At 67.9% G+C, this 55,977-nt stretch carries 58 protein-coding genes, 4 tRNA genes and 1 pseudogene (1 of these 63 running past the window's edge); 26 read left to right on the forward strand and 37 right to left on the reverse strand.

Features of this window, described 5'->3' with window-relative positions; genetic code table 11:
- The 4 genes from H289_RS0115710 to yajC all read right to left on the reverse strand — a co-directional run.
- On the reverse strand, window positions 1-1,374 hold the 5' portion of the coding sequence (locus H289_RS0115710; RefSeq protein WP_020101760.1) for an ABC transporter substrate-binding protein. 273 nt of this gene lie to the left of the window's left edge; only the first 1,374 of its 1,647 coding nucleotides appear in the window; the start codon lies at window positions 1,372-1,374; the stop codon falls past the left edge of the window.
- A 6-nt stretch (window positions 1,375-1,380) separates the two neighbouring features.
- Window positions 1,381-2,634: a protein translocase subunit SecF gene (secF, locus tag H289_RS0115715; RefSeq protein WP_020101761.1), complete on the reverse strand. Its 1,254-nt coding sequence runs from the start codon at window positions 2,632-2,634 to the stop codon at window positions 1,381-1,383.
- Between the two features lie 7 nt (window positions 2,635-2,641).
- Complete coding sequence (gene secD, locus H289_RS0115720; protein WP_020101762.1) at window positions 2,642-4,504, reverse strand: protein translocase subunit SecD; 1,863 nt, start codon at window positions 4,502-4,504, stop codon at window positions 2,642-2,644.
- Window positions 4,505-4,569: 65 nt separating this feature from the next.
- Window positions 4,570-4,893: a preprotein translocase subunit YajC gene (yajC, locus tag H289_RS0115725; RefSeq protein ID WP_020101763.1), complete on the reverse strand. Its 324-nt coding sequence runs from the start codon at window positions 4,891-4,893 to the stop codon at window positions 4,570-4,572.
- 328 nt (window positions 4,894-5,221) lie between these two features.
- Here yajC and H289_RS30625 point away from each other — a divergent pair, with 328 nt between their 5' ends.
- On the forward strand, window positions 5,222-6,232 hold the full coding sequence (locus H289_RS30625) for a GGDEF domain-containing protein (protein WP_020101764.1): 1,011 nt from the start codon (window positions 5,222-5,224) through the stop codon (window positions 6,230-6,232).
- A 3-nt stretch (window positions 6,233-6,235) separates the two neighbouring features.
- Here the strand turns inward: H289_RS30625 and H289_RS0115735 are convergent, their stop codons facing one another.
- The 11 genes from H289_RS0115735 to H289_RS0115785 all read right to left on the reverse strand — a co-directional run bounded on the left by H289_RS0115735 (window position 6,236) and on the right by H289_RS0115785 (window position 15,619).
- Window positions 6,236-6,985: a lytic transglycosylase domain-containing protein gene (locus H289_RS0115735; RefSeq protein WP_020101765.1), complete on the reverse strand. Its 750-nt coding sequence runs from the start codon at window positions 6,983-6,985 to the stop codon at window positions 6,236-6,238.
- Window positions 6,986-7,017: 32 nt separating this feature from the next.
- Complete coding sequence (locus H289_RS0115740; RefSeq protein ID WP_020101766.1) at window positions 7,018-7,404, reverse strand: DUF1304 domain-containing protein; 387 nt, start codon at window positions 7,402-7,404, stop codon at window positions 7,018-7,020.
- 5 nt (window positions 7,405-7,409) lie between these two features.
- Window positions 7,410-8,468 (reverse strand): Holliday junction branch migration DNA helicase RuvB, encoded by a 1,059-nt coding sequence (gene ruvB, locus H289_RS0115745; protein WP_020101767.1) that lies wholly within the window; start codon window positions 8,466-8,468, stop codon window positions 7,410-7,412.
- On the reverse strand, window positions 8,465-9,052 hold the full coding sequence (gene ruvA / locus H289_RS0115750; RefSeq protein WP_020101768.1) for a Holliday junction branch migration protein RuvA: 588 nt from the start codon (window positions 9,050-9,052) through the stop codon (window positions 8,465-8,467). Before ruvA ends, ruvB begins: the two co-directional genes overlap by 4 nt.
- A complete protein-coding gene (ruvC, locus tag H289_RS0115755) occupies window positions 9,049-9,606 on the reverse strand; it encodes a crossover junction endodeoxyribonuclease RuvC (protein WP_029105302.1) in 558 nt (185 codons plus the stop codon). The genes ruvA and ruvC overlap by 4 nt, the downstream gene beginning before the upstream one ends.
- A 77-nt stretch (window positions 9,607-9,683) precedes the next feature.
- Window positions 9,684-10,001: a hypothetical protein gene (locus H289_RS0115760; RefSeq protein ID WP_029105303.1), complete on the reverse strand. Its 318-nt coding sequence runs from the start codon at window positions 9,999-10,001 to the stop codon at window positions 9,684-9,686.
- Between the two features lie 68 nt (window positions 10,002-10,069).
- Entirely contained in the window at window positions 10,070-10,516 is a 447-nt protein-coding gene (locus tag H289_RS0115765) for a hypothetical protein (protein ID WP_020101771.1), read from the reverse strand.
- Window positions 10,517-10,537: 21 nt separating this feature from the next.
- Window positions 10,538-10,957, reverse strand: coding sequence for a MarR family winged helix-turn-helix transcriptional regulator (locus H289_RS0115770; protein WP_020101772.1), 420 nt, complete (start codon window positions 10,955-10,957; stop codon window positions 10,538-10,540).
- 26 nt (window positions 10,958-10,983) lie between these two features.
- A complete protein-coding gene (locus H289_RS0115775) occupies window positions 10,984-11,739 on the reverse strand; it encodes a YebC/PmpR family DNA-binding transcriptional regulator (RefSeq protein ID WP_020101773.1) in 756 nt (251 codons plus the stop codon).
- Window positions 11,740-11,850: 111 nt separating this feature from the next.
- Window positions 11,851-13,572, reverse strand: a complete 1,722-nt coding sequence (locus H289_RS0115780; RefSeq protein ID WP_155944145.1) for a hypothetical protein — start codon at window positions 13,570-13,572, stop codon at window positions 11,851-11,853.
- Between the two features lie 133 nt (window positions 13,573-13,705).
- Window positions 13,706-15,619, reverse strand: coding sequence for an ArnT family glycosyltransferase (locus tag H289_RS0115785; protein WP_020101775.1), 1,914 nt, complete (start codon window positions 15,617-15,619; stop codon window positions 13,706-13,708).
- Window positions 15,620-16,123: 504 nt separating this feature from the next.
- On the opposite strand from H289_RS0115785, the pseudogene H289_RS34090 reads away from it, so the two are divergent.
- A pseudogene (locus H289_RS34090) lies at window positions 16,124-16,921 on the forward strand (esterase/lipase family protein); the annotation flags it as partial.
- Between the two features lie 42 nt (window positions 16,922-16,963).
- On the opposite strand, the gene pdxT reads toward H289_RS34090, so the two are convergent.
- From pdxT to H289_RS0115835, 10 genes are all read right to left on the reverse strand, one after another.
- Window positions 16,964-17,545, reverse strand: a complete 582-nt coding sequence (gene pdxT / locus H289_RS32460; RefSeq protein ID WP_155944146.1) for a pyridoxal 5'-phosphate synthase glutaminase subunit PdxT — start codon at window positions 17,543-17,545, stop codon at window positions 16,964-16,966.
- Window positions 17,542-18,387 (reverse strand): acyl-CoA thioesterase II, encoded by an 846-nt coding sequence (gene tesB, locus H289_RS0115795; protein ID WP_020101777.1) that lies wholly within the window; start codon window positions 18,385-18,387, stop codon window positions 17,542-17,544. The genes pdxT and tesB overlap by 4 nt, the downstream gene beginning before the upstream one ends.
- Before the next feature lie 9 nt (window positions 18,388-18,396).
- The gene (gene pdxS, locus H289_RS0115800; RefSeq protein ID WP_020101778.1) at window positions 18,397-19,302 is read right to left on the reverse strand and encodes a pyridoxal 5'-phosphate synthase lyase subunit PdxS; all 906 of its coding nucleotides are present in this window, start codon (window positions 19,300-19,302) and stop codon (window positions 18,397-18,399) included.
- 69 nt (window positions 19,303-19,371) lie between these two features.
- The gene (locus H289_RS0115805) at window positions 19,372-20,406 is read right to left on the reverse strand and encodes an NUDIX hydrolase (protein WP_020101779.1); all 1,035 of its coding nucleotides are present in this window, start codon (window positions 20,404-20,406) and stop codon (window positions 19,372-19,374) included.
- A complete protein-coding gene (locus H289_RS0115810; RefSeq protein WP_020101780.1) occupies window positions 20,406-21,536 on the reverse strand; it encodes a glycosyltransferase family 4 protein in 1,131 nt (376 codons plus the stop codon). Before H289_RS0115810 ends, H289_RS0115805 begins: the two co-directional genes overlap by 1 nt.
- On the reverse strand, window positions 21,536-22,489 hold the full coding sequence (locus H289_RS0115815) for a phosphatidylinositol mannoside acyltransferase (protein ID WP_020101781.1): 954 nt from the start codon (window positions 22,487-22,489) through the stop codon (window positions 21,536-21,538). The genes H289_RS0115810 and H289_RS0115815 overlap by 1 nt, the downstream gene beginning before the upstream one ends.
- Window positions 22,486-23,145, reverse strand: a complete 660-nt coding sequence (gene pgsA / locus H289_RS0115820; RefSeq protein WP_020101782.1) for a phosphatidylinositol phosphate synthase — start codon at window positions 23,143-23,145, stop codon at window positions 22,486-22,488. The genes H289_RS0115815 and pgsA overlap by 4 nt, the downstream gene beginning before the upstream one ends.
- A complete protein-coding gene (locus H289_RS0115825) occupies window positions 23,142-23,744 on the reverse strand; it encodes an ATP adenylyltransferase (protein ID WP_020101783.1) in 603 nt (200 codons plus the stop codon). The genes pgsA and H289_RS0115825 overlap by 4 nt, the downstream gene beginning before the upstream one ends.
- The gene (gene thrS / locus H289_RS0115830) at window positions 23,741-25,801 is read right to left on the reverse strand and encodes a threonine--tRNA ligase (protein WP_020101784.1); all 2,061 of its coding nucleotides are present in this window, start codon (window positions 25,799-25,801) and stop codon (window positions 23,741-23,743) included. Before thrS ends, H289_RS0115825 begins: the two co-directional genes overlap by 4 nt.
- 78 nt (window positions 25,802-25,879) lie before the next feature.
- Window positions 25,880-26,491: a PaaI family thioesterase gene (locus H289_RS0115835; RefSeq protein WP_020101785.1), complete on the reverse strand. Its 612-nt coding sequence runs from the start codon at window positions 26,489-26,491 to the stop codon at window positions 25,880-25,882.
- A gap of 33 nt (window positions 26,492-26,524) precedes the next feature.
- Between H289_RS0115835 and H289_RS0115840 the strand changes: the two genes are divergently transcribed.
- Window positions 26,525-27,022 (forward strand): DUF1990 domain-containing protein, encoded by a 498-nt coding sequence (locus H289_RS0115840; RefSeq protein ID WP_020101786.1) that lies wholly within the window; start codon window positions 26,525-26,527, stop codon window positions 27,020-27,022.
- 119 nt (window positions 27,023-27,141) lie between these two features.
- Here H289_RS0115840 and H289_RS0115845 read toward each other — a convergent pair whose 3' ends face one another.
- Window positions 27,142-28,380: an HNH endonuclease gene (locus H289_RS0115845; RefSeq protein ID WP_020101787.1), complete on the reverse strand. Its 1,239-nt coding sequence runs from the start codon at window positions 28,378-28,380 to the stop codon at window positions 27,142-27,144.
- A 183-nt stretch (window positions 28,381-28,563) separates the two neighbouring features.
- Between H289_RS0115845 and stpK7 the strand changes: the two genes are divergently transcribed.
- Window positions 28,564-30,333: a serine/threonine protein kinase StpK7 gene (stpK7, locus tag H289_RS0115850; protein WP_020101788.1), complete on the forward strand. Its 1,770-nt coding sequence runs from the start codon at window positions 28,564-28,566 to the stop codon at window positions 30,331-30,333.
- Window positions 30,334-30,338: 5 nt separating this feature from the next.
- On the opposite strand, the gene H289_RS0115855 is transcribed toward stpK7, so the two are convergent.
- On the reverse strand, window positions 30,339-31,115 hold the full coding sequence (locus H289_RS0115855) for a transporter substrate-binding domain-containing protein (RefSeq protein WP_029105306.1): 777 nt from the start codon (window positions 31,113-31,115) through the stop codon (window positions 30,339-30,341).
- 45 nt (window positions 31,116-31,160) lie between these two features.
- Here H289_RS0115855 and H289_RS0115860 point away from each other — a divergent pair, with 45 nt between their 5' ends.
- The gene (locus H289_RS0115860; RefSeq protein ID WP_155944147.1) at window positions 31,161-31,607 is read left to right on the forward strand and encodes a hypothetical protein; all 447 of its coding nucleotides are present in this window, start codon (window positions 31,161-31,163) and stop codon (window positions 31,605-31,607) included.
- 89 nt (window positions 31,608-31,696) lie between these two features.
- On the forward strand, window positions 31,697-33,094 hold the full coding sequence (locus tag H289_RS0115865; protein ID WP_020101791.1) for an NAD(P)/FAD-dependent oxidoreductase: 1,398 nt from the start codon (window positions 31,697-31,699) through the stop codon (window positions 33,092-33,094).
- Here H289_RS0115865 and H289_RS0115870 read toward each other — a convergent pair.
- Window positions 33,091-34,545: a PPE family protein gene (locus H289_RS0115870; RefSeq protein WP_029105307.1), complete on the reverse strand. Its 1,455-nt coding sequence runs from the start codon at window positions 34,543-34,545 to the stop codon at window positions 33,091-33,093. The two genes, H289_RS0115865 and H289_RS0115870, sit on opposite strands and share 4 nt — an antisense overlap.
- A 24-nt stretch (window positions 34,546-34,569) precedes the next feature.
- Between H289_RS0115870 and H289_RS0115875 the strand changes: the two genes are divergently transcribed.
- Window positions 34,570-35,436, forward strand: coding sequence for a GNAT family N-acetyltransferase (locus H289_RS0115875; RefSeq protein WP_155944148.1), 867 nt, complete (start codon window positions 34,570-34,572; stop codon window positions 35,434-35,436).
- A gap of 13 nt (window positions 35,437-35,449) precedes the next feature.
- On the opposite strand, the gene H289_RS0115880 is transcribed toward H289_RS0115875, so the two are convergent.
- Window positions 35,450-35,524 (reverse strand) — tRNA-Val (locus H289_RS0115880).
- Window positions 35,525-35,814: 290 nt separating this feature from the next.
- On the opposite strand from H289_RS0115880, the gene H289_RS0115885 reads away from it, so the two are divergent.
- The 4 genes from H289_RS0115885 (at window position 35,815) to H289_RS0115900 (ending at window position 36,455) form a co-directional block, all read left to right on the forward strand.
- Window positions 35,815-35,887 (forward strand) — tRNA-Gly (locus H289_RS0115885).
- Between the two features lie 28 nt (window positions 35,888-35,915).
- A tRNA-Cys gene (locus H289_RS0115890) sits at window positions 35,916-35,989 on the forward strand.
- A gap of 14 nt (window positions 35,990-36,003) precedes the next feature.
- Window positions 36,004-36,078, forward strand: a tRNA-Val gene (locus H289_RS0115895).
- Window positions 36,079-36,263: 185 nt separating this feature from the next.
- Window positions 36,264-36,455 carry an excalibur calcium-binding domain-containing protein gene (locus tag H289_RS0115900; protein WP_020101794.1) on the forward strand — a complete coding sequence of 64 codons (192 nt, stop codon included), beginning with the start codon at window positions 36,264-36,266 and terminating at the stop codon, window positions 36,453-36,455.
- A 21-nt stretch (window positions 36,456-36,476) separates the two neighbouring features.
- Here the strand turns inward: H289_RS0115900 and H289_RS0115905 are convergent, their stop codons facing one another.
- The 3 genes from H289_RS0115905 to H289_RS0115915 are packed head-to-tail and all read right to left on the reverse strand — an operon-like array spanning window position 36,477 to window position 37,820.
- A complete protein-coding gene (locus H289_RS0115905; protein ID WP_020101795.1) occupies window positions 36,477-36,689 on the reverse strand; it encodes a three-helix bundle dimerization domain-containing protein in 213 nt (70 codons plus the stop codon).
- 58 nt (window positions 36,690-36,747) lie between these two features.
- Window positions 36,748-37,227, reverse strand: coding sequence for a DUF6653 family protein (locus H289_RS0115910; protein ID WP_020101796.1), 480 nt, complete (start codon window positions 37,225-37,227; stop codon window positions 36,748-36,750).
- On the reverse strand, window positions 37,224-37,820 hold the full coding sequence (locus H289_RS0115915; protein WP_020101797.1) for a TetR/AcrR family transcriptional regulator: 597 nt from the start codon (window positions 37,818-37,820) through the stop codon (window positions 37,224-37,226). Before H289_RS0115915 ends, H289_RS0115910 begins: the two co-directional genes overlap by 4 nt.
- Window positions 37,821-38,349: 529 nt before the next feature.
- Here H289_RS0115915 and H289_RS0115920 point away from each other — a divergent pair.
- From H289_RS0115920 to H289_RS0115945, 6 genes are all read left to right on the forward strand, one after another.
- Window positions 38,350-38,685, forward strand: a complete 336-nt coding sequence (locus tag H289_RS0115920; RefSeq protein ID WP_020101798.1) for a hypothetical protein — start codon at window positions 38,350-38,352, stop codon at window positions 38,683-38,685.
- 110 nt (window positions 38,686-38,795) lie between these two features.
- Window positions 38,796-39,320: an Rv1352/Rv1906c domain-containing protein gene (locus H289_RS30630; protein ID WP_020101799.1), complete on the forward strand. Its 525-nt coding sequence runs from the start codon at window positions 38,796-38,798 to the stop codon at window positions 39,318-39,320.
- Between the two features lie 18 nt (window positions 39,321-39,338).
- Complete coding sequence (locus H289_RS0115930) at window positions 39,339-39,992, forward strand: DedA family protein (protein WP_020101800.1); 654 nt, start codon at window positions 39,339-39,341, stop codon at window positions 39,990-39,992.
- A gap of 51 nt (window positions 39,993-40,043) precedes the next feature.
- Complete coding sequence (locus H289_RS30635; protein ID WP_020101801.1) at window positions 40,044-40,823, forward strand: Clp protease N-terminal domain-containing protein; 780 nt, start codon at window positions 40,044-40,046, stop codon at window positions 40,821-40,823.
- Window positions 40,824-40,946: 123 nt separating this feature from the next.
- Window positions 40,947-41,495, forward strand: a complete 549-nt coding sequence (locus H289_RS0115940; RefSeq protein ID WP_020101802.1) for a hypothetical protein — start codon at window positions 40,947-40,949, stop codon at window positions 41,493-41,495.
- A gap of 79 nt (window positions 41,496-41,574) precedes the next feature.
- Window positions 41,575-42,105 (forward strand): GNAT family N-acetyltransferase, encoded by a 531-nt coding sequence (locus H289_RS0115945; protein WP_029105309.1) that lies wholly within the window; start codon window positions 41,575-41,577, stop codon window positions 42,103-42,105.
- 3 nt (window positions 42,106-42,108) lie between these two features.
- Here the strand turns inward: H289_RS0115945 and zapE are convergent, their stop codons facing one another.
- The gene (gene zapE, locus H289_RS0115950; protein ID WP_020101804.1) at window positions 42,109-43,152 is read right to left on the reverse strand and encodes a cell division protein ZapE; all 1,044 of its coding nucleotides are present in this window, start codon (window positions 43,150-43,152) and stop codon (window positions 42,109-42,111) included.
- A gap of 25 nt (window positions 43,153-43,177) precedes the next feature.
- Here zapE and H289_RS0115955 point away from each other — a divergent pair, with 25 nt between their 5' ends.
- The 7 genes from H289_RS0115955 to H289_RS0115985 are packed head-to-tail and all read left to right on the forward strand — an operon-like array spanning window position 43,178 to window position 50,302.
- Window positions 43,178-43,978 (forward strand): pyrimidine reductase family protein, encoded by an 801-nt coding sequence (locus H289_RS0115955; RefSeq protein WP_020101805.1) that lies wholly within the window; start codon window positions 43,178-43,180, stop codon window positions 43,976-43,978.
- A gap of 36 nt (window positions 43,979-44,014) precedes the next feature.
- Window positions 44,015-45,583 carry an alpha/beta fold hydrolase gene (locus tag H289_RS0115960; RefSeq protein WP_196810042.1) on the forward strand — a complete coding sequence of 523 codons (1,569 nt, stop codon included), beginning with the start codon at window positions 44,015-44,017 and terminating at the stop codon, window positions 45,581-45,583.
- A gap of 35 nt (window positions 45,584-45,618) precedes the next feature.
- Window positions 45,619-46,896: an arabinofuranan 3-O-arabinosyltransferase gene (gene aftC / locus H289_RS0115965; protein ID WP_020101807.1), complete on the forward strand. Its 1,278-nt coding sequence runs from the start codon at window positions 45,619-45,621 to the stop codon at window positions 46,894-46,896.
- A complete protein-coding gene (gene msrB / locus H289_RS0115970; protein WP_051128507.1) occupies window positions 46,893-47,345 on the forward strand; it encodes a peptide-methionine (R)-S-oxide reductase MsrB in 453 nt (150 codons plus the stop codon). The genes aftC and msrB overlap by 4 nt, the downstream gene beginning before the upstream one ends.
- A gap of 3 nt (window positions 47,346-47,348) precedes the next feature.
- Window positions 47,349-48,428 carry a VIT1/CCC1 transporter family protein gene (locus H289_RS0115975; RefSeq protein WP_020101809.1) on the forward strand — a complete coding sequence of 360 codons (1,080 nt, stop codon included), beginning with the start codon at window positions 47,349-47,351 and terminating at the stop codon, window positions 48,426-48,428.
- Window positions 48,428-49,807 carry a DUF2252 domain-containing protein gene (locus H289_RS0115980; RefSeq protein WP_020101810.1) on the forward strand — a complete coding sequence of 460 codons (1,380 nt, stop codon included), beginning with the start codon at window positions 48,428-48,430 and terminating at the stop codon, window positions 49,805-49,807. The genes H289_RS0115975 and H289_RS0115980 overlap by 1 nt, the downstream gene beginning before the upstream one ends.
- Before the next feature lie 36 nt (window positions 49,808-49,843).
- The gene (locus tag H289_RS0115985; protein ID WP_020101811.1) at window positions 49,844-50,302 is read left to right on the forward strand and encodes a DUF1003 domain-containing protein; all 459 of its coding nucleotides are present in this window, start codon (window positions 49,844-49,846) and stop codon (window positions 50,300-50,302) included.
- 9 nt (window positions 50,303-50,311) lie between these two features.
- On the opposite strand, the gene hemQ is transcribed toward H289_RS0115985, so the two are convergent.
- The 3 genes from hemQ to hemE are packed head-to-tail and all read right to left on the reverse strand — an operon-like array spanning window position 50,312 to window position 53,438.
- Window positions 50,312-51,013 carry a hydrogen peroxide-dependent heme synthase gene (hemQ, locus tag H289_RS0115990; protein WP_020101812.1) on the reverse strand — a complete coding sequence of 234 codons (702 nt, stop codon included), beginning with the start codon at window positions 51,011-51,013 and terminating at the stop codon, window positions 50,312-50,314.
- Between the two features lie 14 nt (window positions 51,014-51,027).
- Window positions 51,028-52,380 (reverse strand): protoporphyrinogen oxidase, encoded by a 1,353-nt coding sequence (locus H289_RS0115995; RefSeq protein ID WP_020101813.1) that lies wholly within the window; start codon window positions 52,378-52,380, stop codon window positions 51,028-51,030.
- An 8-nt stretch (window positions 52,381-52,388) separates the two neighbouring features.
- Window positions 52,389-53,438 (reverse strand): uroporphyrinogen decarboxylase, encoded by a 1,050-nt coding sequence (gene hemE, locus H289_RS0116000; RefSeq protein WP_020101814.1) that lies wholly within the window; start codon window positions 53,436-53,438, stop codon window positions 52,389-52,391.
- 161 nt (window positions 53,439-53,599) lie between these two features.
- Between hemE and H289_RS0116005 the strand changes: the two genes are divergently transcribed.
- Together H289_RS0116005 and H289_RS0116010 are read left to right on the forward strand one after the other, a co-directional pair.
- Entirely contained in the window at window positions 53,600-54,136 is a 537-nt protein-coding gene (locus tag H289_RS0116005) for a DUF3000 domain-containing protein (RefSeq protein ID WP_020101815.1), read from the forward strand.
- Between the two features lie 4 nt (window positions 54,137-54,140).
- Window positions 54,141-55,376, forward strand: a complete 1,236-nt coding sequence (locus H289_RS0116010; protein ID WP_020101816.1) for an HRDC domain-containing protein — start codon at window positions 54,141-54,143, stop codon at window positions 55,374-55,376.
- 140 nt (window positions 55,377-55,516) lie between these two features.
- Here H289_RS0116010 and H289_RS0116015 read toward each other — a convergent pair whose 3' ends face one another.
- A complete protein-coding gene (locus H289_RS0116015) occupies window positions 55,517-55,969 on the reverse strand; it encodes a lipoprotein LpqH (RefSeq protein ID WP_155944149.1) in 453 nt (150 codons plus the stop codon).
- Window positions 55,970-55,977: the final 8 nt, after the last annotated feature.

The raw sequence follows: 55,977 nt of genomic DNA on the forward strand, positions 1-55,977 counted from the left end.
GGAATCCACCACCGACGATCCGCTCGACCCGCTGCCGGCCGCTCCCCCGCCGCCGGACAGGAGCACGTCGATGTCGTTGGCGCGCAAGCTTTGTGCGCCCACCGTCGGCGAGGCGACTTCCTGCACGGTGATGCCCGCGGCGGCGCACGACTTGGTGATCGCGGCGACCACCGCGGCCAGTCGGGCATCCGGCCCGCGATATCCCATCCGCACGGTCAGGGGCTGGCCGTTGACGGCGGCGCGCGCCCCGTCCACGTCGGCGGCCGCGAACTGTCCAGTCGCGTCGACGTTTTCGGCGACCGCCAGGGAATCGTCCGACGCCGTGTTCAGCCGCGCGTTGCTGACATAGACGCCGACCGCGGCGGCGATCGCGTCCCGCGGCGTACACAGCGCGACGGCACGGCGCGCGGCCGGATCGGCCAGCACACCCTGGGCCGCGAAGATCAGCTGCTGAATGTCGTCGGACGCGCTGTCCCTGCGCACATAGCTCGACGGCACGTCGTCCTTGCCGACGACGCCGGCGGCGATGTCGACGACCTCGGCCTTGCCGGACTTGATCCGGCTGGCGATGTCGGCGCCCCGCGGCGACACGGTGATCTTGCCGATCACCGGCTTGGCACCCCACCATTTGTCGTTGGCCGCCAACGTGATCGAACCGTCCTTGGCCACCGACGCGAGCTTGTACGGCCCGGCCGACGGGAACTTCTTGAGGTCCGCGTCGGGCTTCAGATCCCAGGTGGTGTTCCAGGCGTCGGCGATCTTGTCGATGGTCGGCGCGTCACCGCTCTGGATTGCCTTCGTCACGCCGCCGTCGCCGAGCCCGAGCGCGTCATCGAGCACGTGCGCCGGCAGCAGCGACGTCGCGGCGAACAACTGGCCGTAGTCGGTGATGTCGCGGTCGCGGATGAAGGTCACCCGGGCGCGCTTCTGGCCCGGGGTGCAGTCGACGACCGCGACATCGCTGTACCCGGCGCGGCTGGCCGCGTCGAACGCCGGGAACTGCCCCGACTGCGCGGCCCAGGCCAGCACCATGTCGTCACAAGTGACCGGCTTGCCGTCGGAGTAGACGGCGCTGTCGTTGATCTTGTAGTCGAGCGTCAGCGGAGCCCGGCCCATCACCGAAACGGTGCCGAAGTCGCGGTCGGCGACCACCTGCCCGTCGGGCCCGCGAAAGTTGAACCCCGTCTGCACCCGCGAAAACGCTTGCGGCGCACCCGAAGCCGCGCCGACAACCGACGCGGTGTTGTAGGTGGGCAGGGCACCGTCGACGATGTAGTCGACGGTGTCAGCCGAGCTGTCACAACCGGACAGGCCGAAACCGGCCACCAACGTCACCGCACCGGCCAAGGCGGTTCGGCGGAACCGGGCGGGCATCGAGGGCTAGCCCCGGGTGTTTCGCTTACCCGACGGCTTACCGGTGGGCCGCAACGGCTTGGCCCCCGGCGCCGGCTTTTCCGGCGCGTTCACCGCACCGACGGCCACCTCGTCACCCCCGGTGACACCGCGCTCGGTCGACGACTTGCGACGGTTGAGCACCCGGCGGGTGTGGTTCTTCACCAGGTCGGTGCGCTCGCGCATCGAGACCAGCAGCGGGGTGGCGAAGAAGATCGACGAGTAGGTGCCCACGATGACACCGACCAGCTGCACCAGCGCCAGGTCCTTGAGCGTGCCCACACCCAGCAGCCACACCGCGACCACCATCAGCGAGATGATCGGCAGCGCCGAGATGAGGCTGGTGTTGATGGACCGCATGAAGGTCTGGTTGACCGCCAGGTTGGCCTGCTCGGCGAACGTCCGTCGGGTGGTGTGCTCGAAGCCGTGGGTGTTCTCCTCGACCTTGTCGAACACGATCACGGTGTCGTAGAGCGAGAAGCCGAGGATCGTCAACAGACCGATGACGGTGGCCGGCGTCACCTCGAACCCGACGAGCGAGTATACGCCCGCGGTGCTGATCAGGTCGAACGCCAGCGACGCCAGCGCCGCCAGCGCCATGTAGCGCTCGTAGCGGATGGTGATGTAGATCGAGACGATGACGATGAACACCACCAGCGCGATCAGCGCCTTCTTGGTGATCTGATCACCCCAGGTCGACGACACCGCCGAATCGCTGATCACCGCCTTGGACGCCTTGCCGTCCTCGCCCTTCGGCTGGAACGCGTCGAACAACGCGTTGCGCACCTTGTCGGTGTCCGCCGTGGACAGGGTCTCGGTGCGGATCTGGAGGGTGGCCGAGTCGCCGTTGCCGACGCGCACCACCGACTCCGGAGCATGGCCGAGCGTCTTGTTGAAGACGTCCTCGACGGCCTGCGGAGTGGCGGTGGTGGAAACGCCCGCCACCGGCATCGCGATCTTGGTTCCGCCCTCGAAGTCGATACCGAAGTTGAAACCACGCACCAGGATGCTGGCGATCATGACCAGCATGATCACGCCGCTGATCGCGTACCACATGCGGCGCTTGCCGATGACCTCGAAGGCACCGGTACCGGTGTAGAGCCGGACGAAGAATCCGTGCTGCGGCAGGTTGCCGCTCTGCTCGGTGGCAGTGGTTTCCTCGATCTCGGTGGCCGAATCTTCTTCGGCCGCAGCCGATTCGGTCAGCTCCAGGTCGGTGTCGTCAGTTGAATGCTTCGACATGTCGGTGTTACCCCTGTCCCGTCAGGCTGGCCGCTCGCCGCTCGCGCGCAATCTGCTGCACGGCGCCGAGACCGTTGTACGCAGGCTTGGCCATCCGCGCCGACTTGGACGCCAGGAAGACCAGCGGCCACGTCACCAGGAACACCACCACGATGTCGAGGATCGTGGTCAGGCCCAGGGTGAACGCGAAGCCCTTCACCTGGCCGACGGCCAGGATGTACAGCACCAGGGCGGCCAGGAAGGTGACCGCGTTACCCGAGACGATGGTCTTGCGAGCGCGCGCCCAACCGCGTGGCACGGCCGAGCGGAAACTGCGCCCCTCTCGAATCTCATCCTTGATGCGTTCGAAGAACACCACGAACGAGTCGGCCGTCGTACCGATACCGATGATCAGACCCGCGATACCCGCCAGGTCCAGCGTGTAGTTGATGTACCTGCCCAGGAGCACGAGGATCGCGAACACCATGGCGCCCGACGCGACCAGCGACAGCGCGGTGAGGATGCCGAGGACGCGGTAGTAGGCCAGCGAGTACAGCAGCACCAGACCGAGGCCGATGAGGCCCGCCCACAGGCCGGCACGCAGGGACGTCAGGCCCAGCGTGGCCGACACCGTCTCCGCCTCGGACGACTCGAACGACAGCGGCAGCGAGCCGTACTTCAGCACGTTGGCCAGGTCTTTCGCCGTCGAGGCGTTGAAGTGGCCGGTGATCTGCGTGCGTCCGCCCGGGATCGCCTCCTGGATGGCCGGCGCGCTGACCACCTGCGAGTCGAGCACGAAGGCGGTCTGGGTGCCAATGTTGGCGGCGGTGAAGGTGGCCCAGACGTCGGCGGCCTTCTCCTTGAACGTGACGTCGACGACGTACTCGCCCTGCTGCTGATTCAGACCGGACGACGCGTCCTTGATCTCGTCACCGCTGATGATCGACTTGTCCAGCAGGTAGACCTCTTTGTGGTCCTTGGAGCAGGTCACCAGCGGCAGGTTCGGGTCGTCGTTGCCGGCCAGCACGTCCTGCTGGTCGCAGCGGGTGGCCTGGAACTGCAGGGCCAGCAGCTGGATCTGCGGCTGCGTGCTCTGACGCAGTGCCTTCTCGTCGGCGATGCGCTGGGCCAGTTCGGCCTTGGGCCCGTGTGGTCCCGGCGCAGGCGCGGGGGCACCTGGGGCCGGGGCCGGCGCGGCGGGGGCACCCGGTTGAGGCGCACCCGGAGCGGCGGGGGCCGGCGGCGCCGGGTTGGCCGAGGTGTCCGACGGCGCCGGGGTCGGCTCCTCCGGGAAGGGCCGCGGCTGCGGGGCCGGCGCGGGGGCCGGCTCGGTGGATGCCGGGTGCGCGGGCATGCCCGGCGTCGGCGGGACGACCGGGGCCTCGGGCTCGGCCGGGGCGATCAGCGGCGGCATGCCGGGCAGACCGGGCAGGCCGCCGGCAGGTCCGCCGGGGACGCCACCGGGAGCCGGAGCAGCCGGCGCGGCGGGCTTCGCGGGCTGCGCGCCCTGCGCCGGGATGACGTGCACGACGGGCCGGATGTATAGCCGCGCGGTCTGGCCCAGGTTGCGGGCCTCGCTGCCGTCCTGACCGGGCACGGTGATGATCAGGTTGGAACCGTCGATCACAACCTCGGAACCCGAGACACCGAGGCCGTTCACACGGGCACCGATGATGTCCTGCGCCTGGATCAGCGCCTCGCGCGTCGGGGTCGAGCCGTCGGGGGTACGTGCAGTCAGGGTGACCCGGGTACCGCCCTGCAGGTCGATGCCCAGCTTGGGCTTGGCCTGCTTGTCGCCGGTGAGAAACACCAGAAGATAGGCGCCGATCAGCAGCGCCAGGAACAACGACAAATAGCGGTATGGGTGCACCGGCGCCGAAGACGATGCCACGGTTCTAGGGTCTCCTTGAGATCGGTACGTCAGCCCCGCAAAGGGTACGTGTTGGAGCGGGAATGTCAGCCTTCGGTCTTCGGCGTGCCCTCTTCGGCGGCAGCCGAGGTCAGGTCGTCAGCGGCCTCGGTCTCGGGCTCGATGCGGTCGCGCACGGCGAGCTTCATCCAGGTGGTGACGACGCCGGGAGCGATCTCGAGATCCACGTTGTCGTCGTCGATCCGGGCGATGGTGCCCTGCAGACCCGACGTGGTGTGCACGCGGTCGCCGACCTGCAGCGAGTTGTGCAGGTCGATCGTGGCCTGCATCTGCTTCCGCTGCCGCCGCGACGCGAAGAACATGAAGGCACCCATGACCAGGAGCAGCGGCAGGAAGACGACCAAATCCATGACAGCGAAAATCTTTCGTTCTGTTGAGTCTGTGAACAGGCAAGCGAGCCGGACCAGCCGTACGCCGTGCCGCGGTAGTGACCAGTGTGCCATCTAGGGCGTCAACGCCGACCACCCATACCGCGGGCGATTCCACGGCCCACCGAGCGGGATAAGGCACTAGCAATTATTTTCGCGAAAGTAAGATGGGAATTTCATGCGGCTAAGCCACTATGCCGTGCAACCCAGTTAACGATGCGCTAGCTTTTCTCGGGGGTGAGGGAGGTTCGGGACGTTGGCCTGGCAGCGAATTCGGCATTGGTGGCACCGGCCCGACCACTATGAATGGTTGTCCGCATACATCGAGAACCGCGGACTCCAGCCCTATACCCGCATCGTCGTCGGCCTGATCGTGTTCAGCGGCGGCGCAGTCGGCCTCGCAACAATCTGGAGTCCGTCCGGTCCGGCGACGGTGTTCTGGGTCGCGGTGCCGGTCGTCGCCGGCGTCGTCTCCATCGGGTGCTCGATCGTCTGGCTGACTCGCTGGCCGCGGCGCCGCCAATCCACCGTGATCGTGATCCTGCTTCAGTTCTGTATCGCCGGCGTGTGTCTGGTGCAGCGCGATCCCAAGGCGGCGGCCCTGGGCGGCTTTGTACTCGCGCTGCTGGCCGCATATGTGGCGTCATTCCACACGCCGAAGTATCTGGCGTCGGTGGCACTGACCGCCGTCGTCACCGCGACGGTCTGCGGGATCCGATTGGCGGCACAGGGCGATCCGCAACTGGCTGTCGCGGTGTTCGTCGGGCTCGTCGCCAACACGCTGCTACTTCCACTCGCCATTCATGTGCTGGTGATGCTGCTGGGCGACGACTCCGCCGTGGCCCACCTCGATCCGCTGACGCAATTGCCGAATCGCCGCGGGTTCGATCAGGCGATCCGACCGCTGCTCACCGGCACCCAGGCCGAATCCGAGATCAGCGTCATCCTCCTGGACCTGGACGACTTCAAACGCATCAACGACACCCTCGGGCACGCCGCCGGCGACCGGGTTCTGATGAACGTCGCCGGGGTCATCATGAATGCCCTGCCCAAAGGTGCGGTGGCAGCCCGGATCGGCGGCGAGGAGTTCGTCATCGCCATCCGTGGCAATCAGGCCACTGCACTTCGATTCTCCGAACGGCTACGCCGGAGCATCGCCACGAAACCGTCGTACATGACGGCGAGTTTCGGGATCGCCCACGCGCCGGCCGGCAGCCGGCCCGTCATGGATCAGCTCCTGGCGTCGGCCGATCACGCCATGTATGTCGCCAAACGTGCCGGCGGCGACCAGGTGAGCACGCACCTGGTGTCACATCACTGAGGGCTAGGCCGGATAGCCGACAGGCAGCAGTACATCACCCGACGTAGTCCGGAAATAGACCTGCCATTGGTAGTAGCCCGCGAACGCGGCGGGATCGGCAGCCAGCACCGCGGCATAGTCGTTGACGGCACGGACATACGCGCCGGAATGGTTGTAGTGGTGCACGGCCCCGTCATGGTCGGTGGCGAAACCATTGGCCGCCAGGTAGCGGCCGGCCGCGAGAATCGAATCCCGCGGCGAGCGGATGTCACCTGAGCCGTACGCGGCAAACGTCGACGGCAGGAACTGCATCGGGCCCTGCGCTCCGGCCGTGCTGTCACCGTTGATCCGGCCGAACCGCGACTCGATGAGGTTGATCGCCGCCAGATACGTCCAGTCGACGCCCGATGCCGCCTGTGCCTCGCGGTAGTAGCCGAGCAGTTCGTCGGCAGGCGCCGGAGGCTGGATGGTCCACGGCGGGAGGTTGTCGCGCGGCGGTGTCATCCCGAACAACTGACGGCCGGCGTCGACGTTGTGGCCGTAGGCCGCGGCCAGCGCCGGCGGGATGCGCGGCGCGATGACCGCATCCCACTCCGGATGCCTGGCGATCTCGCGATAGGCCACCTGCTGCCGGTGCGCGGCGTCGATCAAGGCCGGCTCCGACGTCGCCGGATCGCGCACGGCCTGCTCGTCGGCGACGAGCGCGTCGGCGAGTTGCACCGGGTCGGGCGCCGGGTCCGCGGCGGAGGTTCCGCCACCGGTGAACGCCAGCACGACGGCCGCTACAGCGGCCGCGCACCGAGACCTCACCTCACTGCCACGATCGCCAGCAGAATGACCGCGATCGCCGGGAACAGGCCCTGGGTGATCGCGGCGCGCGCCTTATCCGGCGACGACAGCAACAGCACCAGCGCCGCGGCCAGCATCGAACCAACCCCGGCAAAGATCAGTGCCAGACCGATGCCACAGCGCCCCACGGCGATTGCCCCGATACCGACGGCGGTGACGATGGCCAGGAACAGGTTGTAGAACCCCTGGTTGAACGCCAGCTCCTTGGTGTCCACCGCCTGCTGCTCGGTGAGCCCGAAGGTGGCCCTGGTCCGCGGCGAAGTCCAGGTGAGCGACTCCATCACGAAGATGTACACGTGCAGCAACGCGGCGAGGCCGGCAACGATCAACCCTGCAATCAGCATGGGTCCTATTCAAACAGCCCGGCCTGTCCGAGTCCGTTTATCGGCGGTTGCAGGCCCAGATGCGTCCACGCCTGCGGGGTCGCCACGCGCCCCCGCGGCGTCCGGGCGATCATCCCGGCCCGCACCAGGAACGGCTCGCACACCTCCTCGACGGTGGTGGCCTCCTCCCCGACCGCGACCGCCAGCGTCGAGACCCCGACCGGGCCGCCCCCGAAACTCTTTGTCAGCGCGGTCAATACGGCCCGGTCGAGCCGATCCAGTCCGAGTTCGTCGACGTCATAGACCGCTAGTGCGGCCTTGGCCACGTCGCGGGTGATGACGCCGTCGGCGCGGACCTCGGCGTAGTCGCGAACCCGGCGCAGCAGCCGGTTCGCGATACGCGGCGTGCCACGGGACCGCCGGGCCACCTCGGCGCCGGCTTCGGCGCCGAGTTCGATGCCGAGAATGCCGGCCGAGCGCGCGAGCACCCGCTCCAGCTCGGGCGGCTCGTAGAAGTCCATATGCGCCGTGAACCCGAACCGGTCGCGCAGCGGGCCGGTCAGCGCTCCCGACCGGGTGGTCGCCCCGACCAGGGTGAACGGCGCGACCTCCAGCGGAATCGACGTCGCGCCGGGTCCCTTGCCGACCACCACGTCGACCCGGAAGTCCTCCATCGCGAGGTACAGCATCTCCTCGGCGGGCCGGGCGATGCGGTGGATTTCGTCGATGAACAGGACGTCGCCCTCGACCAGGTTGCTGAGCATGGCGGCCAGGTCGCCGGCGCGCTCGAGCGCGGGCCCGGAGGTGACACGCAGCGACGAGCCCAGCTCGGCGGCGATGATCATGGCCAGCGAGGTCTTGCCGAGACCGGGCGGGCCGGACAGCAGGATGTGGTCGGGTGTCCCGCCGCGGTTCTTGGCGCCTTCGAGCACGAGCTGCAACTGCTCGCGCACGCGGGGCTGGCCGATGAACTCACGCAGCGATTTGGGCCGCAGGCTGGCATCGACGTCGCCCTCACCGACGGTCAGCGCCGGCGAGACGTCCCGCTCGTCGGGCTCGGCACCCTCGTCTTCGAACCGGCTCACTTCTTACCCAGCATCGACAGGGCCGACCGCAGCGCGGTGGCGGTATTGGCCTCGGGATCGTTGGCCAGCACCTTGTCGGTGGCTTCTTCGGCCTGCTTGGCCGGAAAGCCAAGTCCGATAAGGGCTTCCACGACGGGCCCACGGATGGAGTGACCGCCGGCGACGCCGACGCCGGCACCCGCCGTCGCGCCGATCTTGTCGCGCAGTTCCAGCACCATGCGTTCGGCGCCGCGCTTGCCGATGCCCGGCACCCGGGTGAGTGCGGTGACGTCGCCGTCGGCCAGGGCCTGCCGCAGGGTCGGGGCGTCGTAGACCGCAAGGGTCGCCAGCGCGATCTTGGGGCCGACGCCGGAGACGCCGAGCAGCGTGTTGAACAGGTCGCGGGCGTCGGAGTCGGCGAAGCCGTACAGCGTCTGGGAATCCTCACGCACGATCATGGCGGTGATCAGCCGCGACTCGGTGCCGCGGCGCAGCGTGGACAGCGTCGCGGGGGTGGCCATGATCTTGTAACCGACACCGGCGGCCTCGATCACCGCGTGATCGAGCGCGATGTCGATGACCTCGCCACGGACCGATGCGATCATGCGCGTGCCGCCTTCACCTTCGCTGCGTACTGCTTCTTGAACTCCGCGGCCTTGGCCTCGGCCGCGGCCATCCGGGCGATCATGGGCGCCCGCCAGCAGTGGCAGATGGCCAGCGCCAGCGCGTCGGCCGCGTCAGCCGGAGTCGGTTTCTGTTGCAGCCCAAGAATTTTGGTGACCATGGTGGTGACCTGAGCCTTGTCCGCGCGACCGTTGCCGGTGACCGCGGCCTTCACCTCACTGGGCGTGTGGAAGTGCACGTCGATCCCGCGGCGCGCGGCCGCCAGCGCGATGACGCCGCCGGCCTGCGCGGTACCCATGGCGGTGTTGGCGTTCTGGTTGGCGAACACCCGCTCGATGGCGATGACGTCGGGACGGTGCGTGTCCATCCAGTGCTCGACGGTGTCGCTGATCGTCAGCAGCCGCCGCTGCAGTTCGACGTCGGACGGGGTGCGCACCACGTCGACATCGAGCGCGGTGACTTTGCGCCCCGTGCCCCCCTCGATCATCGAGAGACCACAGCGCGTCAGACCAGGGTCGACGCCCATCACCCGCACGCCCACTCCTCACTAGGTCCCGAACAGCTGTTCGATAGCTTAGCGGGCGGTGTCGACAGGTTGCGCCAGGGACACGCTCAGATCTGGAAGTACCCGGACCGCGCGCCCTGCTGAATCTCCTGGGCCAGCTCGGCGATGCGCGCTTCGGACGCACCCCACCAGCGGACCAGTTCACGGTGCGCCTCGGCGCCGTCGCGTTCCACGACGATCTTCCAGCGCACCCCGAACAGCTTGGCCAGCAGCCAGAACGGCCACGCCAGCAGGAACGGCAGCACCAGCGCGACGGCGAACCAGTCCAGCAGGAAGAAATCTTCCCCGTCGAGCGTGTCCGAGTACGGCCACCAGCGCCGGCGCACGCGCCACTCGGTCCCGTCGGGGTCCCTCACCGCCACCATCGGGACATCTTGCAGTACATCAGCGGTTTTCCGCTGCGCGACACCGATGTGACACGCCCGCGGGATGCTCACACGTACTTGGACCCGGGGTGCACGACCATCAGCACGACGACGATCACCCACAGCAGGTTGAACACGCCGGTCACCATGCCGAGGGTGCGCAACTGCCGCCCATCGTCGGGTGCGGCGAGCGCCTCCCGCTGTCGCGGCACGATCTGAACCGCCAGCAATCCGCCGGCGATGGCCGTCAGCACCATCGCCACGATGACCCAGATCTCGGTCGAGCGCCCCTGGACACCAGCGAGCGCGAGGCCGACGACGGGCACCGCGAGCGCGAGCACCCCGTAGACGCGGGTGATGCGGTGCAGCGCACGCGCTACGCCCTCGTTGCGCTCCATGTTCGCCGACGGGCCACCGACCGGCGCATAGCGGGGAAACAGGCTGGTGGCCACGGCGATCGGCCCGACGAAGAGGATGCCCGCGACGACGTGGACGGACAGCAACAACGCTTGCATAACCTTCAGTCTAACTGAAGGTTATGGCGTAACGGACGCGACCCGTCTCACGTACTCGCGTAATGCCTCGGTCAGTTCGGGATTTTGCGCCGCGAATTCGGCGTCCAGACGGGCCACGACGTCAGCCGCGCGGTTCAGTAACGACTCCCCCGCGGCCGTGACCCGCAACGTGGAAGCAGCACCGGCATGCGCCGTGCTGTCGTCGACGAGTCCCGCATCGACGAACGAGGCAACCGCCGCGTGCGCACTCTGCACGGTGATACGCGAACGCCGGGCGAGTTCACTGAACGAAATTCCGGCGCTCCCCCGGATGTGTCCGAGCAGCCCGTACTTGCGCGTCGTCAGCCCGAGAGGCTTCAGAGCGTCGGCGAAGGCTGCGTCCCACACCCGACTGACCGTCAGCAGCGTGACAGTCGGGCTGAACGGAGGCGGCTCGGGCATGCTCGGCACGCTACCGCCGGAAGCGGCTATTCCTCGTCGAGCTGCGCGGCGACGTCGTCCGGGATCTCGACGTTGGTGTAGACGTTCTGCACGTCGTCGCTGTCCTCGAGGGCGTCGACGAGCTTGAACACCTTGCGGGCGCCCTCGAGGTCGACCTCGACGGACACCGACGACTGGAAGCCGGACTCGGCCGAGTCGTAGTCGATACCGGCGTCCTGCAGGGCGGTGCGCACCGCGACCAGGTCGGTCGGCTCGCAGATGACCTCGAACGAGTCACCGAGGTCGTTGACCTCTTCGGCACCGGCATCCAGGACGGCCATCAGCACGTCGTCCTCGGTCTGGCCGTTCTTCTCCAGGGTGATGATGCCCTTGCGCGAGAACAGGTAGGCGACCGAACCCGGGTCGGCCATGTTGCCGCCGTTGCGGGTCATCGCGACGCGGACCTCGCCGGCGGCGCGGTTGCGGTTGTCGGTCAGACACTCGATGAGCACCGCGACACCGTTGGGGCCGTAGCCCTCGTACATGATGGTCTGCCAGTCGGCGCCGCCGGCTTCTTCACCGCCGCCGCGCTTGCGGGCCCGCTCGATGTTGTCGTTGGGGACCGAGCTCTTCTTCGCCTTCTGGATGGCGTCGTAGAGGGTCGGGTTACCGCCCGGGTCGCCGCCGCCGACACGGGCCGCGACCTCGATGTTCTTGATCAGCTTGGCGAACATCTTGCCGCGCTTGGCGTCGATGACGGCCTTCTTGTGCTTGGTTGTCGCCCACTTGGAATGGCCGCTCATGCGTGTACGCCCTCTTTCTGATCAAACGTCAGCTGACCAGTTTACGTGGGCGCGTTGCATGGTCTGCGCAGACTCGGGACGGGCGTGCTGGTTGCGCGGCCGGCGGGTCGCTCAATGCCCGTACGAACAGCTGTGCACGAGCTTCTGCACCGACTGCGGAAAATTGGGACACACGAAATGCAAGTCCGTGCCGGGTCCCTCGACCACCCGCAGCCTGCCCCCGGAGATCGTGTCCTGTCTCAGCACGACGGTGCCCGGCTCGAGTTCCACGTCGTCGAGCTTGATCTTTGCGACGTACCAACCGTGCTCAGCTTCTTCGAGATCGTCCACATGGAAAACCGCCTTGCCGTTCTTGAACAACCCGGTCGGTTTATCGGCCTTCAACGCATTGATGACGTCATCGTCCGACGGTCCACTGAACGCCGACACCGCGATGGTCAAGCCCGCGATGACCGCGACGCCGGCGGCCGCCGCAATCAGCGCCCTGCCGGTCGTCATCGCGGGCGGCGCCGCCACACCACCGGCCGCGGCCCGATTCCAGTCGGCGATCAGTTCGCGGTCGTAGCCCTCCTGCCGGATCCGGACGTCGGTGTAGATCAGCGCCTGCAGGACACGGAAGAACCCGATCATCACCCCGACCACGGCCGCGAACACCAGCAGGTCGGCAGCGGCCAGCACCGGACTATCGAACAGGTTCGTGAGAATCTGCTCTCCCAGCAGAGCGAAGTAGCCCCACAGGACCAGCACCATGCAGATGCTCCACAGCACGTGGATGCCGAGGATCCGCCCGAACGCGGGCTTGAGCAGTTGCACCGACCGCTGCAACGCGGCACCGATGCCACGTCCTTCGACCACGACGGCGATGGGCGCGAGACTGAGCAGCAAGCCCAGCCCGAAGTACAGCGGGAACATCACCAGGAACGCCAGCACCAGGCCGGCGGGTCCAGCCATGGCGAGCATCACCTTCGGGCTGCTGGTCAGGATCAGATAGAACACGAACTGCGGCAGAAACAGGATCACGTAGAACGCCAGCGTGAGGCGGCATACCGCGAACATGCGCTGCCGCGCTTGCCGGAGGACGTCTCGCGACTGGATCGGCAGGCCGCGGACAGCCCGGTCGGTCGCGATGACCGTCAACGAAATCAGTAGTGCGTCCGCCGGCAACGCGATCGCCGCGATCACCGCGAAATAGACGACCCACAGGACCAACATCCCGGTTATCAGGCTGTCCAGGTTGGCCAGGCCACCCGCACCGACGGTCGTGGTCGCTTTGACCACAACGGTGCTGATCGTCGCAGCCGACGCGTAGACGAACAGCGCGAAGCCGACCAGGATCGCGACCGGTATGCCCAACAGCGCAGGCCAATACCGCACCATGATCTTCGCGGTGCCCGTGAAAATCTCGGGAATCGTCATGGCACGCAACGGAATCATCGGGGCGGGGTACGGTGCCTGCGCTTGTCGGACCGGCGCCGCCGCAGCTGCCTGCCGCTGCCGCAGGTACGCCCCGCCGAGCCCGCAGGCCGCCGCCAGCAGCACCCAGCCCACGCCCGACGAGACGAACAACGCCACGAGCAGAAACACCCCGGCCGCGATCCACAGGAAGTGCCATGGTTTCAGCACCAGTCCCGTGCCGGACGCCTGCGGTTGATAGAAGCCGGACCCGTGATCAGTTTGCGGTGGCGGGGGCGCAGCACCCCATTGCGCGGAACCCGCGGACAGCGGTGGATGCGGAGCAGGCGGGCCGTAGTGCTGTCCGGCCGGGCGGCGGAATTCTGCGTACGGGTCGGCGGAGCTGCTCGACTCGTTGTGTCCGGCATCCGAATTCGGCATGGCCACCCCTTCGACCGATAGGAAGTCGCTGGATTACAGCACAGCCGCGAGGTGGCTGATATCGGTCGAACGGACGACATGCCGGTGCCGGGGTAGCGCGGCGGCCGATGCCGACGGCTTGTTAGCTCAGATGCTACTTCCGGACCGGCTGCAGCAGGTTGTAGACGGTGTCGGACCCGACCTTCATCGGCGCGAAGTTGGCGCCCACCCAGTCGGCGATGTCGCTGTGCGCGTCGGCGCCCCAGTGGCCCTTGTTGTCGGAGACGATGTAGTACGCCACCTCGTGGGCCGCGACGTAGGACTGGAACTGCTGCAGCGTCGGCGCCGGGTCGCTGCCACCGAAGCCACCGATCGCAATGACGGGGGTCCGGGTGTCGAGCTCCAGACCGGCGGCCGGCGACGACCGGTCGATCGCGGCGGACCACTTGGTGCTCGTGGCCTTGAGCAGCGCGTTCAGTTGGGGGTTCTCGTCGCGCTGGCCGAAGCCGCCGTGTTTGTCGTCCTTGTCCGCGGGGCCGACGGACGGCCCGCCGCCGAGGTGCGGCTGGCCGAAGGTCGCGAGCGAGTAGGCCACTGATCCGCCGACCGCGCCGAACATCGCCAACGCCACCGCGGCTGATGCCACTCGCTGACGCCCAGGCCACAGAAATACGACCGTGCCGACAATGGCGGCGGCCAGGATCACCCAGCGCAGTGCGGGCAGCCAGTCGGCGTTGCGGCCGAGGATCACGAACCCCCACACCCCGCTTGCCAAAAGCACTGTGGCCAAGCCGATCCGGTGGAACAGGGAGTCCCGGCGGCGCCAGAACTCGATGACGAAGATGGCGAACATCGCGGCCATCGCCGGCGCCAGCGCGAGGCAGTAGTACGGATGCACGTTGGTCTTCATGAAGCTCAGCACCAGGCCGACGCTGACGAGCCAGCCGCCGAACAGGAGGGCGCCGGCGCGGACCCGGTCGGTGCGGGGCGCGCGCCCGCGCGAGATCAGCACGAGCACGGTGGCCAGCAGCGCGGCCGGCACCAGCCAGCCGATCTCGAAGCCGAATTCACCGGTGAACAGCCTGGGCAGACCCTGCGTCTGATCACCCATGCCGAAGCCATGGTGCCCGGCGGTCTTGATCGTCTCGCCGGCTGCGTGTCCGGCGTGTTCCCCGGTGAGGGTGTGCACCGTCGACGGTTTGTCGGGGTCGCTCTTACCCATGTGGTTCTTGCCGAGCACCCGGCCAAAGCCGTTGTAGCCCAACACCAGATTCATGAAGCTGTTGTCGGTCGAGCCGGCCATGTAGGGCCGGGACGACGCCGGCCAGAGGATCGTCAGCACCACGAACCAGCCGGCGGAGACCAGCATGGCGCCGAGTGCACCCAGCAGGTGCCACAGCCGGCTGCGTAGGGCGGTGGGCGCCGCGATGAGGTACGTCAGACCGAGAGCCGGCATGACCATCAGGCCCTCGAGCATCTTGGCCAGGAACGCGAAACCCAATGCGACACCGGCCAGGGCCATCCACTTGGCGCCCTTGTCCTGCAACGCGCGGACGGTGAAGTACGCCGCCAGCGTCATCAGCAGCACCATGGCCGCGTCGGGGTTGTTGAAGCGGAACATCATGGCGGACACCGGAGTCAGCGCCAGGACCGCACCGGCCAGCAGGCCGGCTTGTGGACCACTGATCCGTCGCACCGCGGCGTAGAGGAGCCACACCGAGCCGACGGCCATCAACGCCTCGGGGATCAACATGCTCGCGCTGCTGAAACCGAAAATCTGACCCGACAGCGCCATCACCCACTGCGACAGCGGCGGCTTGTCGACGGTGATGACGTTGTTCGGGTCGATGGACCCGAACAGCAGCGCCTCCCAGTTCCTGGACCCGGCCCACACGGCGGCGGCGTAGAACTGGTTGCCCATGCCGTTGATGGTGATGTTCCACAGGTAGCCGACGGCCGTCACGATCAGCAGCAGGGCCAGCGCCGCGCGCTCGCGGGTCTTGGTGGGTGCCGTGATCTCCGGCTCGGCCGTCGGGGCGTCCAGGACGGCGGCGGATGTCGTAGTCACCCGACCATTAAGGCAGTCCCAGCTATGGCCGAGCTGTGAAGCGGACGAGCCGTCGCTATGACACCGACATGCGATGAAACTGCTCACAGTCAGCGGATTCACAGGAGGCAATCCAGTGAACAGTCGTACACTCAGCCTATGCACGACCCCCTCGCCAGCGAAGCCGCGGCCCTCACCGAGCTCGGCCTCAACGAGCTGGGCACCGCCGTCGACGGCATCCACAAGGTGCAGCGCGCCATCTCCGAGCGGGTGTTCCGGCTGGTGGGCCTCGGTGTCGGCCCGGCCGCCAAGCCCGTGAAGGTCGTCTACGACGCCATCACCGACGGCGTCTACTCCACCATCAGTCACGTGGCCACGACGGCGGCGCCCATCGCCGGCAAGGCGGTGCACGACCAGGCCGCCGGCAAGCTGTCCGATCAGGCCGGCGGCGCGCGCGTCCTCGCGGTGCTGCAGGGGTTGATCGGCGACAAGCTCCACGAGCAGGGTTCCGTGCTGGCGACGACGATGTCGGTGCGCGTCGGCGGCCGGCCGGTCGACCTCGACACCGACAGCGTGCGCGCCGCCTACCCCGCTGCCACGGGCGACATCGTGGTGTTCGTCCACGGCCTGGTCGAGACCGAGGCCTTCTGGGCGCTCGGCAAGAGGCCGACCTACGGCCAGCGCCTCGGGGCCGACATCGGCATCACCGGAGTCGAGATTCGCTACAACACCGGCCTGCACATCTCCGACAACGGCGTGCTGCTCTCCGAACTGCTGGACCAGCTGGTGGCCGCCTGGCCGGAGCCGGTGACGTCGATCTCGCTGGTCGGCCATTCGATGGGCGGCTTGGTCATCCGGTCGGCCTGCGCGATGCCCGGCGCGTCGTGGGTGAATCGGGTGCGCACCGTCGTGACTCTGGGCACGCCGCACACCGGCGCACCGCTGGAGAAGGTCGTGCACTACGGGTCGGCGGCGCTCAGCGCACTGCCCGAGACGCGCCCGTTCGGCAGCCTGCTGCGCCGGCGCAGCACCGGGATTCGCGATCTGCGCTTCGGTTCACTCGACGAACGCGACTGGCGCGATCGCGAACCTGACGCCTTGCGCGCGGAACCGCCGATCGACGTGCCGCTGCTCGACGGGGTGTCGTACTACTGCGTCACCGCAACCCTGGCCCGCACGCCGGCCAACCCGATCGGCTGGGTACTGGGCGACGGACTCGTGCAGGTGCGCAGCGCGCAAGGCCGAAGCCGCAAGCGCGACATGGGGTTTGACCGCGAGAATCGCCTGCACCTGCCCGAGGCGCACCACTTCACGCTGCTCAACGACGAACGGATTTACGAGCGCCTGCGCGTGTGGCTGGCGCGATCAGAGCGAGTCGACGAAGAGTTTGTGGATGCGCCGGTCGCCGGTGACCTCGGGGTGGAACGACGTCGCGAGCATGCGGCCCTGACGGACGGCGACGGGATGTCCGGCCGCGCGGGCGAGGACCTCGACGTCGGGTCCGACGCGCTCGACCCAGGGCGCCCGGATGAACACCGCGTGGACGGGATCGTCGAGGCCGACGAAGTCGAGGTCGTCTTCGAACGAGTCGACCTGACGACCGAAGGCGTTGCGCCGCACCGTCATATCGATCCCGCGTAGCGGCAGGGCCTCGCGGCCCGGCACGCCCGCGTCATTGATCTCGGTGGCGAGCAGGATCATGCCGGCGCACGATCCGTAGCACGGCATCCCCGTGGCTAGGCGCTCGCGTAGCGGCTCCAGCAGCTCCAGCTCGCGCAGCAGGTGACTCATCGCGGTGGACTCCCCACCCGGGATCACCAGGGCGTCAACGGCATTCAGCTCCGCGAGGCGCCGGACCGTGGACACCTCGGCGCCCGCCTCGCGCAAGGCGGCCAGATGCTCTCGGGTGTCCCCCTGCAGGGCCAGGACACCGACGTGCGGGCTCACTCCGCCGGTGGGACGAAGCCGCGGTTGTAGCGGGTCAGTCCCTCCTGCATCACAGCGGCCACCATCTCGCCGTACTGGTTGAAAATCTTGCCCTGCGTCAGGGCCCGGCCGCCGGTCGCCGACGGTGACGACTGGTCGTACAGCAGCCATTCGTCAGCCCGGAAGGGCCGCATGAACCACATGGCGTGGTCCAGCGAGGCGATGTTCATATGTTTGCGTACCTCAAGGTGATTCACCTGCGCCGAACCCAGCAGCGTCAGGTCGCTCATGTAGGCCAGGGCGCAGATGTGCAGGACGTGGTCGTCGGGCAGCGGGTCGCGGTGCCGGAACCAGACCTGCTGCTGCGACGCCTTGCCGGGCACCCGGGCCACCTGGTCGCGCGGCACGATGCGCACGTCCCATTCGGCGAACTGGGCGAACCCGGCGTCGTCGAACGCCCCGGCGGACCGGAACCCCTTCGAAAGGTCGGGCGGCGGCGGCACCGGCATGGCGTCCTGGTGCTCGATACCGGTCTGGTCGGTCTGGAACGACGCCGACATCGAGAAGATGGTCTCGCCGTGCTGGATGGCACTCACGCGGCGGGTGCAGAACGACCCACCGTCGCGAATGCGCTCCACCATGTACACCGTCGGTGCGCGGGCGTCACCGGGACGCAGGAAGTACCCGTGCAGCGAGTGCACCTGGTACTTCGGTTCCACGGTGCGCACCGCGGACACCAACGACTGACCGGCTACGTGGCCACCGAAAGTGCGCTGCAGGAAACCCGATTCCGGGCTGAAGACACTGCCGCGGTAGATGTTGACCTCGAGTTGTTCGAGGTCGAGTATCTGCTCGATTGCCACCTGTTGGTTTTACCAGCCCCGCTCGGCGAGCCGATGAGGCTCCGGCACATCCTCCACGTTGATGCCGACCATGGCCTCGCCCAGACCGCGCGACACCTTGGCCAGCGTGTCGGGGTCGTCGTAGAACGTCGTGGCCTTGACGATGGCCGCGGCGCGGGCCGCCGGGTCGCCGGACTTGAAGATGCCCGAACCGACGAACACACCCTCGGCGCCCAGCTGCATCATCATCGCGGCGTCGGCCGGGGTGGCGATGCCGCCGGCGGTGAACAGCGTCACGGGCAGCTTGCCGGCCCGCGCGACCTCGACCACCAGCTCGTACGGCGCCTGCAATTCCTTTGCGGCGACGTACAGTTCGTCCTCCGACAGCGACGTCAGCCGACGGATCTCGCCGCCGATCTTGCGCATGTGGGTGGTGGCGTTGGACACGTCACCGGTGCCGGCCTCACCCTTGGAGCGGATCATCGCCGCGCCCTCGTTGATACGACGCAGGGCCTCGCCCAGGTTCGTGGCGCCGCAGACGAACGGCACGGTGAACTTCCACTTGTCGATGTGGTGGGTGTAGTCGGCCGGGGTCAGCACCTCGGACTCGTCGATGTAGTCCACACCGAGGCTCTGCAGAATCTGCGCCTCGACGAAGTGGCCGATGCGGGCCTTGGCCATCACCGGGATGGTGACGGCGTCGATGATGCCCTCGATCATGTCCGGGTCGCTCATCCGCGAGACGCCGCCCTGCGCGCGGATATCGGCGGGAACGCGCTCGAGCGCCATGACGGCGACGGCGCCTGAGCCTTCGGCGATGCGCGCCTGCTCGGGTGTTACGACGTCCATGATGACGCCGCCCTTAAGCATCTCGGCCATGCCGCGCTTGACCCGGGCGGTGCCCGTCTGACCGCTGTTATCCGCTGCGGTATCCACTGCAATCTCCCTCAAGAATTTGGTACCCGCCAAGTCTAGTGGCCGTACCAAATCGGTTATCCGCGCAGGTCAGCGGATGGTCTGCGGCGCCGTGCCCGCCGTGGCCGCCGGAACCTTCCCATCGGCCAATTCGCCTGCGAGGGAAAGGTATTCACCGAGCTGCAATGGATAGACAGTCTCACCATCGGCAGCCAGCCGGGCGATGACGGCGGCGTCGCACCAGCGGTGTGCGTGAATCGACTGCCGCTCCACGGTGGTGTGGCCGGTGGTCACCGGCTCGAACCGTGAGGTGCGGTACACGAAGAAGAACTCCTCGCTGCGGATCACAGACCCGTTGAACTCGAACACCGCCTCACGACGCCACACCGGGCCGATCAACTCGGCCGGATCGACCTTCAGCCCGGTCTCCTCGGCCATCTCCCGGGCGGCCGCGTCGGGCAGCGACTCGTCCGGTTCGACCGCTCCCCCGACGGTGAACCACCACCGCGGGGCCATCAGCGGGTCGGCGGCCGGGTCGCTGCCACAGAACAGCAGCACCTGCCCGTCCTGGTCCAGCAGGACGACGCGGGCCGACGTCCGTCGTCCCACCGCGCCGGGCTCGTGCCGCGATGCCCGCTCGACGATCTCGAAATACGTTGGCATGGCTGCGGTTCCGCCCAGATGCAACCAGCGCACCAGGGTGCGCTCACGCAGCGCGAGGGTGTCGCGGACGGCGTCGTTGTGGAAGCGGCGGGCCAGCAGTACCCGGGCCTCGGCATCGGCGAGTTCGGCGACCAGCGTCACCGGGATGGACGCCGGGTCGACCTGCGCCAGGGCCGCGGACAGTTCGTTCTCGGCGGCCTCGCGGGCCGCGCGGGGTGCCCGTTCGGCATCGTCCGCCAGTGCGGCCAGGCGGCGGCCCGCCGGCCGGGACCCGTACGCGTCGGCGGCGACGGCCCGCGCGACCACCGCGCGCCGGGCCAGCGCCCCGTCCAGGGCCTGCCACGACAGGTCGTAGCGCACGTGCAGCCGGTCCAGCCGGTGCGCGGTCTGGTAGGCCCACACCACGGTGATCAGCACCGTCAGCGCCAGCCAGACCAGCGCGACGATCAGCAGCCAGCTCATCAGGCCTCCACCCGGACCTTCGTCCCCGACCCGGCCACGGTCTCGTAGACCAGCATGATCTGCTGCGCGACCACCGACCAGTCGTAGCGGCGCACCGCCTGCGTGGCCGCCTCGGCGTACCGGCGGCGGGCGTCGTCGTTCGACAGCATCTCGACCAGCGCTTCACCGAGGGCCTCGGCGTCGTCGACGGGCACCAGCCGGCCCGCCTCGCCTTGGTTGAGCACGCGCCGGAAGGCGTCCAGGTCGCTGGCCACCACGGGCGTGCCCGCGGCCATCGCCTCGACCAGCACGATGCCGAAGCTCTCACCGCCGGTGTTCGGGGCGCAGTAGACGTCGGCGCTGCGCATGGCCGAGGCCTTCTCGGCGTCATCGACCAGGCCGAGGAAGCGCAGGTGCCCGGCATTCTCGCCGACGGTCTCCTTGAGCGCCTCCTCGTCGCCGCGGCCGACGATCAGCACCTCGACGTCGGGGCAGGCCGCCACCAGTTTGGGCAGCGCCCCGACGAGGACGTGCATGCCCTTGCGCGGCTCGTCGAACCGGCCGAGGAACAGCACCGTGCGGCCGGGCCGCGGATAGCCGGGCAGCAGTGGCGCATTGTCGAACGCCGACACGTCGACACCGTTGGGAATCTCGACAGCGTCCGAGCCCAGGGCCTCCATCTGCCAGCGCCGGGCCAGATCGGACACCGCGATGCGGCCCATGATCTTCTCGTTCCAGGGCCGCAGAATCCCCTGAAAGACGTTGAGCGTCAACGACTTCGTTGTCGACGTGTGAAACGTCGCGACGATCGGGCCGTTGGCCACCATCAGCGCCAGGAGCGACAGGCTCGGCGCGTTGGGCTCATGCAGGTGCAGCACGTCGAAGTCGCCCTCGACGATCCAGCGCTTGACCATCCGCCGGGTGGCCGGACCGAATCGCAACCGCGCCACGGACCCGTTGTACGGGATGGGCACGGCCTTGCCGCCGGAGACGACGTAGTCGGGCAGGTCGGCGTGCGTCTCGGCCGACGACGGCGCCAGCACACTGACCTCATGGCCGTAGCCGCGCATCACCTCGGCCAGTTGCAGCACGTGTGCCTGAACGCCGCCCGGTACGTCGAACGAGTACGGGCACACCATGCCGATGCGCATCAGCCGTTCCCGGCCAACCGGGCCCGACGTTCCTCGGACAAGTCGGCCAGCCACTGCGGCTGCAGCATGTGCCAGTCGGTGGGGTGCGCGGCGATGCCCGCCTCGAAGCGGGTGGCAAGGTCCTGGGTGATGGCCGCGACGTCGCCGCTGGACGTGTCGAGCGGCGCGGAGACGTCGAACTGCCAGTCGTTGGGTTTGTTCCAGCAGTGCACGGTCAGCAGCGTCGCACCGGTGGTGACGGCCAGCTTGGCCGCACCGGCCGGCATACGAGTCGGCTCGCCGAAAAGGTTGACCTGCACGCCATTTCGCGACAGGTCCCGGTCCGCCATGAGGCAGACGATGCGGCCCTCCTGCAGCCGCTCGGTCAGGACGTCGAACGGCGGGCGGACTCCTCCGGTCAGCGGCAGGATCTCGAACCCCAGCGATTCGCGGTACTCGACGAAGCGGTTGTACAGCGACTCGGGCTTGAGCCGCTCGGCGACGGTGGTGAACTTGCCGTACTGGTGCACCACCGAGACGCCGGCCATGTCCCAGTTGCCGCTGTGCGGCACCGCCAGGATGACGCCCTTGCCGTTTTCGAGCCCGCGTGCGATGTGTTCGGTGCCGACCAGGCAGTGTCGAAGCCGCTCGCCGAGGGTGCGCTGGTTCATCGACGGCAGCCGGAAGGCCTCCCGCCAATACCGGGCGTACGACGCCAGCGAGGCGCGGATGATGCGGCCGGGCACCTTGGCCGGCCGGACCCCCAGCACCCGGGCCAGGTTCTTACGCAGCTGCTCGGGACCGCCGCCGCGCGCCGCATACAGCGCGCCCGCGTCGAACATGTTGCGGGCGGCGAACTCCGGCATGGTCCGGATCAGCCCCCACCCCGCGGCGTAGCCGACGTCCTTGAGCTGCTCGCCCATCGGGACGTCGAAACCCCCGAAGGACGGCACACCGCCGGTGGGGACGCTCATTGCTGCTCCTTCGACGGCGAACTCGACGGCAGCGGCTCGTCGGCGCCCGGCGAACGGCGCACCGAGGCGACACGCTGGCCCAGCGTGATGATGCTGGCGACCGCCAGCAGCCACATCGCGATGGGCAGCGCCAGCGGCAGCGGATGGATCGGCAGGTCCGAGAAACCGGCGCCGACCAGGACGATGATCAGCCGCTCCGGGCGTTCGATGAAGCCGCCGTCGGCGTTCAGTCCGCTGGCCTCGGCGCGGGCCTTGATGTACGAGATGACCTGCGAGGTGACCAGGCAGATCAGCGTGGCGATAACCAGCGGCTTGTCGTGCATCTCGAACGCGATCCACCACAGCAGGCCGCAGAACACCGCGCCGTCACCGATGCGGTCGCAGGTCGCGTCGAGCACCGCCCCGAGCCGCGTGCCGTAGCCGCGTTCGCGGGCCATGGCGCCGTCGAGCATGTCGGCCAGCACGAAGAACCAGACCACCAGGGCGCCGTACCAGAGGTGCCCCGTCGAGAACAGCGTCAGCGCGCCGACGACCGACGCGGTGGTACCGAGGACGGTGACACTGTCGGGCGTCAGCCCGATGCGCAGCGCTCCCCGGGCCAGCGGGCGGCTCAGCTTGGTGTAGGCCGCGCGAGTCAGGAGGTAGAAGTCGCTCACGGCTTCGCTTTCTGGTCCTGCGCCGCCCACTCGTCAGCCAGCAGCTTGCGGGTGTCACGCAGCAGCTGCGGGATCACCTTGGTGCCACCGATGACGGTGATGAAGTTGGCGTCGCCGCCCCAGCGCGGCACCACGTGCATGTGCAAATGATCGGCCAGCGAGCCGCCCGCCGACGTGCCCAGGTTGAGCCCGACGTTGAAGGCGTGCGGGTTCGAGATGGCCTTCATCACGCGAATTGCCTTCTGGGTGAACGCCATCAGCTCGCTGCTCTCGGCCTCGGTGAGGTCCTCGAGCTCCGACACCTTGCGGTAGGGCACGACCATGAGGTGCCCCGGGTTGTACGGGTACAGGTTGAGCACCGCGTAGACCTGCTCGCCGCGCGCGACGATGAGGCCTTCCTCGTCGGACATCGTGGGAATGTCGATGAAAGGCTGCTTCGAGCCCGCGGACGTGCCCTCGCCGCCCTTCATCGGAGCGTCGACGATGTAGCTCATCCGGTGCGGCGTCCACAGCCGCTGCAGGTAGTCGACGTCACCGACACCCCGGTCCACGATGGCGTCTCCGACGCCGGGGTCCACGATGCTCCGATCCTCGGTCACGCCTGTGCGCCCCGCGCCTCGTTCACCAAATCTGCGGTCGGGAAAGCGTTTTCGCGGCGCGCGATCCAACCGGCGATGAGGTCGACGGCCTCGGCCACCGGGACACCGTTGACCTGGGTGCGGTCACCGAACCGGAAAGAAATGGACTCGCTGGCTGCGTCCCTGTCCCCCGCCAGCAGCATGAACGGCACCTTCTGATTGGTGTGGTTGACGATCTTCTTCGCCATCCGGTCGTCGCTGCCGTCGACCTCGACCCGAATGCCGCGCGACTTCAGTTGCGCCGCAACGTCGTACAGGTAGTCCAGGTGCGCGTCGGCGACGGGGATGCCGACGACCTGCACCGGGGCCAGCCAGGCCGGGAACGCGCCGGCGTAGTGCTCGGTGAGCACGCCGAAGAACCGCTCGATGGACCCGAACAGGGCGCGGTGGATCAGCACCGGCCGCTGCCGGCTGCCGTCGGCCGCGGTGTACTCCAGCTCGAACCGGTCGGGCATGTTGAAGTCCAGCTGGATGGTCGACATCTGCCAGCTGCGGCCCAGCGCGTCCTTGACCTGGACGGAGATCTTCGGACCGTAGAACGCCGCGCCGCCCGGGTCGGGCACCAGGTCCAGACCGGAGGCCTCGGCGACCTCGCGCAGGGTCTCGGTGGCCTCTTCCCACAGCTCGTCCGAGCCGACGTACTTGTCGGGGTCCTTGGTGGACAGCTCCAGGTAGTAGTCGTCGAGGCCGTAGTCGCTCAGGAGATCAAGCACGAACTGCAGCAGCGTGGTCAGCTCGTCGCGCATCTGTTCACGGGTGACGTAGATGTGCGCATCGTCCTGCGTCATGCCGCGCACGCGGGTCAGACCGTGGACGACGCCCGACTTCTCGTACCGGTACACGCTGCCGAACTCGAACAGCCGCAGCGGCAGCTCGCGGTACGACCGCCCCCGCGACCGGAAGATCAGGTGGTGCATGGGGCAGTTCATGGGCTTGAGGTAGTAGTTCTGCCCCGGCTTGCGCAGCGTGCCGTCCTCGTTGAACTCCGCGTCGATGTGCATCGGCGGGTACATGCCGTCGGCGTACCACTCCAGGTGCCCCGAGGTGATGTACAGCTGCTCTTTGGTGATGTGCGGGGTGTTGACGAACTCGTAGCCGGCTTCCTGGTGCTTGCGGCGCGAGTAGTCCTCCAGCTCGCGGCGCACGATGCCGCCCTTCGGGTGGAACACCGGCAGGCCCGAGCCCAGCTCGTCGGGGAAGCTGAACAGGTCCAGCTCAACGCCCAGCTTGCGGTGGTCGCGGCGCAGCGCCTCCTCGATCAGCTCGAGGTGCTTGTCAAGGGCTTCCTGCGACTCCCAGGCGGTGCCGTAGACACGCTGCAGGCTGGCGTTCTTCTGGTCGCCGCGCCAGTACGCGGCGCTGCTGCGGGTGAGCTTGAACGCCGGGATGTGCTTGGTGGTCGGGATGTGCGGGCCACGGCACAGGTCGCCCCAAACCCGTTCGCGGGTGCGGGGATTGAGGTTGTCGTAGGCCGTCAGCTCGTCGCCGCCGACCTCCATGATGTCGGCGTCGCCGGACTTGTCGTCGACCAGTTCGAGCTTGTACGGCTCCTTGGCCAGCTCTTCGCGGGCCTGTTCCTTGGACTCGTACACGCGACGGTCGAACAGCTGACCATCCTTGATGATCTTCTGCATGCGCTTCTCGAGCTTGGCCAGATCATCCGGCGTGAACGGCTCGGCGACGTCGAAGTCGTAGTAGAAGCCGTCGGTGATCGGCGGGCCGATGCCGAGCTTGGCCTCGGGGAACAGGTCCTGCACGGCCTGGGCCAGCACGTGGGCGCACGAGTGGCGGATGACGCTGCGGCCGTCCTCGGTGTTCGCGGCGACCGGGATGACCTCGACGTCGACCTCAGGGGTCCACGACAGGTCGCGCAGCCGGCCGTCGGCGTCCTTGACCACGACGATGGCGTCGACCTCGCCACGCTGCGGCAGCCCGGCCTCACGGACCGCGGCGCCGGCGGTAGTCCCGGCAGCGACCCGGATCGGGGCTGCTGGTGCGGGGCTGGCGACGGCGGTCATCGAGACACTCCTACTGGTTAGGTGACGATCGCGACCATGCTATCGGCACCGGTCATCGCTTCGCGGGCCAGCGCCGCCTCAAGGCTGACCCGGCTTGAGCTTGACGAAGAGGGCCTCGGCGTCGGCAAGCACCGTGTCGCCGTCCAGCAGCGCGCCGGTGATGAAGATCTTGCGGCCCTCGACGCGCTCCAGCGTCGCCGTGGCGCGCAGGTCTTTTTCGACCGGGACGATCTGCCGATAGTTGATGTGCAGGTAGGCGGTGCGCTGGAACGGACTGTCGGTCAGCCGGTAGGCGGCATGCCCCAGCACCGAGTCGAACAGCAGCCCGATTGACCCGCCGTGCGCGGCGCCGTTGCGGCCCAGATGAAAGCGCCGGAAGCGGACGGGACCGGCGATCCGGCCGTCATCGGTGACCTTGAGGTCCGACGGCACGTTCAGGACGTTGCCGCGGTTGGGCAGGTCGAGGCGGCGGCCCGACGGTGAGTGCCACTCGTCGGCGCGGTACGGCGCCAGCAGGGCGTTGGCCTGTTCGATGAGGTTCGCGGCCTGGGTGATGACATCGTCGGGCGCGTCGGCACCGCGGGCGTGGTCGCCGGCCATGCGGACGGATTCGACGAACCTGCCGTAGTCGGGGCCGCCCTGGGTGGTCGGTTTGGGCGGGTTGAATCCTCCACCGGCATGCTTATCCACCTGTTTCTCTTATCACGGTGGCAAGGTGGCCCTATGCGACTGAGCGACCTGGCCGGGCTGGCATTCACCTACCCCGACGTCGGGGCGACCGCAGGCGAACTGCCGGCCGGCTACCACCACGTGCACGCGGAGGCCCAGATCGGTTCGGGTCGAGCACGATTCGACGAGGCGGCCGCCGCGGTCCTGCGGTGGGAAATGCAACGAGGTGTCGGCATGCGGGTGGAGGCGACCACCGTCACCGCCGCGGCGGGCACCGACATGCTCGGCCGTCTCGGACCCGTGCAGGTGCCGTGCCGCGTGGTGTACGTCGTCGACGAACCCGACCGGCGCGGGTTCGCGTACGGGACGCTGCCAGGTCACCCGGAGTCCGGCGAGGAGCGGTTCAGCGTTCGCTACGACCCGGCCAGCGGCGCGGTCTTCGCCGAGGCGACCGCGTTCTCGCGGCCGGCGCTCTGGTGGAGCCGACTCGGGGCGCCGGTCTCGCGGGTCGCGCAGCGGATGATCGCACGGCGCTACTTGCGCGCGGTCTGAGCGCCGGGCGGTCCTCCGGGTGCGGGCCTGCTGCTTTCATGCCGCTGCTGAAACAGCAGGCCCCGCGATGCCCTTGTCACTATTGAGTTATCAAGGTGCGCAACAAGTTCTGGGTCGCGTTAAGCGGCGTGGTCGAGTCGCATGGTGCGGCGGTTGTGGGCGGGGATGGGTTTTCGGTGGGGGTCGACGGTGGCGGGTGGGATGAGCCAGGGGTGTTTGTCCAGTCCCATGACGACGTCCCAGCCGTCGTGGTGGACGTTGGCGTGGCAGGCCGGGCACAGCAGGCACCCGTTGGCCAGGCTGGTGTCGCCGCCGTGAGTCCAGTGCACGATGTGGTGCGCGTGGGTGCGTCCGGGTGGGGCGCCGCATTTGATGCAGCACTGATCCCGCAAGTAGAGGGCCTTGCGTAGATGCGCAGGGAACAACCGCTTCTCCCGGCCCATGTCCAGGGGTACCTGTTCGCCGTCGACGATCACCGCGGTGACAGTGGTGTCGCACGTGAGCCGGTCCAGGGTGATGGTGCTGATCGACCCGATGAACTCCAACGTGGCCAAGTCCGGGGTGTCTGCGGGCACCGTCACCAACAACTGGGTGCGGGGTGCCGACGCGACCTCCCCACCACGGGCGGCGATATCCAACACCGCCTCCAGCGCATCCGCGCGGCGCCGGGAAGCCGAGCGCACATCGGGGCTGCCGTCGGGTTCGGGTCGCGGCGCCGACAACTCCTCCATCGCCGCGATGTACTTGGCGCCGACTTCGGCATCCAGGTCCGCGCGCAGCTGCACCCGCCCATCAGAAGTGACGCGGTGATCGGCAGTATTGACCGACCGGTCTTCCGCCGCCGGCAACCCGCCTTCCGCCGCGGCGACGCGGTTGCCCAGTTTTCGGGCGCGGTTCCCGATGTCAGCAGGGGTGGCCCCGGAGAAAAACTGCCCCAACAGATCAGTCAGCTGCGCAAACCGGGCTTCCTCGCTGACTGGTCCGGGTGCGCGGGCGCGGATGTGGTTGATGCCCTTCACGATCGCATCGACATGCTCACCGGAGATCGCACCATCACCAGCGTGGGCCGCGAGCGTGGGCAGCGCCGGCAGCGCGGCACCGACACGGACCAGCCGCTCCGCGACCGACGGCGCGCACCCCAACGTCATCAACAGCTCCCGCAGCGTCCGGCCCTGCGCGGCCGCCACCCCGCAGCGGTCGAGCACCCCAGTCAGCATCGCTGCCAGATGATCGGCCACATGACGTATCCGCATCACACACGTGATCGCCTCCACCGCCCCGTCCCCGGACATGTCGTCGGGGACCTGCACGCCACGAAGGCGGTCGAGAAGCGGGTTGAAATCCGGTGCGATTCCCATGCCCAATTGTATCGAACATACGTTCGATAGGCAAGGAACTTTTCTGTCCACATCAGGACATCGGTGACAGCTTCCCGTCCGGCCTCACCGACTCCCGCCAGACCACCCGACTGTGATTCACCCGGCCACCGCTGACCAGGTGTTGTAGCTTTCACACGAAACTGACACGCCAAGGAGTGCTGGGTGGAGCCGACACGATTCGGGCAGTACGAGCTGCGCGAACTGATAGGCCGCGGCGGCATGGGCGAGGTGTACATCGCCTATGACACCAACACCCAGCGCACCGTCGCGCTCAAGGTGCTGCCGCCACACCTCGCCAAGGACCCCGTGTTCCAGGAACGGTTCAAGCGCGAGTCCCAGGCCGCCGCGGGCCTCAACGAGCCGCACGTCGTCCCCATTCATGGTTTCGGCGAGATCGACAGTCAGCTCTACCTGGACATGCGGCTCATCGAAGGCCGCACCCTCGCCGAAATCCTGGCCGACACCGAGCATCGCCCAAGCCCCGACTTCTCCGTCCGAATCATCGAGCAGATCGCCGCGGCCCTGGACGCAGCCCATGGGACCGGGTTGATCCACCGGGACATCAAGCCCTCCAACATCCTGGTGACCGACCACGACTTCGCCTACCTGATCGACTTCGGCCTCGCCCGCACCGCCGGTGAGCACGGATTGACCACGGCCGGAAGCACTCTCGGCACCTTGGCGTACATGGCGCCCGAGCGGTTCGAAGGCGGCCAGGCCGACCCGCGCTCGGACATCTACGCACTGACCTGCGTGCTGTACGAATGCCTCACCGGTCGGCGGCCGTATCCGGCCGACAGCCTCGAGCACCAGATCGCCGGGCACGTCAGCGCCCCGGCGCCGAAGCCGTCCGACGTCGATCGGCGGCTCGTCGCATTCGACGACGTCATCGCCAAAGGCATGGCCAAGAAACCCGGCAAGCGCTACCAGCACGCCGGTGAACTCGCCGCGGACGCCCGCGCCGCGCTGAGTGCGCAGGTCCGCGTCTCGGGCCGCACCGGCACGCGCACGGGCTCGGGACGCCATGCGGTGCAGACCGACGAACCGAAGCGCCGCACCCGGCAGATCGTCGTCGCCCTCGGCGCGGTGATCGTGCTGGCCGCCGGTGCGGGAACGGCATGGCTCTACTGGTCCCGGCAACACCAGGTCGGGCCGTCGGGTTCCGTGCCGTCGATCGCCGCCAAGCTACCTGCCGATCTCAAGGATTCGGGCCGACTGGTCGTCGGAGTCAACATTCCCTATGCGCCAAATGAATTCAAGGCACCCGACGGGAAGTTCACGGGTTTCGACGTCGACCTGACGACGGCGGTGAGCCGGGTCCTCGGGCTCGAGCCGGAGTTCCGGGAGATCGGCATCTCCAAGATCGTCGCTTCGGTGCACGACGGCATCATCTCGGTCGGGGCGTCCTCGACCACCGACACCAAACAGCGTGAGAAGTCAGCCGACTTCGTGACCTACTTCAAGGCCGGTGTGCTGTGGGCGCGGCGGACCGGATCGAGCGTGGATCCCAACGCGGCGTGCGGATTACGGGTGGGCGTGCATCTGGGCTCGGTCGAGGAGACCGACCACCTGCCGGCCCGCAGCGCGGCATGCGTGGCGGCCGGCGTGGCACCCATCGAGATCGTCCCGATCGCCGGCCAGGACGGCGTCACCGCGGCACTGCTCGCCGGCACCGTCGACGCCATGGCGGCCGACTCGCCCGTCACCGGATACGCGATCAAACTCAGCGGCGGCAAGCTCGAAGCGGCCGGCGGCATCGTCGATGCGCAGCCCTACGGGTGGCCGGTGGCCAAGGGCTCGTCGCTCGCCGCCGCGTTGCAGGCGGCACTCAAACACCTGATGCAGACCGGTGAATACCGGGAGATCGCCACCAAATGGGGTGTTGAGATGGGCATCATCGACAAGCCGGTGATCAACGGCGCGCTGCGCTAGGCCGTCTACTTCGGCCCGATGTCCGCACCCAGCCATTTCCGACTGACGGCCGCGTAGCTGCCATCACCTTGAATACTGCTGAGCCACTTGTCGATTCGCTGTTGCAGTGCCACGGCATCCTTGGGCATCAGGTAGGCCTTCTGCGCGACGGTGTACGGCTGGTCGGTCGATACCCCGCACAACTGCGGATGTTGCGTCACCTGCCAACGGATTTCACTGCCGTCGGTGATCATGACGTCGGCCTTGCCCGCGATGACCTGATCGAAAATGGTGTTGTTGTCGGGGTATTCGACGATGCTCGCGTGGTGCAGATGGGCGCGGTCGAATTGTTCATTGGTACCACCCGGATTGACGACAACCCGCACTCCCCCGCGATCGATATCGGGCAGCGAGCGGTACTTCGCGGCATCGGTACAACGCACGATCGCCGCCTTGCCGTCACGCAGATACGGCTCGGAGAACAGCGCCTTGGCGGCGCGGTCGGCGGTGATGCTGATACCCCCGACAGCCAGCTCACATTTGTGCCCGAGGTCCGCCATGAGCGTCGGCCAGGTGGTGGGCACCAGATGCAGCTCCACGCCGGATTCTCGAGCGAAATCCCGGACCAGATCGATGTCCATACCGCTCCACTCACCGGCGGCGTCACGGTAGGTGAACGGGCGATAGTCGCCGGTGCTGCACACCATCAATGCCTTCGGCGTGGATTCCTCCGGCGGCGAACTGCACGCCGCAACCGCCGCGGCGACCAGGACCGACGCCGCCGCGAACACTGTGCGCCTCATGCAGCCAGACTCTCACGCGACCACCAACTCGCCTACGCTGGCGGTATGCGTCGAGTCGCGGCACTGGCAGTGGCAGGTGCACTGCTCAGCGCCTGCACACAGACGGTGCCGGGCCAGGCCGGCGCGCCGGGCGACCTCACGTGGCAACGTCCCATCACCGATTCGGTGTCCAGCCTGGGCGGCACGCTCGGCACGGTCGGGGAAGCGATGACCGCGCACGACTTCGTCGCCATGTCGCGGGATTGCACGAAACTGCAAGTCACGCTGGACGATCTCGGCAAGAACCTGCCGACTCCCGACGCGGACGTCAACTCGTCGCTGCAGGACAGCATCGACAACTTCCGGTCATTCGCCCGCGTCTGCACGATGATGACGCCGGGCACCGCGGACGCGTCGCTCGACCAGCTGAGCGGCTATCTGGATCGCGGCGACAGCTCCATGCGAAAAGCCTTGCAGCAGATGGGGATCGAGTTGCCGGCAGCCGGGCGCTGACGCCCGGCCTCCAGTTGTCACCCATGGCGGAGCGATTGCCAGTATGTTTGCCCTGTCGTTCGGTCCTACGTTGCGCCCGAAGGAGCCACATGACCATCGCGTCCCAGCGTCACCGCGTCGTCGTCATCGGATCGGGATTCGGTGGCCTGCAGGCCGCCAAGGCCCTCAAACGCGCCGACGTCGACATCACCTTGATCTCGCGCACGACGACCCATCTCTTCCAACCATTGCTGTACCAGGTCGCCACGGGCATCTTGTCCGAAGGCGAGATCGCACCGACGACGCGGCTGGTCCTGCGTAAGCAGAAGAACGTCACCGTCCGCCTCGGCGAGGTCGAGCACATCGACCTGAAGGCGCAGACCGTCACCTCCAAGCTCATGTCCCAGGTGACGGTCACGCCGTACGACAGCCTGATCGTCGCGGCTGGCGCCCAGCAGTCCTACTTCGGCAACGACCACTTCGCGACGTTCGCGCCGGGCATGAAGACCATCGACGACGCTCTCGAACTGCGCGGTCGCATCCTGGGCGCGTTCGAGGCCGCCGAGGTGGTCACCGACCCGGCAGAGCGTGACCGCCGGCTGACGTTCGTCGTGGTTGGCGCCGGGCCCACCGGCGTCGAACTGGCCGGGCAGATCGCCGAGCTCGCCGAACGCACCCTGGCCGGCGCGTTCCGCAGCATCAAGCCGCAGGACTGCCGCGTGATCCTGCTGGACGCCGCGCCTGCGGTGCTGCCCCCGATGGGTCCCAAGCTCGGCGCCAAGGCGCAGAAGCGCCTGGAGAAACTCGGTGTCGAGATCCAGCTCAACGCGATGGTCAGCGACGTCGACTACAAGGGCATCACCGTCAAGGACAAAGACGGCACCGAGCGCCGCATTGACTGCGCCTGCAAGGTGTGGTCGGCCGGTGTGCAGGCGAGCCCGCTGGGCAAGCTCATCGCCGAGCAGTCCGACGGCACCGAGACCGACCGGGCCGGCCGCGTCGTGGTCGAGCCCGACCTCACGGTCAAGGGACACCCGAACGTATTCGTCATCGGTGACCTGATGGCCGTCCAGGGTGTGCCCGGTATGGCGCAGGGTGCGATCCAGGGCGCCACCTACGCCGCCGACATCATCAAGCGGTCCCTGGCCGGCCAGGACGACCCGACCAACCGCGAACCCTTCAAGTACTGGGACAAGGGCAGCATGGCGACAGTGTCGCGGTTCGACGCGGTCGCCCAGGTGCCGGTGCCGCTGACCAAGAAGAAGCTCGAATTCGCCGGACCATTCGCGTGGCTGTCGTGGCTGGTGCTGCACCTGGTCTATCTGGTCGGCTACAAGAACCGCGTGACGACACTGTTCACCTGGTTCGTCACCTTCCTGGGCCGCGGCCGCGCGCAGATGGCGATCACCAGCCAGATGATCTACGCACGCACCTCGATGCAGCTGCTGCAGAACCAGCTGAACGCATTGGCCGCAGCCGACAAGGTCGAGAAGAACGAGTCCGCCTAGCCGTTGTCGTCGGGACTCCAGGTGCTCGGCAGCATCGGCGCGCGCACCTCGTCGCCGGACACCGCCGTCAATCCCGCTGGCGTACCGCCCGCCCGCGATACGGCTCCGGTGAACCCCATGGGGCCGGCGCCGCTGTCCGAGGCGCCGGATTCCCATTCCGGCGCGACGTCGAGGTCCATGTATTCGACAGCGTCACCTTCTTGTTTGCGCCGACCGCGACGCCGACGCGCCTGCCGGGCCGACGCCGCAGCAGCCGAGGCTTCTTGGGCCGTCCTGGATGCCCGTGCCGACGCGGCGGCATCGACGCGCGTCTGACGCTGGAGCCACGCGCTCGCGCCGATACCCGAACCGTCACCGACCGCGTATGGGAACCCGGGGTCTCCCACGGGCGGCGGCGAGGTCGGTGCCGGAGCAGCGGGCGTCGACACCGTGCCGGTCGGTGCCGACGCGGAGGCACTCACCGGGGCCGACGCAGAGGTCGCCGTTGACGCCGGGCTGGGCGCAGGGGCCGTCGCGACGGCGGGCGTGGGCGTTTCCTGCGGCGCCGGCAGCGGCTCCGTACCGATCGCCGCAGAGGGAACCTGGATACCGGCCAGTCCCGCGAACCCGGCCACCCAGCCGAGGTTGGCGATCGCCAGGCCGAGTGCCGGCTGGATCAACGCCGGCGCGAACTGCCCGAGCACCGAAGCCAGCTGAGAGGCGTGGAAAGTCACGTCCGCCAACACCATCGGCAGATTGGTCAGCAGCGCGGCCGGATCGTAAAGCAAGTTGTTCCACAGCAGTTCGAGGTGCTCGCCCATCTCGGCGCCGACCTCGAACCACCACTCCAGATCGGTCGGGTCCAGATCGCCGTGGCCGTGATCGTGGTCATGGTCGTGATCGTGGTCATGGTCGTGGTCGTGATCGTCGTGCCCCACGATCGAGGGCGCGGGCGTGGACTGCGGAGCGGACGTCGTCGCCACGTCGGAAACGGCTTCGTACGTCGCCATCGAGGTGGCGGCCTGTACCCACATGCGGACGTAGTCGGCCTCGGTGACCGCGATGGGAATCGTGTTGATACCGAAGAAGTTTGTGGCCACCAGCGCGGCCTGCGTGGCGTGGTTGGCGGCCAATTCGGCGAGTGTGGGCATCGTGGCCAACGCAGCGCTGTATGCGCCGGCGACGGCCTCATGCCGGGCCGCGCGGGCATGGCTTTCCAGGCCACTCTGGGTCAGCCACTCCAGATACGGAACGTGTGCGGCCACATATCGCTCTGCCGTCGGTCCCTGCCATGCTCCCGCATGCGCTGCCGCGAGAACGGCCCGAAGCTCCTCGGCGACCGCTGTGTAGGTCGCGGCGAGCGAAGACCATTGGGCCGCGGCCGCGAGCAGTGGGCCCGGACCCGGACCGCTGCCGAGCAATGCCGAATGCACCTCTGGCGGCGACGCCATCCACACCGGCATTGCCATCACGCATCCCCCGCTCCGTTAACGGTAATGAAAACTACGTTCATTAAGGTAGCAGCCCGGTTGCGTGGCGCAAGAAAATGCGTTGCCGAACGGACGAGGGCTCTGAAGGATGCGACCTACCCAGGTCAACCCGCCAGCGTCCCCAGGAGTTCATCCGTGCCCGACTTCTCGCCGGTCATCACCGACTACTGGACCGCCGCGTTCAGCGGAAAAACGTTGCACCGCAACAAAAACCTGACGATCAACGTCAACCCGGACCTGCAGCACGACGAACGCGCCGCCATCCTGCGGACCGCCGACGACGACCGCGTGTCGATCGCCGTGAGCTCCGCCGTCGCCGATGTGCTGACCAATGACATTGCCGCACTCGACAATCCGACCGAGGCCGACATCAGAGCCGCACTGGCCACCCAGGGCGTCGTACTGAACGGCGCCGACAATGTGTTTTATCTCTCAGAATCGGCGGCCGCCGACATTCTCGGCGACACCGGAGCAATCAACGTCCGGCCGCTGACCGATCGCGACGCCGACATCTTTGCGTCGTTCAAAGCGGCTGTCCCCGAAGAGGACTGGGACGGCGCGTACGTCGAACTCGACCACTGGGCGGTGTTCGGCGCGTTCGACGAGCGCGGACGTCTTGTGAGTATCGGCAGCGTGTATCCGTGGGACGACGTGTTTCCGTTGGCCGACATCGGAGTGCTGACCCTAGGCTCCGTACGAGGCCAAGGACACGCAAAGTCATTGGTGCGTGAGATGTTTCGCTACGCGCTCACGCAAGGATTCGAGCCGCAATACCGCTGCCAGCTGGACAATGCCGCCTCGATCAAGCTGGCCGCCAGCGTGAATCTGGAACCGTTCGGGCAGTGGGAAACCGTCATGCCCGACGACGCGTGACGGTGGGATTGTGTGGTGGTCCCGACTGGGATCGAACCAGTGACCTTCCGCGTGTGAGGCGGACGCTCTCCCCCTGAGCTACGAGACCGGGGAATCTCACCGACCGGATCGATGCGACGACAGACACTAACACGTCCCCCGACCCGAACGGGAATCGCGCCCCGCCGGCGTCGGGCGGGACCCGTCCCGGCCACCCGAACCCACCACCGCGCCGCCTCAGGAGTCACGGGACACAACGCCCGAAACACCGGCCAAGACGCCGTCACCTCCACGAACCAGCCCGTTTACCAGCGGTTTTCACGCGATTTGTATCTGCTCGCATTCGTGCACTAATGTCTTGCATCGCAACGGACGAACAAAGTTCAACCGAAGCGAAACGCGGATGTAGCGCAGTTGGTAGCGCATCACCTTGCCAAGGTGAGGGTCGCGGGTTCGAATCCCGTCATCCGCTCGAAGGTGCGAATGGCATCAGCCCCAGTGGTGGAGTGGCCGAGTGGTGAGGCAACGGCCTGCAAAGCCGTGCACACGGGTTCGATTCCCGTCTCCACCTCCAAAAGTTTCAACCCGGCGCGATTAGCTCAGCGGGAGAGCGCTTCCCTGACACGGAAGAGGTCACTGGTTCAATCCCAGTATCGCGCACCAGAGTTTCACGACAGGCCCGGTTTTCGAACCGGGCCTTTCTTTTACCCACAACCAGCAACCCGCAATATATTCGTACCATCGCGCTGTTTCTTCTCGAATTCACGTACAGGCCAGTGGCGATGACGGTAGCGTCAATCTCGCAATATCGGCATATTGCCGAACCGAGCTAACTCTCCGAGGTCGAAATGTTGCGTGCGTTGATCGTTGCTGCCCTGATCACCTCCGCCGGCGTGGCCATCGCCCCCGCCGCGCAGGCATCCGGGTACAAGAACTGTTCGGCAGCCCATGCCGATGGTCGGTACAACATCCCGCAGGGTGATCCCGACTACAAGGCATCCCAGGACCGCGATGGCGACGGCATCGCCTGCGAGGGCTGAACAGAGCTGACCGGAGAGGCCTCAGACCGCGGCGGCCCGCAGGCCTTCATCCAGTTCTTCACGGACGTGTCGCTCGACAAGAAGAGGCACGAAATCCCGCACCGTGCACGATGCGAAGCCTTCGTGTGCGCGCCGAACCGCGGTGGCGATCTGCGCGGGATCAAGTGACGGATAGCGCGCCGCCAGGCGTGCCACGACTTCGCCAACCGCTCGCTCTTCGCTGAACTCGCGCATCGACACATTCTCGCGCAGCGCTCCCCACGCGCGGCCGAAACGAGGTAACAGAGTCCGGTCACCGACCGGCGGTGACCTCGTCGTAGAAGATGCCCAGCCGGTCGATTCGCCACAGCTGCCCGTACACCACGAGGACGGCGCCGAACACCGTCGGCCAGATGAGCAGTGCCACGAGTCCCCAGATCAGCAGCGCGGCCCCGCCCACCGCGCCGACGACCCAAATTCTTTGGACGACAGCGAAACCCGCCGGCATGCACGACCGGTCCTGCATCCACAGCCGCTCGCCGTAGATGCCGCGGGAGGACCAGGCGACCGGCTTGTCGACGGGCGCGAACGCATGCGGGTTCCACCACAGCCACAGGACGACGACGCCGACGGGCACGAGGGCCCACCCGCCGATCCAGACGCGGCTCCAGATCGCCAGCAGCATCAGCGGGATGGCCGCGAATCGCGTCCAAACGCTCCACGGGTTGGCGTGGCGCCGCCAGGCCTCGTCGCTCATGCCGGCAGCGCGCGCGTACTTGTCCAATAGCTTCACCGCAGCATTCCCCTCGCCAGTGTTCGGATGGTCGCCTCGAGCACGTCGTCGTATCCGGCGCCGAACCGGTCGCGGTTCATCACCACCAGACCGACGGTCCGTATGACGCCCAGAAGGGCCTCCGGCGCGATGTCGTCGACCAGGACGCCGTCGCGCTGGCCGGCCGCGAGGTAGTCGAGCACCGGGCTGACGATCTGCGGCATGACGCGCGCGAGCTGCTCGGGCCCGACGCGGCGGGTGACCGCCGTCAGCTCGTCGCCATGGCTCAGCAGCCTCCGATAGAACGGATCGTCGACGAGCACGTCGGTGATGGCATGCATGAGGTGAACGAGGTTCTCCTCATCGACGGGCCGACCCAGTGCCTCGGCAAGCCGAGCTCCCACCAGAGGCGCCCGCCGCAGCATCACCTCGAGATAGAGCGACTCCTTCGAGTCGAAGAACGCATAGAAGCTGCCCTTGGCGATCCCCGCCGGCCGGACGAGTTCGTCCAACGACGTCTTCTTGAGGCCCTGCGTGCCGAACAACCGCTCGGCCGCATCGACCAATGTGCGCGCTATGCGGTCCTTCTCATCAGAAGTGAACGCCACTGCCATAGCTATGACTCCTTTGGTCAGATAGTCATAGCGTACGGGTTTGCGACTCGCGCCGCCAGGGCATCCCACCACTGCTCGACGCCCGAAGGCGCCGGCACAGTGAACGTCGGCGGATTTGCCTCAGCCGGTGCGTAACGATTTACTGTCGCACTTCGATGAACTAGCTCAGGATGGTGCTGCCAATAGCCACCGCGCGATGTTGACGGTTCAGCTAGCTAATTCATCGCAAGTACCTACGCAGCCTCGCGCACCGGTCGGCGGGCCGCCCACTCTATTGACGTAACGAAACAGTCATCGGCGCAGTTCAAATAGCTTGCCAACCAGATGCAGGTGATCGGCCGGGAGAATCCGTCGAGTGCCACACCAGCCCCATCAGGCAACAGGCGGGCCAACTCGTACTTTCAGTCAGCAAATCCAAATCTGTTACATGGATATTTCCGCAAAGTTCGCTCAATTGGTTGCACAACGCCCGAATGTGGACTACAAATGTTTGCTGTAAGCGAGTTTCGCTCCAGGAGGGACACCAATCATGGCTAACATCACCACTCGCATCGCAGGATCGATCGCTCTCGCTGGAGGCGCCGCCATCGTCGCGCTCGCCGGCGCCGGCGCCGCTTCGGCCGCCCCGACCCCGCCGCCCCCGAACCCGATCCAGCAGATCGGCCAGTTCGGCACCCAGCTGAACCACGCCATCGGCACGTTCGGCACCCAGAACGAGCAGGCCCTCGGCCAGGCCGGCACCTACTACAACCAGGCCGCAGGCACCGCCGGCACCTACTACGAGCAGGGCGCAGGCCAGCTCGGCACCTTCGCCACCCAGCAGCTCGTCGGCTTGGTGGGCGGCGTCTTCGCACCGCAGCACTGATCTCACGCGAGACATTTCAGGGCGTGGGCCGCAACGGCCCACGCCCTGCGCTGTTTTCTCCACCACTCAGCGCCCCACACACATTGCTAGAAGAGCTAAACTTTGTCGTCATGAGCTCAAAAACGTCGATCGCCGCTGCCGCGGCACTGGCCGTGGTGAGCTGGGGCGCATCGACGGCGGTTGCCGTGGCCGACCCCACGCCCGCTTCCCCGGGACCCGCGGCTCCCGCCGGAGGCCCCAAGACCAGCATCGACGGTGACGGGCTGTTCATCGTGGGCAAGGACATCGCGCCCGGCACCTACGCCACCGCCGGACCGGTCGGCGACAAGCGCTGCTACTGGCGGCGGATGAACAACGTGGACCCGCACGCCAAGAACAACGTCATCGACAGCGCCATGACCGCCAAGCCCCAGGTCGTGCTCATCGACGAGACCGACAAGGCGTTCAAGACCAGTGGCTGCCAGCCGTGGCACGTCACCGACGCGGCGCCGGACTCCACCGGACCGGGCCCCAACATTTCCCCGCAGGCCCGCGCGGCGATCGCGATTCTCGGCACCCTCGGCGGAGGCGGCGGCGCTCCCGCCCCGGCCCCCGCACCCGCACCGGCGCCGCCCGCACCTCCAGCTACGCCGTAGTAGTGCATCCTTAGCGGCATGGACGTCGACGCGCTGCTGCAATCGATCCCGCCGGTCGCGGTGTATCTCGTGGTCGGGTTCGTGATCGGGCTCGAAAGTCTGGGCATCCCCCTGCCGGGCGAGATCATCCTGGTCACGGCCGCCGTCATGTCGTCCCGGCACACGCTGGACATCGACCCGGTGGGCGTCGGGCTGTCCGCCGCGGCCGGCGCCATCATCGGCGACTCGATCGGCTACAGCATCGGCCGCCGGTTCGGCATGTCCCTGTTCGAACGCCTGGGCCGCCGGTTCCCCAAACACTTCGGGCCGGGCCACGTCGCACTCGCCCGCCGGCTCTTCAGCCGCTGGGGCGTCTGGGCCGTGTTCTTCGGCCGCTTCGTCGCACTGCTGCGCATCTTCGCCGGGCCGCTGGCCGGGGCGCTCAAGATGCACTACACGCGCTTCCTGGCCGCCAACGCGGCCGGCGGCATCGTGTGGGCCTGCGGCACCACAGCCGTCGTCTACTACCTGGGCGTCGCCGCCGAGAAGTGGTTGGCCCGGTTCTCCTGGGTGGCGTTGCTGGTCGGTGGCCTGCTCGCCCTGACGGTGACGATCGTGCTGAAAGAGCGCACCGCCAAGGCGATCGAGGAACTGGAAACCGAACACGACTGGGACACCCTGCGGCAGTCATAGCATCGTCAACTTGCGGTTGACGATTCCCCTTCGTCAACCTACGGTTGACGCATGGCTACGTCTGCTGAATCCGCACACACCTCCACCCCCAATCCGATTGCCGGCACCATCCGCCTCGACGACCTCATCGAGGCGATCAAGAAGGTCCACACCGAACCGCTCGACCAACTCACCGACGCGATGCTCGCCGCCGAGCATCTCGGCGACATCGCCGACCATCTCATCGGCCACTTCGTCGACCAGGCCCGCCGCTCGGGGGCGTCGTGGACCGACATCGGCACCAGCATGGGCGTCACCAAGCAGGCCGCCCAGAAACGTTTCGTCCCCAAGGAACCCCGGCTCGACACCATGGATCCCAAGGACGGGTTCAGCCGCTTCACGCCGCGCGCCCGCACCGCCGTCGTGGAAGCCCAGCAGGCCGCGCACACCTCGCGCAGCACCGAGATCACGCCCGACCATCTGTTGCTCGGACTGCTGACCGACCCCGGATCACTGGCCATGGTCCTGCTGAGCAATCAGGGCGTCACCGCCGACCAGATCCGCGCGGCCGCCGCCGTTCCCGTCGGCACCGCCGAACCCAAGGCCCTGATCCCGTTCGACGGCGCCGCCAAGAAGGTCCTGGAACTGACGTTCCGCGAGGCACTTCGGCTGGGGCACAACTACATCGGAACCGAGCACATCCTGCTGGCTCTGCTCGAATCCGAGGACGCCGACGGACCCTTGCACCGCCTCGGCGTCGACAAGGGCCGCCTCGAAACCGAACTCGAGAAGATGCTCACCGACTTCGTCGCCGCCCAGCAGCAGGCCACAGACCAGTCGGAGCAAGCATGAGTGTCCACTGACAGGGACAAATCGACCCACTGACCTCGACCAAGTGGCGAGATCTAGTCCATTCCGGCGAGGCCATGAGGGCGGTGTGCCATCATGCGAGGCAGTCATTACGGAGAGGACGCGATGAGCACGGGCGTGAACGGCAACAGGACCTACCGCTGGTTGGCGGGCTTGCTCGGTGCGTTGACCCTGCTGGCCGCCGCCCTGGCGCCGTCGGCAGCGGCCGAAACGAGCATCGGCGACGTCGGCCAGCCCCTTCGCGTCAACTACAAGGGCCTCGTTGCGGACATCACCGTCCACAATGTGCTGCCCTCGGACGAACCGCCGGGCTGGACGTGGAACGGCACGCCGCGGTGGCGCAATCAGGGTGGCCCGTGGAAGTCCGATGTCACGGTCCACGTGATCTCGACACCCAACCCGTACTGGATGGCCTCCAACGTCACCTTCACCGGCGTTACTCCCTTCGCCGACGCCTACGCGTCCAAGCACACCGACGACCCCAACGCGCTGGAGCTCAAGCTGCTGAACGCACCCGCCGGGTCCACCGTCGATGTCGTCGTCTACTGGGACGTCTACCGCGGGCTGGTCAGCAACGTGGTCATGCTCAACCCGGCCACCGGCACGCACCTCGCACAGTGGAACCTCTGGCAGCCGGGCACACCGATCCCCTGAGTCGCTGTCGAACCGACATAAACTGCCCCTGTCCCGTGCGGACTGGGGCAGTTTTGTGTTTCCGGACAAGGAGATTCCGATGACGGTGCAGGTGCGGCAGGCGCAAGCCGAGGACCTCGGCGAACTCGCCGACGTAGCCGCCGCGACGTTCCCGCTGGCATGCCCGCCGTCGTCGTCGCCGGAGAACATCGCGGCGTTCATCGCCGCCAATCTGTCCGCCGACCGCTTCGGCGACTACCTGCGCGATCCCGATCGTGCCGTGTTCGTCGCGCACGACGACGCGCGAATCCTGGGCTACACCATGCTCATTCGCGGTGTGGCCGACGACGCCGATGTGCAGCGCGCCGTACCGGAACGGCCGGCCGTCGAACTGTCCAAGTGCTACGTGCTGCCCGACGTCCACGGCGGCAAGGTCGCCGCAGTGCTCATGGACGCCTCGGTCGCCTTCGCCCGCGAGCTCGGCGCCCGCTGCGTGTGGCTGGGCGTCAATCAGGAAAACGAACGCGCCCAACGCTTTTACCGCAAGCACGGGTTCGAGGTCACCGGGACCAAGACGTTTCAGCTCGGCGCCCGAACCGAGAGCGACTATGTACTGGTGCGGCCGCTGTAGACCTCAGGCGTGCAGCTGGGTGCCCTCGTGGGTCAGCGCGAGCAGGCGCGACGTGGCACGCAGGTATTTCTTGCGGAAGCCGCCGGCCAGCATCTCGTCGCTGAAGACGGTGTTCATCTTCTCCCCCGACGCCACGACGGGAATGCCCGCGTCGTAGAGCCGGTCGATCAGGGACACCAGCCGCAGCGCGACCGACTGGTCGTACACCACGTGCACGCCGGTGATGAAAACCTGCTGCACACCTTCGATCAACGCGTGATAGCGCGAGGGGTGCATGGTCGCCAGGTGCGCGCACAGCGCGTCGAACTCGTCGAGCGTGGCGTCGTCGACGCCGACGGCCCACGACCGGACCTGCTCGTCCGACGGCGGCACCGGGGCCGACGGCAGCGCGCGCTGCCGGTAGTCGGGGCCCTCGACCCGGACGGTGGTGAAAATGCTCGACAGCGTGTTGATCTCGCGCAGGAAGTCCTGGGCGGCGAAGCGGCCCTCACCCAGCTGTTCCGGCAGCGTGTTCGACGTCGCGGCGATCGACACGCCGCGCTCCACGAGCGCCGAGAGCAGCCGGGAGATCAGCGTGGTGTTGCCGGGATCGTCGAGCTCGAACTCGTCGATGCAGACCACCACGTAATCGGACAGCAGCTCGATGCACTCGGTGAAGCCGAAGACACCGGCCAGCTGCGTCAGCTCACCGAACGTGGCGAACGCGGCCGGGCCGGCGTTCGCGCCGGCCAGGGTGTAGTACGTCGACGCCAGGAGGTGGGTCTTGCCGACGCCGAAGCCGCCGTCGAGGTACATGCCGACCCCGGGCAGTGCTTCGCGCTTGCCGAACAGCTTCTTCTTTCCGGCCCGCTGGCGGATCGCGTCCTCGCAGAACTTGCGGGCCGAGACGACCGCCGCAGCCTGCGACGGCTCATTGGGATCCGGCCGGTAGGAGTCGAAGCTGACCTCGGCGAATGTGGGCGGCGGAACCAGCTCGGCGATCAGTCTCTCCGGCGTGACGGTCGGGTGACGATCGGTCAGGTGCGCGACTTCGCTGGCCCCAGGCATGAAGGCACCATAGCGGCGTGCTGGAATGATTCACGTGTCCGATCCCGACGCTGCGACGCAGCTCACAGAGCTCAGCGCGGTCGGTGCTGTCTTCCGGACCGACTCCGCCACCAACGATGAATCCCTGCTGACTCCCCTCTACTCCTACCCCGACCAGCTGGACCGGCCGTGGGTGCGCGCCAACATGATCACCAGCCTGGACGGCGGAGCCACCGACGACGGCAGTTCCGGTGGCCTCGCCGGTCCCGGGGACCGGGCGTTGTTCGGTCTCATGCGCCAGCACGCCGACGTCATCCTGGTCGGTGCGGCCACGGTCCGCATCGAGAACTACTCCGGGGCCCAGATGTCCGCCGCTCAGCGGCAGGCCCGCCAGCTGCGCGGCCAGGCCGAAGTGCCGCCGATCGCGGTGATCACGCACAGCGCCGACATCCCGCACGACGCCAAACTGTTCACCCGCACCGAGGTGCCGCCGCTGATCCTCACCAGCCGCGACAGCATCGACGACACCTGCCAGCGGTTCACCGGGCTCGCCGAGGTCATCGACGCCTCCGGCACCGCACCCGACCGCGTCGACCCGCACGTCGTCCTGCGCGTCTTCGCCGAACGCGGGCTGATGCGGGTGCTGACCGAAGGCGGCCCGTCACTGCTGAACATGCTGATCGAGGACGACCTGATCGACGAGATGTGCGTGACCATCGCACCGATCCTCGTCGGCGGGCAGGCCCGGCGGATCGCCTCGGGCCCCGGCGAGGCACACACCCGGCTGCGCCGCAGCCACGTGCTCACCGACACCGCGGGCTACCTGTACACGCGCTACGTCCGCTGACGGATCCGGACCACGGGCATCGCTACTGTGGTGGCCATGCGTCGCCGCCTGCTGCTCCCGGCCCTGAGCCTGTCGACCGTGGTGCTGTCGACGGTCGTGGCGGGCTGCGCTCCGCTGCTGGCCGCCAACCCCCGGTACGTCACCGACTCCGGTGCCCGCCCGCAGGGCGCGGCGACCACGTCCAAGGCACCCGAAGGCCCGCCGCCGATCGCCGTGCCGAAGAAGGATCTGACGTGGCGTGAATGCACGTCGCGGGTGTTCGGCGACGCCACGGTGCCCGCCGTGCCGGGGGTCATCCTCGAGTGCTCCGACTACGACGCCGATCTCGACTCCCTGGGCGGCTCCTCCGGGACCGTCAGCATCGGTGTGGTGCGGGCCCGCCTGGCCACGACCCCGGCCGACGCCGGACCGATCGTCATGACCACCGGATCGGACATCCCGACATCGCACCAACTGCCGGTGTGGCTGCAGCGCGGCGGCGTCGACCTGTTGAAGACGCGCCCGGTCGTCGCCGTCGACCGCCGCGGCATGGGCATGTCCGGGCCGCTGAGCTGCGTCTCGAGCAATGACCGCCAGGACCTGCTGGACCAGGCCCAGTTCCTGTCCGGCGACGACCAGGTGGCCAACCTGGCGAAGGTCGCCACCTCGGCCACCACCGACTGCACCGACAGCATCGCGCCGGGCGAGTCGGCCTACGACAACGCGCACTCGGCCGAGGACCTGGAACGCCTGCGCAGCACGTGGGACGTGCCCGCGCTGGCCGTTCTCGGCATCGGCAACGGCGCCCAGATCGCGCTCGCCTACGCGGCGTCACACCCCACAAAGGTCGCCCGGCTGGTGCTGGACTCCCCCTTGCCCCTGGGCATCTCGGCGGAAGCCACGGCCGAGCAGCGCGTCAAGGGCCAGCAGGCGGCGCTCGACGCATTCGCCGCGCAGTGCGTCGCCAACAACTGCCCGCTGGGCCCGGACCCCAAGGGCGCCATCGACGGCATGCTGGCCGAGGCCCGCGCCGGACGAGGCGCCGGCGGCGCCTCGACGGCCGGTCTCGTCGAGTCGATCACCACGGCGCTGGGCTACCCGCGCGGCGACGGGCTGGCCAACACCCTGTCCCTCGCCGGCGCACTGGCCGCGGCCCGCGGCGGCGACCCGACCGCGCTCAACGCGCTGAGCGCGACCGCCGAGGCGACGCGCCAGACCGACGGACAGTTCGTCAACCGGTGCGACGACTCCGTCAACCGCCCCACACCGGACCGCGTCCGCGAACTGCTGGTGGCCTGGCCCAAGAAGTACCCGCAGTTCGGCGCCGTCGGGGCGCTGAGCCTGGCGCCGTGCCTGAGCTGGCCCAGCAGTCCCGCACCCGCGGCCCCCAAGGAACTGAAGGTGCCGATCCTGTTGCTGGGCACCCACAACGACGCGATCGTGGGCGGCGACGGCGTCGCCGCCGTGGCGGCCATGGCGATCAACGCGGGCAACAACAGCCGTCGCGTGATGTGGCAGGGCACCGGCCACGGCACCCTCGTCTACACGCCGTGCGCCCTGCCCCCGGTGCAGGGCTACCTGACCTCCGGCAAGCTGCCGGACACCGACACGTTCTGCCCGGCCTAGACGAGGCGTCCATCGCCCCGTTATAGGGTTCGGTGGTGACGCGCCCTCTATCGCTCCTGAGCGTCTTCGGTCCCCGCACCGGCCCGCAGAGCACCGCGGATATCGTTCGCAATGCACTGTGGCCCATCGCGATCGTGTCGATCATCCACCGCAGCTATGTGCTGACCACCAACGGTTACATCACCGACGACTTCGGTCCGGTGTACCGCGCGGTGTCGAACTTCCGGCGGCACTGGGCCATCTACAACGAGCACTTCAACTACGTCGACCCGCACTACCTGTACCCGCCCGGTGGCACCCTGCTGCTGTCGCCGTTCGGGTTCCTGCCGGAGTTCGCGTCGCGGTTCTGGTTCGTCGCGATCAACTCGGTGGCGATCATCATCGCCGCCTGCCTTCTGGTACGGCTGTTCAAGTTCTCGCTGACGTCGGTGGCGTTGCCCGCACTCCTGCTCGCCATGTACTGCACCGAATCGGTCACCAACACTTTGGTTTTCACCAACGTGAACGGCTGCATCCTGCTGGCCGAGGTGCTGTTCTTCACCTGGCTGCTGGACGGCAAGAAGAACCACGAGTGGCTGGCCGGCGCCGCCATTGGCCTGACCCTCGTGCTCAAGCCGCTGCTCGGCGTCCTGCTCCTGCTGCCGCTGCTCAACCGCCAGTGGCGCGCCCTGGTCGCCGCGTTCGCGGTACCTCTCGTCTTCAACGCCGTGGCCTGGCCGCTGTCGGCCGACCCCATGGGCTTCGTCCGCAACACCGTGCCGTACATCTTCCAGACGCGCGACTACTTCAACAGCTCGGTGCTCGGCAACGGGATCTACTACGGCCTGCCGATGTGGCTGATCATGCTGCTGCGCGTCGCCTTCGTGGTGCTGGCCGCGGCCAGCCTGTGGCTGCTGTACCGCTACTACCGCGAGCGCGACCAGCTGTTCTGGATGCTCACGTCCTCGGGTGTCCTGCTGATCACGTCGTGGCTGGTGCTGTCCCTGGCGCAGGGCTACTACTCGATGATGCTGTTCCCGTTCCTGATGACGGTGGTGCTGCCGCGGTCGACGATCCGCAGCTGGCCGGCCTGGCTCGCGGTGTACGGCTTCCTCACCATGGACCGCTGGCTGATGTGGCGCTGGCCGACGACCGGCCGCTTCCTCGAGTACATCAAGATCACCTACGGCTGGTCGCTGATGCTCGTCGTGGTGTTCTGCGTCCTGTACTTCCGCTACCTCGACGCCAAGAAGGACGGACGGCTGGACCAGGGCATCGACCCGTTGTGGTTGTCCAAGCCCCAGCCCGCTCCCACGGGTAGCGTGAGCGCATGACTCGCAGCGAGGAGCCGAAGGCGGATCGCACATTGACACCGCCGCCTCCCAAAGTGGAACTCACCGACTCCCAGTGGCGAGAGAAGCTGAGTCCCGCCGAGTTCCACGTACTGCGTGAAGCCGGCACGGAACGCCCGTTCGTCGGCGAATACACCGACACCAAGACCGAGGGCGTCTACCAGTGCCGGGCCTGCGGCGCCGAGCTGTTCCGCAGCACCGAGAAATTCGACTCCCATTGCGGCTGGCCGTCGTTCTTCGACCCGGCCGACTCGGACGCGGTGATCCTGCGGTCCGACAACAGCCTCGGCATGCGACGCGTCGAGGTGCTGTGCGCCAACTGCCACAGCCACCTCGGACACGTCTTCGAGGGCGAGGGCTACCCCACGCCGACCGACCAGCGCTACTGCATCAACTCGATCTCGCTTCGCCTGGTTCCGGCCGAGAGCTGAGACGTGGTCGCGCAGCCCACCGACGCACAATTGCGGCGGTGGCGGCAGCACCTGGCCAATGAACGTGCCGAAGCCGCCGTCTACCGCGATCTGGCGCAGCGCCGCCAGGGCGCCGAACGCGACATCCTGCTCGAACTCGCCGTTGCCGAAGGCCGGCACGAGAAGCACTGGCTGACGCTGCTCGGCGATCAGGTCGGCAAGCCGCATCGACCCGACCTGCGGACCCGGGCCCTCGGGTTTCTCGCCCGCCACCTCGGCTCGGTGTTCACCCTCGCGCTGGCGCAACGGGCCGAAGCACGCTCGGAGTACGAGACCGACGTCGACGCCACGCCGACCATGGCCGCCGACGAGCGCATCCACATGGAAGTTGTTCGCGCCCTTGCCAGTAGAGGCCGCGACCAGCTGTCGGGCAGCTTCCGTGCCGCGGTGTTCGGCGCCAACGACGGGCTCGTCAGCAATCTGGCACTGGTCCTGGGCATCGGTGCCACCGGGGTGTCGAGCGCGACGATCCTGGCCACCGGACTCGCGGGGCTGATCGCCGGGGCCCTGTCGATGGGGGCGGGCGAGTACGTCTCGGTCAACTCCCAACTCGAACTGCTCGAGGCGTCGACGCCCAGCGCCACGGCGGGCACCGCCGTGCGGGCCCTCGACGTCGACGCCAACGAACTGGAGCTGGTGTACCGGGCCCGCGGGATGAGCCCCGAGGACGCGGCCGTCCGCGCCGCCGACGTGTTCGCGAGCCTACGGGCAGGCGCGCTGGCAGACTCGCCGCTGGGCGAGGTGTCGACCGAGCACCACGAAGCCGTCGGCACCGGTTTGCGTGCCGCGGTGTCCAGCTTCCTGTTCTTCGCGTCCGGCGCGCTGATCCCCGTGCTGCCCTATCTGTTCGGGCTCACCGGCATCACCGCCGTCGTCGTCTCGGCCGTCCTCGTCGGGTTGGCACTGCTGTCCACGGGCATGGTCGTCGGCCTGCTCTCCGGCGGGCCACCGCTGCGACGGGCGTTGCGCCAGTTGATGATCGGCTACGGCGCGGCCGCGGTGACCTATGTGCTGGGCCTGCTGTTCGGGACCGCGGTCGGCTGATGAAGCAGTCCGTGCAGGAACGCCGCGACGCCGGCCGCGCCGCCCGCGCCCGGCTGCCGAGAGCGGCGCTGGCCGACGTCCACATCACCGCCGACCGCCCCGACCCGATGGCGCTGCTGCAGTCGCAGGCCACCTCCCGGATCGCCGAACTCGTCCCGATCAGATACGGCCGGATGCTGACCTCGGCACTGGCCTTCTATCGCGGTGCGGCCCTGATCATGGCGGCCGATCTGGCGGCCGGCCCGCACACCGGGCTGACCGCGCAACTGTGCGGTGACGCCCACCTGTGCAACTTCGGCCTGTTCGGCTCACCCGAACGCAATCTCGTGTTCGATGTCAACGACTTCGACGAAACCCTGCCCGGCCCGTGGGAATGGGACGTGAAGCGGTTGGTGGCGAGCCTGGCAATCGCCGGTCGGGACAACGGCTTTCGCGCCGACGATCGCGCGGAGGTGGTCCGCAGCTGCGTCAGCGGCTACCGCACCCGCATGCAGGAGCTGGCCGGTATGGGCGAGCTCGAGGCCTGGTACACACAGACGACCGTGGACGCCGAGCTGCAGAACAGCGTCGACACCAAATTCGCCCGCGAGATCCAGCAGACCGCGGCCAAGGCCCGCGCACATGACAGTCTCCAGGCCGTCGCGAAACTGACCGAAACGGTCGACGGACAGAGCCGGCTCATCAGCCGGCCGCCGTTGGTGGTCCCCATCGAGGAACTGGTCGGCGCTGACCGGGCCCGGCAATACGAACAGCAGATGACGCCGTTCATGGAGCGCTACCGCGACAGCCTGGAAGACAGCCGGCGCGCCCTCATCGAGCGCTTCGACTACGTGACCATGGCGCGCAAGGTGGTCGGCGTCGGCAGTGTCGGTCTGCGGGCCTGGATCGTGCTGCTGACCGGGCGCGACAGCGACGATCCGCTGTTGCTGCAGATGAAGGAGGCCCAGCCCTCCGTCTTGGAACGCTTCCTCGGCGCCAGCCCGTATCCGAATGCCGCTCAACGGGTTTCGGTCGGACAGCGACTGATGCAGGCCAGCAGCGACATCCTGCTCGGGTGGCTGCACGCCGTCGGGCCGGACGGCTACGAGGCCGACTACTACGTCCGTCAACTCCACGACTGGAAGGGTGCGGTGTCGGTGCAGACGTCGAACCCGAAGCTGCTGGCCGACTACGGTCAAGCCTGCGCCCACGCACTGGCCCGGGCCCACTCCCGCACCGGCGATCGCATCGCGATCGCCGCCTACCTCGGCAGCAGCGACGCCGCCGATACGGCACTGACCCGCTTCGCCGAGGCGTACGCCGACCAGAACGAGCGCGACTACGCGGCGTTGCGCGAAGCCGTCGACGCCGGACGGATCACCGCAGAGTCCGATCTCTGACTCGTTGTCAGAAACTTGTGGTGCAATCCTGATTCCATGACCGGCCAACAGAACGAGCACGGCCACCTGCATGCCCGTCGGCTCCTGGAGAACAACGTCCTCCATCACCCGGCGGTCATCCAGGAGGCCGTCAAGCGCAACCAGAATCTGCAACTACGCGTGGCGGATGCCATCACCGCCTTCGCAGGATCGATGAGCTTCGTCTACATCCACGCCGTGCTCTTCGCGGCATGGATGCTGTTCTTCGAACGCACCCCGTGGCCCACGCTGACGCTGGTGGTGTCGCTGGAGGCCATCTTCCTGTCGACCTTCGTGATGATCGGTCAGAACCGGCAGTCCGAGTTCCAGCAGGCCAAGGCCGATCACGACTTCCAGACTCAGGAAGTCGAACTCAAGACCAACACGCAGCTGACCCGTGAAATCCACGTCCTTACAACGGAATTGCACCGCCGAATCATGGCGGCCGACGACGGCAAGGCCGGCGGCCCCAGCTAGACGCCGGGGCTACGGCAGGTTGGCGACCAGCTGCTCGATGCCGACCCGCGGGCCGGTGAAGAACGGCGTCTCCTCACGGACGTGGCGGCGCGCGTCTGTGTAGCGCAGCTTCCACATCAGCTCGACGATGCGGGCCAGGTCCGGACCCTCGAAGGCGAGAATCCATTCGTAGTCGCCCAGCGCGAAGGCCGGCACAGTGTTGGCGCGGACATCGGGGTACTCGCGGCCACCCATGCCGTGCTCGACGAGCATGCGGCGACGGTCGTCGTCGGGCAGCAGGTACCAGTCCAGCGACCGCACGAACGGGTAGACGCAGATGTAGTCGCCCGGGTCCTCGCCCGCGATGAACGCCGGCAGGTGGCTCTTGTTGAACTCGGCCGGACGGTGCAGCGCGACGGCGCTCCACACCGGCTCGGTGGCGGCGCCGAGCGCGGTGCGACGGAAGCCGGTGTAGGTGGCCTGCAGGTCCTCGACGCGCTCGGCGTGGGTCCACATCATGAAGTCGGCGTCGGCCCGGAAGCCCGCCACGTCATACAGCCCGCGGACGACGACGCCCGCGTCTTCGCGCTTCTTGAGGTACGCGGCAGTCTCGGCTGCGATGCCGGCCCGCGACTTCTCGTCCGCCGGCAGCTCGTCCGGCTGCACGGCGAATACCGAGATCATCATGTACCGGGTCACCGCGTTGAGGGCGTCGTAATCGAGCTTGGCCATGCGTCTATCGTGCCCTATCGCGGAAGGCCGCCACCGACCACCTCCATGGCCGCCCGGGTTCCCGACGCCACGCACGCCGGCACCCCGATGCCGTCCAGATATCCACCCGCGACGGCCAGTCCCGTGGGCAGCCCGGCGCGCAGCTCATCGACGAGTTCGAGGTGCCCCGGACCGTACTGCGGCATGGCGTCGATCCAGCGCTGCACCAGGTAGTCCACCGGCTCGGCGGTGATCCCGAACAGCGCCCGCAGGTCCTCCAGCGACCATGCCAGCAGCCGGTCGTCGCCGACGTTGCGGGCCAGATCGTCACCGAACCGGCCGTACGACAACCGCAGCAGTTCGACGTTGCCGCCGCGTCCCCACTTGCGCGATGTGAGGGTTATCGCCTTGGAGTGCAGCGCTTCTCCCGCGGCCATCAGAACGCCGGACTGCTGCGGCAGCGGTGTGCCGCCGGGCAGCGCGAGGGCAACGACTGCCGCGGACGCGATGGGGATCAACCGCGCCATGGCCGCACTGCCCGGCGCGATGTTCTCGAGCAGCTTGGCCACGCGCGGCGCCGGCAGCGCCAGCACCACGGCGTCGGCCGACCAGTACTTGCTCTCGTCGTCACGCAGTTGCCAGGCCCGGCCCACCGAATCCAGTGCCTCGATACCGACCTGCGCCCACTGGGCGCCGGTCCGCCGGACCAGTTCGTCGAGGAGGACGGCGTACCCGCCGTCGACCGCACCGAACACCGAGGCGCTCGTGGGTGGCGCCGCGGCCAGCACCGAGGCCACCGCGGCCGTCAGACTCGGCGCGCCGCGATCGAGCGCAGCGGCCAGCGCGGGCACCGCACTGCGGATGCCGATGGTCTTGGCCGAGCCGGCATAGACGCCGGCCAGCAGCGGGTCGACCGACCGGGTCACCACCTGGGCGCCGAACCGGTCACCGACCAACTGTGCGACGGTCGGGTCGGCATCCAGCTGCCAGTTGAGGGGTCGGTTCGGCTCGCTCGCGATCTGCGCCAGTGTCGCGTCGTCGACCAGGCCGCGCAGGTTCGCGCCCGGCCCGGGGATGCCCTGCATGGTGCCCTCGGGCATCGGGTGCAACCGGCCGCCGCTGTAGATCAGCGGGCGGACGCCGGTGGTGCCGATCTGCCGCAGGCCCAGCTCTTTCAGCAGCGACGTGACCTCGGGCCGGCGGGCCACGAAGGCCTCGGCGCCGACGTCCAGGGACTGACCGGCGAGCCGTTCGGTGCGCAGGACACCACCCAGCCGGTCGGCCGGATCGAAGATCGTGATGCGTGCCGCAGGGTCGGCCTGGCGCAACCGGTAGGCCGCGACCAGACCCGAAATGCCACCGCCGACAACGCAATACGTCTTGCTCATCTACAGACTCACAGCGAGTGGGCCAGCGCCACCGCTTCGGTGACCACACCGGGATCGGTCGACGGCAATACACCGTGGCCGAGGTTGAAGATGTGCCCGGCGGCACCGGCCTCGACGGCCCGGCGACCGTCCGCGACAACCTGGCGGACGGCGTCGTCGACCACGCGCCAGCCGGCCAGCAGCACGACCGGATCGAGGTTGCCCTGCAGTGCCTTGCCCGGACCGACCCGGTGCGCGGCGTCGACGAGGTTGGTGCGCCAGTCGACACCGACGACCGTCGCGCCGGCCTCGCCCATGGCACCGAGCAACTCGGCGGTGCCGACGCCGAAGTGCGTCATCGGGACGCCGTGGTCTTTCAGGGCGGCGAAGATGCGGGAGCTGTGCGGCAGCACGTAGTCCCGGTAGTCGGCGAGTGACAGGGTGCCGGCCCAGGAGTCGAACAGCTGGATCGCGTCGACGCCGGCGGCCAGCTGGGCGCTCAGGAACGCGATGGTGAGGTCGGTCAGCTTCTCCATCAGGTCATGCCACGTCGCCGACTCGCCGAGCATCATGGCCTTGGTCTTCTCGTGGTTGCGGCTCGGGCCGCCCTCCACGAGATAGGAAGCGAGCGTGAACGGCGCGCCGGCGAAACCGATCAGCGGCACGTCGCCCAGTTCCCTGGTGAGCAGGCCGATGGCCTCTGCCACCGGCGCCACCTGATGCGGTTCGAGCGGCTTGATGCCCTCGACGTCATCCGGGGTCCGGATCGGGTGGGCGATCACGGGCCCGACGTCCGGCACGATGTCCAGATCGATCCCGGCGGCCTTGAGCGGCACCACGATGTCCGAGAACAAGATGGCGGCGTCGACGCCGTGCCGGCGCACCGGCTGCATGGTGATCTCGCAGACCAGCTCGGGGTTGAAACACGCCGAGAGCATGGTGTGGGTGGCGCGCAGGGCGCGGTACTCGGGCAGGGACCGGCCGGCCTGCCGCATCATCCACACCGGGGTCCGGTCCGGGGTGCGGCCGTTGGCGGCAGCCAGATAGGGCGATTGCGGCAGTTCACGACGGGTGCTCATCACCGCTAATGCTGCCATGTCCGCATCGGCCGCTTATACCCTGTCGCGCGGCCAAATATCGGGCTATCGGCGCGCCTGCTTACGCGACCGGCCAGATCGGGCTAGCGTCCCAGAATGTGACCTCCGCCGAGCCGGCCCAATTCCGCACTGCTGTTGCGGCAATGAACGCCGCTACCGTGCGCCCGGAGATCGAACTCGGCCCGATCCGTCCGCCCCAGCGGCTGGCTCCCTTCAGCTACGCGCTGGGCGCAGAGGTGCGTCATCCCGACGCCTCCGTGGTCCCGGAAAGCTCGGAGGGCGACGCCTTCGGACGTCTGATCCTGCTGCACGATCCCGAAGGTGCTGAAGCCTGGGACGGCACCATGCGTCTCGTCGCCTACATCCAGGCTGATCTGGACTCCACCGAGGCCGTCGACCCACTGCTGCCCGAGGTGGCGTGGAGCTGGCTGGTCGATGCGCTCGAGTCGCACGCCGACGGCGTCACCGCCCTGGGCGGCACGGTCACCGCGACGACGTCGGTGCGGTACGGCGACATCTCCGGCCCGCCGCGTGCCCACCAGCTGGAGCTGCGGGCGTCGTGGACCGCGACGTCGCTCGAACTGGGACCGCATGTGCAGGCGTTCTGTGAGGTGCTCGAGCACGCCGCCGGACTGCCGCCTGCGGGCGTGACCGATCTGGGTTCGCGCACGCGCGCGTGACCGCATGACTGACGCTGATCCGGTCGAGACGTCTGACGACGATCCCGACGTCACCCCCCTGCTGGCACCCGCCGACGGCGTGCCTGCCGTCGCCGTCTATGCGAGCGACATCGCCCGCGCCGGCGAGCTCCTGGCGTCCGGGCACGGCGCCTTCGCGATCGATGCCGAGCGGGCGTCGGGCTTCCGCTATTCCAACCGCGCGTACCTGATCCAGATTCGCCGCGCGGGTGCCGGTTCGGTCTTGATCGACCCCGTCAGCCACGGCATCGACCCGCTGAAGGCGCTGGCGCCGGTGGCCGAGGTCGTGAATTCCGACGAGTGGATTCTGCACGCGGCCGACCAGGATCTGCCGTGCCTGGCCGAACTGGGCATGAGGCCGCCGTCGCTGTACGACACCGAACTGGGCGGACGGCTCGCCGGCTACGACCGGGTGAACCTCGCCGCCATGGTGCAGCGGTTGTTGGGGCTGGGGCTGAAGAAGGGCCACGGCGCCGCCGACTGGTCCAAGCGACCGCTGCCCGCGGACTGGCTGAACTACGCGGCGCTGGACGTCGAGGTGCTCCTGGAGTTGCGTGCCGCCGTGGCCGCGGAACTCGAGTCGCAAGGCAAAACCGAATGGGCCGCACAGGAATTCGAGTACATGCGGACCGTCGAACCCACCCCGACCCGGCGCGACCGCTGGCGGCGGACCTCGGGTATCCACAAGGTCCGCAACGGCCAGGCGCTGGCCGCGGTGCGCGAGCTGTGGCAGACGCGCGACCTGATCGCACAGCGGCGGGACATCGCGCCCGGCCGCATCCTGCCCGACTCGGCGATCATCGCGGCGGCCGTCGCCAATCCGGACACCATCGAAAAGCTCACGGCGCTACCGATTTTCGGCGGCTCGCGGCAGAAGCGCAGCGCGCAGGTGTGGCTCGACGCGCTGACCCGGGCCCGGGCGGCCGATCCCCCGGCGTCCGAACCGAACAACGGGCTGCCGCCACCGGCACGGTGGTCGCGCCGCAAGCCCGAGGCGTTCGAACGGCTGGAAAAGTGCCGCGCTGGGCTTTCCGAACTGTCCGAACGGGTTTCGGTACCGACAGAGAATCTGCTGACGCCCGAGACCGTGCGGCGACTGTGCTGGGACTGGCAGCCGGTTCCCGACGTCGCCGCTGCGGTCGACGAATTCCTCGCCGCGGCGGGCGCCCGGCCCTGGCAGCGGGAGCTGTGCGGCCCGGTGTTGGCCGCTGCTTTGGGTTGACCCTGTAACGAGGGCGCGAAAGTTCGAGTGTGTTGCGCCACTGGCGCAGGCTCAACACCGATCCGGCTCGGCACAACGTTGACCCTGATGCCAGGGCTCAACAGTGCGAGTAGCGGTGTGCGTTGGCGCAGGCTGAGCGGTCACGGACTCCCGATCGCCGGGACGGTGTCATGCGGATGGGCGTCCTGGTAACCGGGGCAGGCGGTCTGGATTTTGAACGTATGCCACCCCGACTCACCCTGATTCGGCGGCATGCGCCCGCTGACGGTGTAGGTGTCGTCGACCTTGATACCGGTGATCTCCTGCGGGTCGGCGACGAATCCCGTCGCGTCGCCGTCCCGCAGTCCGACCTTCTGGACGACGATGCGGCCCACCTGCGTGAGCTGAATCCGCACCAGCTGTCCCGACTTGCCCTGCGCCAGGATGACCAGGCCTCCCCCGGTCGGCTGCCGGGTACAGACGACCGTGCCGGTGTTGATGGTGTGCGGTTCCCCGTCGAAGACGATCGAGGTGACGGTCGGCGTCCCGGACTCGCACGCACCGATCAACAGGACAGCCAGCACCGCCACCAGATCCGGGCGGTGGACGCGCATGTCGCAAG

This window comes from Mycobacterium sp. 360MFTsu5.1 (assembly GCF_000383495.1).
GTDB lineage: Bacteria > Actinomycetota > Actinomycetes > Mycobacteriales > Mycobacteriaceae > Mycobacterium > Mycobacterium mucogenicum_B.

Coding starts and splice junctions, on each gene's coding strand:
- H289_RS0115930 (WP_020101800.1), top strand. CDS start 39,339: ATGGACGTCGACGCGCTGCTGCAATCGATCCCGCCGGTCGCGGTGTAT.
- H289_RS0115810 (WP_020101780.1), bottom strand. CDS start 21,536: ATGCGCATCGGCATGGTGTGCCCGTACTCGTTCGACGTACCGGGCGGC.
- H289_RS0116015 (WP_155944149.1), bottom strand. CDS start 55,969: ATGCGCGTCCACCGCCCGGATCTGGTGGCGGTGCTGGCTGTCCTGTTG.
- H289_RS0115905 (WP_020101795.1), bottom strand. CDS start 36,689: ATGCGCGAGTTCAGCGAAGAGCGAGCGGTTGGCGAAGTCGTGGCACGC.
- hemQ (WP_020101812.1), bottom strand. CDS start 51,013: ATGGCCAAGCTCGATTACGACGCCCTCAACGCGGTGACCCGGTACATG.
- H289_RS0115780 (WP_155944145.1), bottom strand. CDS start 13,572: ATGCCGAATTCGGATGCCGGACACAACGAGTCGAGCAGCTCCGCCGAC.
- zapE (WP_020101804.1), bottom strand. CDS start 43,152: ATGCCTGGGGCCAGCGAAGTCGCGCACCTGACCGATCGTCACCCGACC.
- H289_RS0115840 (WP_020101786.1), top strand. CDS start 26,525: ATGCGACTGAGCGACCTGGCCGGGCTGGCATTCACCTACCCCGACGTC.
- H289_RS30635 (WP_020101801.1), top strand. CDS start 40,044: ATGGCTACGTCTGCTGAATCCGCACACACCTCCACCCCCAATCCGATT.
- H289_RS0115915 (WP_020101797.1), bottom strand. CDS start 37,820: ATGGCAGTGGCGTTCACTTCTGATGAGAAGGACCGCATAGCGCGCACA.
- H289_RS0115960 (WP_196810042.1), top strand. CDS start 44,015: ATGCGTCGCCGCCTGCTGCTCCCGGCCCTGAGCCTGTCGACCGTGGTG.
- H289_RS0115860 (WP_155944147.1), top strand. CDS start 31,161: ATGCGTCGAGTCGCGGCACTGGCAGTGGCAGGTGCACTGCTCAGCGCC.
- msrB (WP_051128507.1), top strand. CDS start 46,893: ATGACTCGCAGCGAGGAGCCGAAGGCGGATCGCACATTGACACCGCCG.
- H289_RS0115955 (WP_020101805.1), top strand. CDS start 43,178: ATGATTCACGTGTCCGATCCCGACGCTGCGACGCAGCTCACAGAGCTC.
- H289_RS0115805 (WP_020101779.1), bottom strand. CDS start 20,406: ATGAGCTGGCTGCTGATCGTCGCGCTGGTCTGGCTGGCGCTGACGGTG.
- H289_RS0115760 (WP_029105303.1), bottom strand. CDS start 10,001: ATGGTGGCGGTGAGGGACCCCGACGGGACCGAGTGGCGCGTGCGCCGG.
- H289_RS0115985 (WP_020101811.1), top strand. CDS start 49,844: ATGACCGGCCAACAGAACGAGCACGGCCACCTGCATGCCCGTCGGCTC.
- H289_RS0115815 (WP_020101781.1), bottom strand. CDS start 22,489: ATGAGCGTCCCCACCGGCGGTGTGCCGTCCTTCGGGGGTTTCGACGTC.
- H289_RS0115775 (WP_020101773.1), bottom strand. CDS start 11,739: ATGAGCGGCCATTCCAAGTGGGCGACAACCAAGCACAAGAAGGCCGTC.
- H289_RS0115845 (WP_020101787.1), bottom strand. CDS start 28,380: ATGGGAATCGCACCGGATTTCAACCCGCTTCTCGACCGCCTTCGTGGC.
- H289_RS0115980 (WP_020101810.1), top strand. CDS start 48,428: ATGAAGCAGTCCGTGCAGGAACGCCGCGACGCCGGCCGCGCCGCCCGC.
- H289_RS0115940 (WP_020101802.1), top strand. CDS start 40,947: ATGAGCACGGGCGTGAACGGCAACAGGACCTACCGCTGGTTGGCGGGC.
- H289_RS0115900 (WP_020101794.1), top strand. CDS start 36,264: ATGTTGCGTGCGTTGATCGTTGCTGCCCTGATCACCTCCGCCGGCGTG.
- H289_RS0116005 (WP_020101815.1), top strand. CDS start 53,600: ATGAACGCCGCTACCGTGCGCCCGGAGATCGAACTCGGCCCGATCCGT.
- H289_RS0115995 (WP_020101813.1), bottom strand. CDS start 52,380: ATGAGCAAGACGTATTGCGTTGTCGGCGGTGGCATTTCGGGTCTGGTC.
- H289_RS30630 (WP_020101799.1), top strand. CDS start 38,796: ATGAGCTCAAAAACGTCGATCGCCGCTGCCGCGGCACTGGCCGTGGTG.
- H289_RS0115875 (WP_155944148.1), top strand. CDS start 34,570: ATGAAAACTACGTTCATTAAGGTAGCAGCCCGGTTGCGTGGCGCAAGA.
- hemE (WP_020101814.1), bottom strand. CDS start 53,438: ATGAGCACCCGTCGTGAACTGCCGCAATCGCCCTATCTGGCTGCCGCC.
- H289_RS0116010 (WP_020101816.1), top strand. CDS start 54,141: ATGACTGACGCTGATCCGGTCGAGACGTCTGACGACGATCCCGACGTC.
- H289_RS0115765 (WP_020101771.1), bottom strand. CDS start 10,516: ATGCAAGCGTTGTTGCTGTCCGTCCACGTCGTCGCGGGCATCCTCTTC.
- H289_RS0115920 (WP_020101798.1), top strand. CDS start 38,350: ATGGCTAACATCACCACTCGCATCGCAGGATCGATCGCTCTCGCTGGA.
- H289_RS0115770 (WP_020101772.1), bottom strand. CDS start 10,957: ATGCCCGAGCCGCCTCCGTTCAGCCCGACTGTCACGCTGCTGACGGTC.
- secF (WP_020101761.1), bottom strand. CDS start 2,634: ATGTCGAAGCATTCAACTGACGACACCGACCTGGAGCTGACCGAATCG.
- H289_RS0115855 (WP_029105306.1), bottom strand. CDS start 31,115: ATGAGGCGCACAGTGTTCGCGGCGGCGTCGGTCCTGGTCGCCGCGGCG.
- H289_RS0115865 (WP_020101791.1), top strand. CDS start 31,697: ATGACCATCGCGTCCCAGCGTCACCGCGTCGTCGTCATCGGATCGGGA.
- thrS (WP_020101784.1), bottom strand. CDS start 25,801: ATGACCGCCGTCGCCAGCCCCGCACCAGCAGCCCCGATCCGGGTCGCT.
- yajC (WP_020101763.1), bottom strand. CDS start 4,893: ATGGATTTGGTCGTCTTCCTGCCGCTGCTCCTGGTCATGGGTGCCTTC.
- H289_RS0115740 (WP_020101766.1), bottom strand. CDS start 7,404: ATGCTGATTGCAGGGTTGATCGTTGCCGGCCTCGCCGCGTTGCTGCAC.
- H289_RS0115945 (WP_029105309.1), top strand. CDS start 41,575: ATGACGGTGCAGGTGCGGCAGGCGCAAGCCGAGGACCTCGGCGAACTC.
- ruvA (WP_020101768.1), bottom strand. CDS start 9,052: ATGATCGCATCGGTCCGTGGCGAGGTCATCGACATCGCGCTCGATCAC.